55 protein-coding genes and 1 tRNA gene (2 of these 56 cut by a window edge) are annotated in these 56,849 nt (G+C 66.9%); 32 read left to right on the top strand and 24 right to left on the bottom strand.

Annotated elements, in window-relative coordinates; translation table 11 throughout:
* The 12 genes from pheA to galU form a co-directional block, all read left to right on the top strand.
* Positions 1-473 carry the final stretch of a prephenate dehydratase gene (pheA, locus tag F627_RS0105955; protein ID WP_019583558.1) on the top strand. It extends 643 nt beyond the left edge of the window, so 473 of the gene's 1,116 nt are visible here — the last part of the coding sequence; the start codon falls outside the window, past its left edge; it ends in the stop codon at positions 471-473.
* Between the two features lie 32 nt (positions 474-505).
* Complete coding sequence (gene hisC, locus F627_RS0105950) at positions 506-1,663, top strand: histidinol-phosphate transaminase (protein WP_019583557.1); 1,158 nt, start codon at positions 506-508, stop codon at positions 1,661-1,663.
* Positions 1,660-2,541 carry a prephenate dehydrogenase/arogenate dehydrogenase family protein gene (locus F627_RS0105945; protein ID WP_018866295.1) on the top strand — a complete coding sequence of 294 codons (882 nt, stop codon included), beginning with the start codon at positions 1,660-1,662 and terminating at the stop codon, positions 2,539-2,541. Before hisC ends, F627_RS0105945 begins: the two co-directional genes overlap by 4 nt.
* 6 nt (positions 2,542-2,547) lie before the next feature.
* Complete coding sequence (aroA, locus tag F627_RS0105940) at positions 2,548-3,852, top strand: 3-phosphoshikimate 1-carboxyvinyltransferase (RefSeq protein WP_019583556.1); 1,305 nt, start codon at positions 2,548-2,550, stop codon at positions 3,850-3,852.
* Positions 3,849-4,556 carry a (d)CMP kinase gene (gene cmk / locus F627_RS0105935; protein ID WP_018877386.1) on the top strand — a complete coding sequence of 236 codons (708 nt, stop codon included), beginning with the start codon at positions 3,849-3,851 and terminating at the stop codon, positions 4,554-4,556. Before aroA ends, cmk begins: the two co-directional genes overlap by 4 nt.
* 49 nt (positions 4,557-4,605) lie before the next feature.
* A complete protein-coding gene (rpsA, locus tag F627_RS0105930; RefSeq protein WP_255349356.1) occupies positions 4,606-6,312 on the top strand; it encodes a 30S ribosomal protein S1 in 1,707 nt (568 codons plus the stop codon).
* A gap of 93 nt (positions 6,313-6,405) precedes the next feature.
* Positions 6,406-6,702, top strand: coding sequence for an integration host factor subunit beta (locus F627_RS0105925; RefSeq protein ID WP_018866299.1), 297 nt, complete (start codon positions 6,406-6,408; stop codon positions 6,700-6,702).
* A gap of 7 nt (positions 6,703-6,709) precedes the next feature.
* Positions 6,710-7,027, top strand: coding sequence for a lipopolysaccharide assembly protein LapA domain-containing protein (locus F627_RS0105920; protein WP_018875465.1), 318 nt, complete (start codon positions 6,710-6,712; stop codon positions 7,025-7,027).
* A gap of 66 nt (positions 7,028-7,093) precedes the next feature.
* The gene (locus F627_RS0105915) at positions 7,094-8,326 is read left to right on the top strand and encodes a tetratricopeptide repeat protein (protein ID WP_018875466.1); all 1,233 of its coding nucleotides are present in this window, start codon (positions 7,094-7,096) and stop codon (positions 8,324-8,326) included.
* Positions 8,323-9,066, top strand: coding sequence for an orotidine-5'-phosphate decarboxylase (gene pyrF, locus F627_RS0105910; RefSeq protein WP_155987100.1), 744 nt, complete (start codon positions 8,323-8,325; stop codon positions 9,064-9,066). Before F627_RS0105915 ends, pyrF begins: the two co-directional genes overlap by 4 nt.
* Positions 9,067-9,192: 126 nt before the next feature.
* Entirely contained in the window at positions 9,193-9,474 is a 282-nt protein-coding gene (locus F627_RS0105905; RefSeq protein WP_018875468.1) for a ComEA family DNA-binding protein, read from the top strand.
* Between the two features lie 105 nt (positions 9,475-9,579).
* The gene (gene galU / locus F627_RS0105900) at positions 9,580-10,467 is read left to right on the top strand and encodes a UTP--glucose-1-phosphate uridylyltransferase GalU (RefSeq protein ID WP_018866304.1); all 888 of its coding nucleotides are present in this window, start codon (positions 9,580-9,582) and stop codon (positions 10,465-10,467) included.
* A gap of 24 nt (positions 10,468-10,491) precedes the next feature.
* Here galU and F627_RS0105895 read toward each other — a convergent pair whose 3' ends face one another.
* The 3 genes from F627_RS0105895 to hspQ are packed head-to-tail and all read right to left on the bottom strand — an operon-like array spanning position 10,492 to position 13,262.
* Complete coding sequence (locus F627_RS0105895) at positions 10,492-11,178, bottom strand: rhomboid family intramembrane serine protease (protein WP_018875469.1); 687 nt, start codon at positions 11,176-11,178, stop codon at positions 10,492-10,494.
* A 15-nt stretch (positions 11,179-11,193) separates the two neighbouring features.
* Positions 11,194-12,885, bottom strand: coding sequence for a dihydroxy-acid dehydratase (gene ilvD / locus F627_RS0105890; RefSeq protein ID WP_019583555.1), 1,692 nt, complete (start codon positions 12,883-12,885; stop codon positions 11,194-11,196).
* A 56-nt stretch (positions 12,886-12,941) separates the two neighbouring features.
* Positions 12,942-13,262 (bottom strand): heat shock protein HspQ, encoded by a 321-nt coding sequence (gene hspQ / locus F627_RS0105885; protein ID WP_018875471.1) that lies wholly within the window; start codon positions 13,260-13,262, stop codon positions 12,942-12,944.
* A gap of 123 nt (positions 13,263-13,385) precedes the next feature.
* Here hspQ and F627_RS0105880 point away from each other — a divergent pair, with 123 nt between their 5' ends.
* Positions 13,386-13,946 carry an NUDIX domain-containing protein gene (locus tag F627_RS0105880; protein ID WP_018866308.1) on the top strand — a complete coding sequence of 187 codons (561 nt, stop codon included), beginning with the start codon at positions 13,386-13,388 and terminating at the stop codon, positions 13,944-13,946.
* A gap of 13 nt (positions 13,947-13,959) precedes the next feature.
* On the opposite strand, the gene F627_RS0105875 is transcribed toward F627_RS0105880, so the two are convergent.
* Entirely contained in the window at positions 13,960-14,634 is a 675-nt protein-coding gene (locus tag F627_RS0105875) for an L-fuculose-phosphate aldolase (protein WP_019583554.1), read from the bottom strand.
* 215 nt (positions 14,635-14,849) lie between these two features.
* Between F627_RS0105875 and F627_RS0105870 the strand changes: the two genes are divergently transcribed.
* Together F627_RS0105870 and F627_RS0105865 are read left to right on the top strand one after the other, a co-directional pair.
* Positions 14,850-15,317 carry a cytochrome c gene (locus F627_RS0105870; protein ID WP_019583553.1) on the top strand — a complete coding sequence of 156 codons (468 nt, stop codon included), beginning with the start codon at positions 14,850-14,852 and terminating at the stop codon, positions 15,315-15,317.
* A gap of 9 nt (positions 15,318-15,326) precedes the next feature.
* Entirely contained in the window at positions 15,327-16,247 is a 921-nt protein-coding gene (locus tag F627_RS0105865) for a cytochrome c (RefSeq protein ID WP_019583552.1), read from the top strand.
* Between the two features lie 66 nt (positions 16,248-16,313).
* Here the strand turns inward: F627_RS0105865 and F627_RS0105860 are convergent.
* A tRNA-Asn gene (locus F627_RS0105860) sits at positions 16,314-16,389 on the bottom strand.
* Between the two features lie 83 nt (positions 16,390-16,472).
* Positions 16,473-17,663, bottom strand: a complete 1,191-nt coding sequence (locus tag F627_RS0105855; RefSeq protein WP_018877392.1) for a pyridoxal phosphate-dependent aminotransferase — start codon at positions 17,661-17,663, stop codon at positions 16,473-16,475.
* An 84-nt stretch (positions 17,664-17,747) separates the two neighbouring features.
* Here F627_RS0105855 and uvrB point away from each other — a divergent pair, with 84 nt between their 5' ends.
* The 5 genes from uvrB (at position 17,748) to F627_RS0105830 (ending at position 22,800) form a co-directional block, all read left to right on the top strand.
* Positions 17,748-19,778, top strand: a complete 2,031-nt coding sequence (gene uvrB, locus F627_RS0105850; RefSeq protein ID WP_026332043.1) for an excinuclease ABC subunit UvrB — start codon at positions 17,748-17,750, stop codon at positions 19,776-19,778.
* Between the two features lie 41 nt (positions 19,779-19,819).
* On the top strand, positions 19,820-20,863 hold the full coding sequence (gene nagZ, locus F627_RS0105845) for a beta-N-acetylhexosaminidase (RefSeq protein WP_019583550.1): 1,044 nt from the start codon (positions 19,820-19,822) through the stop codon (positions 20,861-20,863).
* A 114-nt stretch (positions 20,864-20,977) separates the two neighbouring features.
* A complete protein-coding gene (locus F627_RS0105840; RefSeq protein WP_018866315.1) occupies positions 20,978-21,346 on the top strand; it encodes a DsrE family protein in 369 nt (122 codons plus the stop codon).
* Positions 21,347-21,481: 135 nt separating this feature from the next.
* On the top strand, positions 21,482-22,033 hold the full coding sequence (locus F627_RS0105835; protein WP_019583549.1) for a hypoxanthine-guanine phosphoribosyltransferase: 552 nt from the start codon (positions 21,482-21,484) through the stop codon (positions 22,031-22,033).
* Between the two features lie 14 nt (positions 22,034-22,047).
* Entirely contained in the window at positions 22,048-22,800 is a 753-nt protein-coding gene (locus F627_RS0105830; RefSeq protein ID WP_018875478.1) for an S-methyl-5'-thioinosine phosphorylase, read from the top strand.
* Between the two features lie 221 nt (positions 22,801-23,021).
* On the opposite strand, the gene F627_RS0105825 is transcribed toward F627_RS0105830, so the two are convergent.
* Positions 23,022-24,380: an adenosylmethionine--8-amino-7-oxononanoate transaminase gene (locus tag F627_RS0105825; RefSeq protein ID WP_019583548.1), complete on the bottom strand. Its 1,359-nt coding sequence runs from the start codon at positions 24,378-24,380 to the stop codon at positions 23,022-23,024.
* Between the two features lie 24 nt (positions 24,381-24,404).
* Positions 24,405-25,775, bottom strand: a complete 1,371-nt coding sequence (locus tag F627_RS0105820) for a KamA family radical SAM protein (protein WP_018879110.1) — start codon at positions 25,773-25,775, stop codon at positions 24,405-24,407.
* A 289-nt stretch (positions 25,776-26,064) separates the two neighbouring features.
* On the opposite strand from F627_RS0105820, the gene F627_RS0105815 reads away from it, so the two are divergent.
* Positions 26,065-27,198 (top strand): aminotransferase class V-fold PLP-dependent enzyme, encoded by a 1,134-nt coding sequence (locus tag F627_RS0105815; RefSeq protein WP_019583547.1) that lies wholly within the window; start codon positions 26,065-26,067, stop codon positions 27,196-27,198.
* Positions 27,199-27,303: 105 nt separating this feature from the next.
* Here F627_RS0105815 and F627_RS0105810 read toward each other — a convergent pair whose 3' ends face one another.
* The 10 genes from F627_RS0105810 to fabD form a co-directional block, all read right to left on the bottom strand.
* Entirely contained in the window at positions 27,304-27,642 is a 339-nt protein-coding gene (locus tag F627_RS0105810) for a PilZ domain-containing protein (protein ID WP_017941553.1), read from the bottom strand.
* A 101-nt stretch (positions 27,643-27,743) separates the two neighbouring features.
* Positions 27,744-28,733 carry a hypothetical protein gene (locus F627_RS0105805; protein ID WP_018877400.1) on the bottom strand — a complete coding sequence of 330 codons (990 nt, stop codon included), beginning with the start codon at positions 28,731-28,733 and terminating at the stop codon, positions 27,744-27,746.
* Positions 28,734-28,736: 3 nt separating this feature from the next.
* Positions 28,737-29,393, bottom strand: a complete 657-nt coding sequence (gene tmk / locus F627_RS0105800; protein ID WP_018875482.1) for a dTMP kinase — start codon at positions 29,391-29,393, stop codon at positions 28,737-28,739.
* Positions 29,394-29,408: 15 nt separating this feature from the next.
* Complete coding sequence (gene mltG, locus F627_RS0105795) at positions 29,409-30,443, bottom strand: endolytic transglycosylase MltG (RefSeq protein ID WP_019583546.1); 1,035 nt, start codon at positions 30,441-30,443, stop codon at positions 29,409-29,411.
* Entirely contained in the window at positions 30,430-31,242 is an 813-nt protein-coding gene (gene pabC / locus F627_RS0105790; RefSeq protein WP_019583545.1) for an aminodeoxychorismate lyase, read from the bottom strand. The genes mltG and pabC overlap by 14 nt, the downstream gene beginning before the upstream one ends.
* On the bottom strand, positions 31,239-32,588 hold the full coding sequence (locus tag F627_RS0105785) for an aminodeoxychorismate synthase component I (protein WP_018879114.1): 1,350 nt from the start codon (positions 32,586-32,588) through the stop codon (positions 31,239-31,241). Before F627_RS0105785 ends, pabC begins: the two co-directional genes overlap by 4 nt.
* Before the next feature lie 15 nt (positions 32,589-32,603).
* Positions 32,604-33,824 (bottom strand): beta-ketoacyl-ACP synthase II, encoded by a 1,221-nt coding sequence (gene fabF / locus F627_RS0105780; RefSeq protein WP_018879115.1) that lies wholly within the window; start codon positions 33,822-33,824, stop codon positions 32,604-32,606.
* Between the two features lie 129 nt (positions 33,825-33,953).
* The gene (gene acpP / locus F627_RS0105775) at positions 33,954-34,193 is read right to left on the bottom strand and encodes an acyl carrier protein (RefSeq protein WP_017941560.1); all 240 of its coding nucleotides are present in this window, start codon (positions 34,191-34,193) and stop codon (positions 33,954-33,956) included.
* 128 nt (positions 34,194-34,321) lie between these two features.
* Positions 34,322-35,059 (bottom strand): 3-oxoacyl-ACP reductase FabG, encoded by a 738-nt coding sequence (gene fabG, locus F627_RS0105770; RefSeq protein ID WP_018866327.1) that lies wholly within the window; start codon positions 35,057-35,059, stop codon positions 34,322-34,324.
* A 57-nt stretch (positions 35,060-35,116) separates the two neighbouring features.
* The gene (gene fabD / locus F627_RS0105765) at positions 35,117-36,067 is read right to left on the bottom strand and encodes an ACP S-malonyltransferase (protein ID WP_081630723.1); all 951 of its coding nucleotides are present in this window, start codon (positions 36,065-36,067) and stop codon (positions 35,117-35,119) included.
* Positions 36,068-36,277: 210 nt separating this feature from the next.
* Here fabD and infA point away from each other — a divergent pair, with 210 nt between their 5' ends.
* Complete coding sequence (gene infA, locus F627_RS0105760) at positions 36,278-36,496, top strand: translation initiation factor IF-1 (RefSeq protein WP_012982660.1); 219 nt, start codon at positions 36,278-36,280, stop codon at positions 36,494-36,496.
* Between the two features lie 90 nt (positions 36,497-36,586).
* Here infA and clpA read toward each other — a convergent pair whose 3' ends face one another.
* The 3 genes from clpA to icd form a co-directional block, all read right to left on the bottom strand.
* Entirely contained in the window at positions 36,587-38,857 is a 2,271-nt protein-coding gene (gene clpA, locus F627_RS0105755; RefSeq protein ID WP_018866329.1) for an ATP-dependent Clp protease ATP-binding subunit ClpA, read from the bottom strand.
* Positions 38,858-38,862: 5 nt separating this feature from the next.
* Positions 38,863-39,189 carry an ATP-dependent Clp protease adapter ClpS gene (clpS, locus tag F627_RS0105750; RefSeq protein WP_018140091.1) on the bottom strand — a complete coding sequence of 109 codons (327 nt, stop codon included), beginning with the start codon at positions 39,187-39,189 and terminating at the stop codon, positions 38,863-38,865.
* Positions 39,190-39,300: 111 nt separating this feature from the next.
* Positions 39,301-40,557: an NADP-dependent isocitrate dehydrogenase gene (icd, locus tag F627_RS0105745; protein ID WP_018879117.1), complete on the bottom strand. Its 1,257-nt coding sequence runs from the start codon at positions 40,555-40,557 to the stop codon at positions 39,301-39,303.
* Positions 40,558-40,712: 155 nt separating this feature from the next.
* Between icd and F627_RS0105740 the strand changes: the two genes are divergently transcribed.
* The 7 genes from F627_RS0105740 to F627_RS0105710 all read left to right on the top strand — a co-directional run bounded on the left by F627_RS0105740 (position 40,713) and on the right by F627_RS0105710 (position 48,990).
* Entirely contained in the window at positions 40,713-41,174 is a 462-nt protein-coding gene (locus F627_RS0105740) for an NUDIX domain-containing protein (protein ID WP_026329771.1), read from the top strand.
* The gene (mnmA, locus tag F627_RS0105735) at positions 41,171-42,298 is read left to right on the top strand and encodes a tRNA 2-thiouridine(34) synthase MnmA (RefSeq protein ID WP_019583543.1); all 1,128 of its coding nucleotides are present in this window, start codon (positions 41,171-41,173) and stop codon (positions 42,296-42,298) included. Before F627_RS0105740 ends, mnmA begins: the two co-directional genes overlap by 4 nt.
* Before the next feature lie 78 nt (positions 42,299-42,376).
* Entirely contained in the window at positions 42,377-43,006 is a 630-nt protein-coding gene (gene hflD, locus F627_RS0105730; RefSeq protein ID WP_018866334.1) for a high frequency lysogenization protein HflD, read from the top strand.
* A 16-nt stretch (positions 43,007-43,022) separates the two neighbouring features.
* Complete coding sequence (acnA, locus tag F627_RS0105725) at positions 43,023-45,776, top strand: aconitate hydratase AcnA (protein ID WP_018880628.1); 2,754 nt, start codon at positions 43,023-43,025, stop codon at positions 45,774-45,776.
* 66 nt (positions 45,777-45,842) lie between these two features.
* Positions 45,843-46,172 (top strand): hypothetical protein, encoded by a 330-nt coding sequence (locus F627_RS0105720; RefSeq protein WP_018875491.1) that lies wholly within the window; start codon positions 45,843-45,845, stop codon positions 46,170-46,172.
* A complete protein-coding gene (locus F627_RS0105715) occupies positions 46,172-47,011 on the top strand; it encodes an HDOD domain-containing protein (protein WP_019583542.1) in 840 nt (279 codons plus the stop codon). The genes F627_RS0105720 and F627_RS0105715 overlap by 1 nt, the downstream gene beginning before the upstream one ends.
* A 29-nt stretch (positions 47,012-47,040) precedes the next feature.
* Positions 47,041-48,990 (top strand): bifunctional diguanylate cyclase/phosphodiesterase, encoded by a 1,950-nt coding sequence (locus F627_RS0105710; RefSeq protein ID WP_018877411.1) that lies wholly within the window; start codon positions 47,041-47,043, stop codon positions 48,988-48,990.
* A 30-nt stretch (positions 48,991-49,020) separates the two neighbouring features.
* Here F627_RS0105710 and F627_RS0105705 read toward each other — a convergent pair whose 3' ends face one another.
* On the bottom strand, positions 49,021-50,400 hold the full coding sequence (locus tag F627_RS0105705; RefSeq protein WP_019583541.1) for a lyase family protein: 1,380 nt from the start codon (positions 50,398-50,400) through the stop codon (positions 49,021-49,023).
* A 118-nt stretch (positions 50,401-50,518) separates the two neighbouring features.
* Between F627_RS0105705 and purB the strand changes: the two genes are divergently transcribed.
* Both purB and F627_RS0105695 read left to right on the top strand, forming a co-directional pair.
* The gene (purB, locus tag F627_RS0105700) at positions 50,519-51,886 is read left to right on the top strand and encodes an adenylosuccinate lyase (RefSeq protein WP_018882074.1); all 1,368 of its coding nucleotides are present in this window, start codon (positions 50,519-50,521) and stop codon (positions 51,884-51,886) included.
* A gap of 11 nt (positions 51,887-51,897) precedes the next feature.
* Positions 51,898-53,070 (top strand): cupin domain-containing protein, encoded by a 1,173-nt coding sequence (locus tag F627_RS0105695; protein WP_018875496.1) that lies wholly within the window; start codon positions 51,898-51,900, stop codon positions 53,068-53,070.
* A gap of 21 nt (positions 53,071-53,091) precedes the next feature.
* Here F627_RS0105695 and dusA read toward each other — a convergent pair whose 3' ends face one another.
* Entirely contained in the window at positions 53,092-54,081 is a 990-nt protein-coding gene (gene dusA, locus F627_RS0105690) for a tRNA dihydrouridine(20/20a) synthase DusA (protein ID WP_018880622.1), read from the bottom strand.
* A 56-nt stretch (positions 54,082-54,137) separates the two neighbouring features.
* Between dusA and F627_RS0105685 the strand changes: the two genes are divergently transcribed.
* Positions 54,138-55,565 carry a Glu/Leu/Phe/Val dehydrogenase gene (locus F627_RS0105685; protein WP_026332042.1) on the top strand — a complete coding sequence of 476 codons (1,428 nt, stop codon included), beginning with the start codon at positions 54,138-54,140 and terminating at the stop codon, positions 55,563-55,565.
* A 56-nt stretch (positions 55,566-55,621) separates the two neighbouring features.
* Here the strand turns inward: F627_RS0105685 and F627_RS0105680 are convergent, their stop codons facing one another.
* On the bottom strand, positions 55,622-56,849 hold the 3' portion of the coding sequence (locus F627_RS0105680) for a M17 family metallopeptidase (RefSeq protein ID WP_018875499.1). It continues 158 nt past the right edge of the window; the window shows 1,228 of its 1,386 coding nt (coding positions 159-1,386); its start codon lies off the right edge, out of view; its stop codon occupies positions 55,622-55,624.

Here is a 56,849-nt window from a genome sequence, read left to right as displayed (position 1 = left end):
ATAGCGAACTGCCCCATGCCGAGCGCGAGGCGGTCTCCAGCAACGCCCGGGCGGCCGAGATCGCGGCGCAGGATCCCACCGCGGCGGCGCTGGCCAGCCAGGCGGCTGCCGAACACTACGACGTCCCGGTGCGGGCCCCGCATGTGGAGGATCGCGCCGACAACACGACGCGTTTCCTGATCATCGGCTCGGGGACCACGCAACCCAGCGGGGCGGACCGTACATCGGTGATGCTGAGTACCGCCAACCGGCCAGGGTCGCTGTATTCGCTGCTCAAGCCGATCGCGGAGGCCGGCATCAGCCTGACCCGGATCGAGTCGCGCCCCTCGCGCTGCACGCCGTGGAACTACGTGTTCTTCCTCGATCTGGTCGGGCACCAGCAGGACCCGTTGATCCGCGACTGCCTGGAGCAGCTGCGCGCCAGTGCCGATACCGTCAAGGTCCTGGGTAGCTATCCCCAGGCCGCCACCTGACACGCCCACCCGCTATCCCCGAGGTTTCCCGCATGGCATCCAACCCTTCCGTATCCGCTGCGGCCGGCCCGGGCTTTGACCCCGTGGCCCTGGCGGTCGCCGGGGTCCAGGGCCTCAGCCCGTATCAGCCCGGCAAGCCCGTCGCCGCACTGGAGCGCGAACTGGGTATTCGCCAGGCGATCAAGCTGGCCTCCAACGAGAACCCCCTGGGCCCGTCGCCGCGGGCGGTGGAGGCGGGCCGCGCGGCGCTGGCCGAGGCCCATGTCTATCCCGACGGGAACGGCTTCGAACTGAAGGCGCGACTGGCCGAGCGCCATGGCGTCGCCCCGGAACAGATCACGCTCGGCAACGGCTCCAACGAGGTGCTGGAACTGATCGCGCGCACCTGGCTGGCACCGGGCCGGGCAGCCGTGTTCTCCGCGCATGCGTTTGCGGTTTACCCGCTGGTTACCCAGGCGGTCGATGCCGAGGCACGGGTCGCGCCCGCGCTGGGGGCCGACCATCCGGAGCAGCCCTTCGGGCATGATCTCGAGGCCATGCGGGCACGGGTGGATGGCGACGTGCGCGTGGTGTTCGTGGCCAATCCGAACAATCCCACCGGGACCTGGCTGGAGGGTTCGGCGCTGGAGGCCTTCGTGGCGGCGATGCCGGCGACCACCGTGGTGGTCGTGGACGAGGCCTATTTCGAATACGTCGAGGCAGCCGGGTATCCGGACACTACGCAGTGGCTGGATCGCTACCCAAACCTGATCGTGACCCGGACCTTCTCCAAGATCCAGGGCCTGGCCGGACTGCGCCTGGGGTACGCGGTCAGTTCCCCGGCGGTCGCCGACCTGCTCAACCGGGTCCGACAGCCGTTCAATGTCAACGCCATTGCCCAGGCCGCGGGCCTTGCGGCGCTGGACGATACCGCGCATGTGGAGAGATCGGTGGCCGTCAACCGCGACGGGTTGCGGCAGGTGACAGCGGCCCTGCGGGATAAGGGGCTGCGTGTGATTCCGTCGGTGGGGAACTTCGTGACCTTTGACACCGGGCGTGATCCGGCCCCGGTATACGAAGGCCTGCTGCGCGAGGGCGTCATCACGCGGCCGGTGGAGAATTACGGCCTGCCCGGTCACCTGCGGGTCACCCTCTCGACCCGGGAAGACAACGACCGCTTCCTCGCGGCACTCGACAAGGTCCTGGCGTGATCGAACGGCTGGTCATCTTTGGCGTCGGCCTGATCGGCGGCTCGCTGGCGCTGGCCCTGCGCGAGGCCGGCGCGGTCCGCGAGGTCGTCGGCTGCTCGCGCAATGCCGACAACCTGCGCGAAGCTCAGCGGCTGGGCGTGATCGACCGCTGGACCACGGACGTCGCCGCGGCCGCGGAGGGCGCCGACCTGGGCGTGCTCGCCGTGCCATTGGGCGCGATGGAGCCGCTCGCCCGCGACCTGGCGGCCGCCTGGCCCGAGGACAGCCCGCTAACCGACGTGGGCAGCAGCAAGCAGGCGGTGATCGATGCGGTGGGCGCCGGCTTCGGTGCGGTCCCGCGCGCCTTCGTGCCCGGCCACCCGATCGCCGGGACCGAGAAAAGCGGGGTAGGGGCCGCCTTCCCCAGTCTGTTCCGCGATCGCCTGGTGATCCTGACGCCGGCCGATGCCACCAACCCGCTGGCCACGGACCGCGTGGCGGCCATGTGGCAGGCCGCCGGCGCGCGGGTCGAATACATGACCCCGGCGCATCATGACCGGGTCCTGGCCGCGACCAGCCACCTGCCGCATGTGCTCGCGTTCACGCTGGTCTCGTCGCTGGCGAACATGAGCGAACGCGACGAGATCTTTCACTACGCCGCCGGCGGGTTTCGCGACTTCACGCGCATCGCCTCCAGTGACCCGGTGGTCTGGCGCGATATCTGCCTGGCCAACCGCGACGCCATCCTCGAGGTCATCGGGCAATACCAGAACGACCTCGAGACGCTGCGCGGCGCGATCGAACGCGGCGATGCCGCCACCATCGAACAAAGCTTTGAACATGCCAAGGAAACCCGCGATCGCCTCTGCGACCCCGCGGATGCACAACTGGATACCTGAAACCCCATGAATACCTTTACCGTACAGCCCGGAGGCCAGCTTGCGGGCCACGCCCGCGTGCCGGGCGACAAATCGATTTCCCACCGCGCCATCATGCTCGGGGCGCTGGCCGAGGGCGAGACCCATGTGACCGGCTTTCTCGAAGGGGCGGATTGCATCGCCACGCTGGAGGCCTTCCGCGCGATGGGCGTGGCCATCGAACGCACCGGACCGGGCTGCGTGCGCATCCAGGGCGCCGGTCTTCGCGGGCTGCAGGCCCCGCCGACTGCGCTGGACATGGGCAACTCGGGGACCGCGATGCGGCTGCTGTGCGGGGTCCTCGCCGGGCAGGCCTTCGACAGTGAACTGGTCGGCGATCGCTCCCTCACCGGACGTCCGATGCGCCGGGTCACCAACCCGCTGGCCCGCATGGGGGCCAGGATCGAGACCAGCGATGCCGGGACGCCCCCCCTGCGGGTGCACGGCGGCGCCTCCCTGCGGGGTACCGACCATGTGCTCGAGGTCGCCAGCGCCCAGGTCAAATCCGCCCTGCTACTGGCAGGCCTGTGGGCAGATGGCAAGACCTGCGTGACCGAGCCGGCACCCACGCGGGATCACACCGAGCGCATGCTGGCCGGCTTCGGTTACGCGGTCGAACGCGACGGGCCACGGGCCTGCGTAGAAGGGGGTGGCCGGCTGGTCGCGAGTCCGGTCGATGTGCCGGCGGATATCTCCTCGGCCGCCTTTTTCCTGGTCGGGGCCTCGATCGCGGCCGGTTCGCGCATGCGTCTGGAGCATGTCGGCATCAATCCGACCCGCACCGGTGTGATCGATATCCTGCGCCTGATGGGCGCCGAGATCCGCATCCTCAACGAACGCGAGGCGGGCGGCGAGCCGGTGGCGGATCTGGAGGTCGAGGCCGCCCCGCTCAAGGGGATCCAGATTCCGGAGCACCTGGTGCCGCTGGCGATCGACGAATTCCCCGCGATCTTCGTCGCCGCGGCCTGCGCCGAGGGCGAGACCGTACTGACCGGCGCCGAGGAGCTGCGGGTCAAGGAGAGCGACCGTATCCAGGTGATGGCGGACGGCCTCGCCGCACTCGGCGTCGACTGCGCCGTGCAGCCGGATGGTATCCGGATCCGGGGTGGCGACGGCTTCACCGGTGGCGAGATCAACAGTCATGGCGACCACCGTATCGCCATGTCATTCGCGATGGCGGGGCTGCGGGCCACCGCCCCCATCCGGATCCACGATTGCGCGAACGTGGGTACATCCTTCCCCGGCTTTGTGGCGCTTGCACGCGAGGCCGGGCTGCAGCTGGAGGCCGCATGAGTTCGGAAATTCCGGTACTGACCATCGACGGCCCGGGCGGGGCCGGCAAGGGCACGGTCTGCATGCGCGTGGCCGCCGCCATGGGCTGGCATCTGCTGGACAGCGGCGCGCTGTACCGTCTGTTGGGGCTGGCGGCACGCCAGCACGGTGTCGAGCTGACCGACGAGGCCGCGCTCGCTCGACTGGCCGCCGGTCTCGACGTCGACTTCGAGGTGAATCGAGACGCCACGGCGGTGACGACCCTGCTGGAGGGGGCGCCGGTCGATCAGCTGCTGCGCACCGAACAGGCCGGCAGCGATGCCTCCCGGGTGGCCGCCATCCCGGCCGTGCGCGAGGCCCTGCTGGAGCGCCAGCGCGGCTTCGCCAAGCCCCCCGGGCTGGTCGCGGACGGGCGCGATATGGGGACCGTGGTCTTCCCCGCGGCGGACCTGAAGATCTTTCTCACGGCCTCTGCCGGGGAAAGGGCGCGCCGGCGTTACATGCAGTTGAAGGAACAAGGACTTAGTGCTAATCTCTCCGCCCTTCAGGACGAGATGGAGGCCCGCGACCGTCGCGACCGCGAACGCAGCGTGGCCCCCCTCAAGCCCGCCGAAGATGCCTGGGAACTGGATACCACGGACCTCGACATCGTTGGCGTGGTGGACATGATCCTGGAGCGCCTCCGGGACGTACTCCCGGAACAAAGCCCCCGCCCCGCGGAATAAGCCGTCGGAAGCGGGATTATCAACGTCTAGAACTGGTTGCAGGAAGTTTCTGCAAGCATTTGTTAAACCACAGGTTCACAAATCCATGAGTGAAAGTTTCGCGCAACTGCTCGAAGAGAGCATGGCCTACACCCAGATGCAGCCGGGTGCCATCCTCAGTGCCACCGTCATTGAGGTCACCCCGGACGTCGTCGTGGTGAACGCCGGCCTGAAGTCCGAGGGGGTCATCCCCACCGAGCAGTTCATGAACGACGAGGGTGAGCTCGAGGTCAAGGTCGGCGATGTCGTCGAAGTGGCCCTAGAGACCCCGGAAGACGGTTTCGGCGAGACGCGCATGTCGCGCGAAAAGGCCAAGCGGGCCAAGGCCTGGGACCGTCTCGAAGGTGCGATGGAAGAAGAGCAGTACGTCACCGGCAAGATCTCCGGCAAGGTCAAGGGCGGTTACACCGTCGAGCTGGGCGATATCCGGGCGTTCCTGCCGGGTTCACTCGTGGATGTCCGTCCGGTGCGCGATACCGCGTACCTGGAAGGCAAGGAGCTGGAGTTCAAGCTCATCAAGCTGGATCGCCGCCGTAACAACGTGGTCGTGTCGCGCCGCGCCGTGGTCGAGCAGGAATACAGCGCCGAGCGCGAGGAACTGCTGAAGAACCTGCAGGAAGGCGCGCAGGTCAAGGGCATCGTCAAGAACCTGACCGATTACGGTGCGTTCCTGGATCTGGGCGGCATCGACGGCCTGCTGCACATCACCGACATGGCCTGGAAGCGCGTCAAGCATCCGTCCGACGTGGTCGAGATCGGCCAGGAAGTCGAGGTCAAGGTGCTGAAGTTCGACCGCGAGCGCATGCGTGTGTCGCTGGGCCTGAAGCAGCTGGGCGAGGATCCGTGGGAGAACATCACCCGCCGCTACCCGACCGGCACCCGCATCTTCGGCAAGGTCACCAACATCACCGACTACGGCTGCTTCGTGGAAATCGAAGACGGCGTGGAAGGCCTGGTGCACGTGTCCGAGATGGACTGGACCAACAAGAACGTCAACCCGGGCAAGATGGTCGCGATCGGCGACGAGGTCGAGGTGATGATCCTGGACCTGGACGAAGAACGCCGCCGCATCTCGCTGGGCATGAAGCAGTGCCAGTCGAATCCGTGGGACGACTTCGCGGCCAACCACAACCGCGGCGAGAAGGTCAGCGGCCAGATCAAGTCGATCACCGATTTCGGCGTGTTTGTCGGCCTGGAAGGCGGCATCGACGGCCTGATCCACCTGTCCGATCTGTCCTGGCACGAAGCGGGCGAAGAAGCCATTCGCAACTTCAAGAAGGGTGACGAAGTCGAGGCCGTGGTGCTGTCCGTGGATCCCGAGCGCGAGCGTATCTCCCTGGGCCTGAAGCAGCTGGATCGCGATCCGTTCGCCAACTTCGTGGCCGAGCACAGCAAGGGCAGCATTGTCTCCGGCACGGTCAAGGAAGTGGACGCCAAGGCAGCCGTGGTCGAACTGGCTGACGGCATCGACGGCATCCTGCGCGCGGCCGATATCTCCCAGGACCGCGTGGAAGACGCCAGCACCGTGCTGAAGGTGGGCGATACGGTCGAGGCCAAGTTCATGGGCGTCGACAAGAAGACCCGCGCCATCAGCCTGTCGATCAAGGCCAAGGACCGGGCGGAAGAAGCCGAGATGGTCTCCGACTACGGCAGTAATGCCGGCGGCGGTACCACGCTGGGCGATCTGCTGAAGGAACAGATGGACAAGAACGACTAAGTCCGTTCCGTCGTGGCCCGCGGTGCCAAGGGGTGCCGTGGGCCATTTTGTACCGGGAAACCGGATTTCCTTCCTGTCTGTGACGAGTGCCAGATGACCAAATCGGAATTGATCGAGAACCTCGCCCGGAAGTCACCTCATCTGCCAGCCAGGGACGTGGAGATGTCCGTCAAGGCATTGCTCGAACGCATGAGCCACGCGCTGGCGAACGGGCAACGGGTGGAGATTCGCGGCTTTGGCAGCTTTTCGCTGCACTTCCGGCCACCCCGACTGGGCCGGAACCCCAAGACCGGTGAAGGCGTTGCCTTGCCCGGCAAGCATGTCCCTCATTTCAAGCCCGGCAAGGAATTGCGCGAACGGGTAAACGATTCTGTAGCCGAAAACGGCTAGACCGTCCATGGACGAGCGGCGGCGACAGAAGATTCGCAACACCGTGGCGTTTGTCGCGCTGATCCTGATCTCGTCCGCGGTCGGTATTCTTGTTGTTCTGAACGAAGCCCTGGTGACACTGGTGTTGCCGGGTCTCGAGATCGAGGCCCCCCTGGTGGTGTTCCTCGGGTTGGCCGCCTTGTTTGGAGTGATCCTGGCCTCGCTGGTGCTCTGGCTGCGCCTGCGCCGGCTGCGGCAGAAGATCGCCGACCTGCGCGAGCAGAACCATGCCCTCAAGGTCGAGGTCGAGCAGCTGCGTACCGCACCCATGCGGGATTTCTACTAGCCGCATCGCCATGCGGTCTTCCATACCTTTTGTTTCGCTGTCCGTACCCGGGGAGCGTACTCGCCGATGATCAATGACTGGTTCTGGTTGCTGCTCCCGCTCGCCGCGGCAAGTGGTTGGTGGCTGGCACGCTATGGCGTGCCGGAAGACCAGGAAGAGCGCGAGCCGTCACTGGATCGTTACCTCGAGGGCGTACGCCACCTGCTGGATGATCGCACCGATGATGCGCTGCAGGCCTTCATCGAGATGGTGGAGGTCGATCACGAGACTTTCGAGACGCATGTAATCCTCGGGCGGCTGTTCCGGCGCCGGGGCGAGGTGGATCGCGCCATTCGCATCCACCAGAACCTGGTGGCGCGCCCGACGCTGCCGGCGGCCCAGCGGGCCCAGGCCCTTTGCGAGCTCGGCGAGGACTTCCTGCTGGCGGGAGTGCTGGACCGGGCCGAGGCCGTCTTTCGCGAACTCGCGGACTCGCCGCACCAGGCCGTGCCGGCCCTGGAGGGCCTGCGCCAGGTCTACGAAACCCAGCGGGAATGGGAGCGGGCGATCGAGGTGGGCGACCGGCTGAAGGCGCATGGGGTCGCCCATGAACAGCTGCGGATCGCCCACTACCACTGCGAACTGGCGCGGATCGCGCTGGACCAGGACGACCACGAGGAGGCGAGGGCGCGCGCGAAACAGGCCGAGGAACTGGTTCCCGGTCTGTCGCGGGCTCTGCTGATCCAGTCGGAGATTGCGGCGCGCGCCGGCGAGATCCGCGAGGCGATCCGTTTCGGGCGGGATGCCGTGGCGCGCACCCCGCAACTGGCGCCTCTCCTGGTGCCCCGGATCGAGCGCCTGCATCAGGAACTGCCCGGCGAGAACCGTCTGGGGCAGCTGGAGGAACTCCTGGACGACCTGGCCCGAAGTCGCGGGATCACCATGGCGCGGATTGCCCTGATGCGGCTGTACCGGCGCACGGGACGGCTGGACGCCGCGCTTTCCGAACTGGGGCAGATCCTGGCGCAACGCCCGGTCCCGACCTCGGGCCTGCTGGAGGCGGTTCGCTGGATGAAGATCCTGCCGGCGGTGCAGCAATACAGCACGGAATTCTCGGCGTTCGAGAAGGCCCTGGCCGACCAGCTTGGCAGCCAACACTTGTACCAATGCGGGAACTGCGGCTACCAGGGACGGGCGCATGTATGGCAGTGCCCGAGCTGCCGGCGCTGGGATACCCTGCGCGGGCTTGATTTCGATATCGACCAGACGACGGAAGCCGCCGAGGAGGCGTTGATCCGCGAAGGGAGCCACCACCCATGACCCGACCCACGACAGTGACCCCGGAACCCGCCACGCGCCTGATCGTCGCCCTCGACTTTGCAGAGGCCGATGCGGCGCTGGCATTCGCCCGCCAACTCGACCCGGCGCAGTGTGCCCTGAAGGTCGGCTTCGAACTGTTCGTGGTCGCCGGTCCGGCGCTGCTGCAACGGCTCCACGACCTCGGCTTTCGGGTGTTTCTGGACCTCAAGTTTCACGACATCCCGAATACCGTGGCGGCTGCCTGCCGGGCCGCGGCGCGGACCGGCGTGTGGCTGATCAACGTACATGCCAGCGGCGGCCTGGAGATGATGCGGGCCGCACACGAAGCGGTACGCGAAACCAACGACACCACGGCGCTGCTGGCCGTCACGGTGCTGACCTCCAGCGACGCCGGCACCCTGCGTGAGATCGGCGTGAGTCGCGAGCCGGCCGATCAGGTGGGCTTGCTGGGGGAACTGGCGATACAAAAGGCGGGGCTGGAGGGCCTGGTGTGCTCGGCGCAGGAGGCCGCCATGCTGCGGCGCCGGCTGGGCGAGCGGCCACTCCTGGTAACACCGGGGATCCGGCTGGAAGACACGGGAGGCGATGACCAGAAGCGTGTCATGACCCCCGAGCGGGCCCTGGAGGCGGGCGCCAGCGCGATCGTGGTCGGCCGGCCGATCACCCGCGCCCCCGACCCGGCCGCGGCGATGGAGGCCTTCGTCACAAGCCTGAACATGCCGAATGACGCCGTGGAATGAGGGGGTTTTCCGGCGGGGCTGTTCTCGCTAGGATGCCCGGGTAGTCTCGGGTTGAAGGTTGGAATCCGGGTCTACCACGCGGTGCACGGATGCACCGATCGTTCAACGAAGATAAGGAGCGTTTTCATGAACAAGCTGTTCCAATGCGCGAAGTGCTGGGCCCTGGCGGGCCTCTGTGTCCTGCCACTGGTCATGGTGACCGCATCGGGTGGCCAGCCGGTCAACCTGAACGGGGCATCGGCCGACGAGCTGGCCGCACTGGAGAACGTGGGACCGGTCAAGGCGCAAGCCATTGTGGAGCACCGCGAGGCACACGGTGACTTCGCCTCGGTCCAGGCCCTGACCGAGGTGTCCGGGATTGGCGAGCGCACCGTGGAGATGAACCTCGAGCGCATCGTCGTCGAGTAGCGAGACGGGTGGCGGCATGGGCCGCCACTCACTACCGGCCCCCGGTCGACGGGTCCGAAAGGATGCGTTGGCCGGGGGTTTGCTGTGAAGTCACCAGGAGAAGGAATGAGCCAGAATCACGCCCCGATTCGTACCGCCGTGTTCCCGGTTGCCGGGATGGGTACGCGCTTTCTGCCGGCGACCAAGGCAAACCCGAAAGAGATGCTTCCGGTCGTGGACAAGCCGTTGATCCAGTACGCGGCGGAGGAGGCCGTTGCCGCCGGCATCGAGACCCTGGTGTTCGTGACCGGGCGAAACAAGCGATCCATTCCGGATCACTTCGACAAGGCCTACGAACTCGAACACGAGCTGGAAGAGCGGGGCAAGACCGAACTGCTCGAGCAGGTTCGGAACATCGTTCCCCCCAATGTGACCTGCGTCTATGTGCGTCAGTCCGACGCACTCGGTCTCGGACATGCGGTGGCCTGCGCGCATCCGATCGTCCGCAACGAACCCTTCGCGGTAATCCTGGCCGATGACCTGATCGAATCGGCCAACGGCGGGGCGACGCGGCAGATGGTCGAGCAGTACGCCGAGCACGGCTGCAGCGTGCTGGGGGTGGAGGAGGTGCCGCCCGATCGCACCCACCAGTACGGCATCATCGACCCGGTGCAGACCGGCCCGCGCAGCTGGGACGTCAAGGGCATCGTGGAAAAGCCCGACCCCGACCATGCGCCATCCAGTGTCGCGGTGGTCGGGCGCTATGTCCTGACCCCGAAGATCTTCGAAATGCTGGCAACCCAGAAGCCGGGGGCGGGCGGCGAGATCCAGCTGACGGACGCGATCGCACGCCTGCTCGAACTGGAACGGGTGACGGCCTTCAACTTCGAGGGGCGTCGCTTCGACTGTGGGTCGAAGCTGGGTTACCTGGAGGCGACGGTGGAGTTTGCACTCAACCATCCGGAACTGAAGGACGACTTCGCCGCATACCTCCGGGCCCGCTCGGCGGGCTGATCGAGTCCGTCACAACCCGGGCCGCTACCACCAGAAACGGCGCTGGCGCGGCCGGATGGGCAGGCGGCCGCGCCAGTACTGGATCAGCAAGAAGCCGAAGGCCATGCCGCCCAGGTGGGCGAAGTGGGCGATGCCGGCGAGGGTGCCCGAGATTCCCAGGTACAGTTCCAGCGCCCCGTAGCCGATGACGAAATACTTCGCCTTGATCGGAATCGGCAGGAAGATCAGGAACAGGCGCTGGTTGGGGAACATCATCCCGAACGCCAGCAGAACCCCGAATACGCCCCCCGACGCGCCGATGGTCGGATAGATCATGTCGCCGTTGCCGTAGGCGGTCACGAACAGCTGCACCAGCCCGGCCCCGATCACGCAGACCAGGAAATACACGGCGAAGGTGCGCGAGCCCCAGGCATTCTCGATCTGCACGCCCAGCATCCACACGGCAAACAGGTTCACGAACAGGTGAATCGGGCCGCCGTGCAGGAAGCCGTAGGTCACCAGCTGCCATAACTGGAAGTCCGGAACCCGCATCCAAGTGCCGTCCTGGTGGATAGTGGCCGGGGTGCCGACGGGCCAGAGCCCGAAATGGTTGACGAGCCAGTCGCCCAGCCAGGGCATCGCGAGAAACAGAGCGACGTTGGTGATCAGCAGGAAGCCGATCACCGGCGGCAGCATGCTGAAATCGGGGTGCCGCGGATCCGGATGCGTCATGGGCGCGGGCGGGCGTCAGGTGCCGCTGAAGTCGTCGGTCACGGCGCCTCGGCTCGCCGAACCCACCAGCCGGGCATACTTGCCCAGCACCCCGCGATCAAAGCGCGGGGCGGGGGTCGTCCAGCGGGCGCGCCGACGCTCCAGTTCGGTGTCATCGACCTGCAGGGCCAGGCGGTTCTCGCTGGCATCAATCTCGATGACGTCGCCGTCCTGGACCAGCGCGATCGTGCCGCCGACGGCGGCCTCCGGCGCGACATGGCCAACCACCATCCCGTAGGTGCCGCCGGAGAAGCGACCATCGGTAATCAGGCCGACCGCATCGCCCAGACCAGCCCCGATAATGGCTGCGGTGGGGGCCAGCATCTCGCGCATGCCGGGCCCGCCGCGCGGGCCCTCGTAGCGGATGACCAGGATATCCCCCGCCTGGATCCGTCCGGCCAGGATCGCGTCCAGGCATTCTTCCTCGGAATCAAAGCAGCGCGCGGGGCCCGAGATCGCGGTCCGCTTGAGACCAGTGATCTTGGCCACGGCGCCCTCGGCGGCCAGATTCCCCTTGAGGATGGCCAGGTGCCCGTGTGGATACAGCGGCCGGTCGAGGGGGCGAATGATGTCCTGGTCCTCCGGGGGAGTCGGAGGGATATCGCGCAGGGTCTCGGCCAGCGTCGCGCCGGTGATGGTCAGGCAGTCGCCGTGCAACCACCCGGCATCCAGCAGCATCTTCATCACCTGGGGTGTCCCGCCCACCGCATGGAACTGGGTGGTGACATAGCGCCCGGAAGGCTTCAGGTCGCACAGGACCGGGACCTTGCGTCGAACCCGCTCGACATCGTCGATGTCCAGCGGCACATCCGCCGCGTGCGCGATCGCCAGCAGATGGAGTACGGCATTGGTGGAACCGCCCAGCGCCATGACGACGGCGAGGGCATTTTCGAAGGCCTCGCGGGTCAGAATGTCGCGTGGCCGGCGGTTGGCGTGGATTGCGTCCAGCAGGACCTCCGCCGAACGCGCCGCGGAATCGCCCTTTTCCGGGTCCTCCGCCGCCTGGGTGGAGGAGCCGGGCAGGCTCATCCCCATGGCCTCGAAGGCGCTGGACATGGTGTTGGCGGTAAACATGCCGCCACAGGAACCGGCGCCGGGGCAGGCGTTCTTTTCCACGCCCAGCAGATCCTCGTCGGATAGCTTGCCAGCCCCATGCTGGCCCACGGCCTCGAAGGCACTGACAATGGTCAGGTCCTGATCCTTGTAGTGCCCCGGCTTGATCGTGCCACCGTAGACGAAGATCCCGGGCACATTGAGCCGGGCCAGCGCGATCATCGCTCCGGGCATGTTCTTGTCGCAGCCACCGGTGGCCAGGATGCCGTCCAGGCTCTGGCCATTGACGACCGTCTCGATGGCATCCGCGATGACCTCGCGCGAGACCAGGGAGTACTTCATCCCGGGGGTGCCCATCGAGATGCCGTCGGAGATGGTGATTGTGCCGAAGGTCTGGGGCATGCCCCCGGCCTGACGCACCGCCTGCTCGGCTCGGGCGGCGAGGGCGCCGATCCCCATATTGCAGGGGGTGATGGTGCTGTGGGCATTGGCGATCCCCACGATCGGGCGCCGGAAATCGTCATCTCCGAAACCGACCGCGCGCAGCATCGCGCGATTCGGCGTCCGGCGCGGGCCTTCGGTGACGACGCGACTGCGCCGGTTGTCCTGTGCCATATGCGTCCCTGTCGTATTGGGTTGAACGGGGTGGCCCCAAGAAGCGGCGGCCGCGATCAATGGGCGCCGGGGTCCCCTTGGCGCGAATAGCGTCCATTCATGAACCGGTCAAAGAACTGCCCGAGGGCCGGATGCTCGATCTGCTCCCCGCGCGGATCCGGTTCCAGGTGGCGTTCGGCCACGTAGGTGCTGTGCGAATAGCCATCCACCAGTACGTGATACCACGGCTGATCCTTCGGCGGACGACTCCTGGCCACCGTCTCGTACCATTCATCGGAACCGGCGTATACCGGGTCCACATCGACGATCACACCGCGGTAATCGAACTTGGTATGGTGAACCAGTTCACCGACGGTAAAGCGTGTGCGTGTGGTCATGATCCCCTCTGTACTGCGTCGGTGCGCCTTTTCTATTGTGGACCGCCACCGGCGTTGCATGTTCAGGGCACGCCGCGCCGGTTTACCTGTTTGCAGCTCCTGACACGCCCTCACGGAACCGCCATGAATCGTAACCCGACCGGCCTGAGTCCACGTTTCCACAACGAAGTCCCGCAGGGCGATGATCGCGAGCGCCGCGTCTGTGACCATTGTGGCTTCGTGGACTACGAGAACCCGCGAATCATCGTCGGGAGCGTGGCCATATGGGAGGATCGCGTCCTGCTATGTCGCCGGGCGATCGAGCCCCGCCGTGGTTACTGGACCCTGCCGGCCGGTTTCATGGAAAAGGGCGAGAGCCCGGGTGAGGGCGCCCGCCGCGAGGCCTGGGAGGAGGCCCGCGCGGAGCTGGAAGTCGATCAGTTGCTGGGGGTGTACAGCGTGCCGCACGTCGGGCATGTGCAGATGATCTACCGGGCGCGCCTGCTGAGCGACACGATCGCCCCCGGCCCGGAGTCCGAAGAGGTGAAGCTGTTCCCGTTCGACGCCTTGCCGCCGCTGGAGGAACGTGCGTTCCCGTCCGTAAGCTGGGCGCTGCGTCATTACCTGGAAACCCGCGAGCGGATCGACTTCGCCCCGCGCTCGGCGCCGTTGCCGGAGGCGGACGAAGCGGTGCCGGGGCTCTGAACCATTCTGGCGACTATTGTGGCGCGTCGCGCTGCGGCCCGTAGTGGCGGAACTTCTCCAGCACCCGGTCCATCTCCGCGTCATCCAGCAGCGTGGGCCCGCCGATCTGCAGACTCAGGACATACTGGCGCGCCAGCAGCTCGACTTCCTCGGTGAGCCACAGGGCCCGCTCAAGGTCCGGCCCGGTGGCGATCATGCCGTGGTTGGCGAGTAGACAGGCAGTACGGTCCTCGAGGGCCTCAACCGCCAGGCGCGAAAGCGCCTCCGTACCGAAGGTCGCATACGGCGCGCAGCGAATGGAGTTCCCGCCCGCCGCCGCGATCATGTAGTGCAGGGCAGGGATGTCGCGTCCCTGGATGGCCACCACGCTTGCGTACACAGAGTGCACGTGGACAACCGCGCCCAGCTCCGGGCGGGCCTGCAGGATCGCGCGGTGGAAGTGCCACTCGCTGGAGGGCTTGCGCTGCGGGTCCCAGCGCCCGGCGGCATCCACGTACACCAGGTCCTCCGGACGCAGGGCCTCGTAGGGCACACCGGATGGCGTGATCAGCATGCCATCGCCCAGGCGCACACTGATGTTGCCCGACGTGCCCTGATTGAGGCCGCGGCGGTTGGTCTCCAGGCCGGCGTGGATGACGGCCTCGCGCAAGGCGGTCGCGTCGGCGGGTGGGAGGCTGTATTCGTGCATGTGGGTACCAGACGACTGGGTGCCGGGCGATTGTAACGGGCCTCCGGGAACCCCGCGCGCGGAGCAGGGTCAATGGGGCAGGTCTGGCGAGTTTTCGCGGGACCCTTCGCCCCGTGGCAAGGCGGCCGGCGGGTCGTCTACAGTTCTCGGGTAGCGTTCAGGCTTCGGCTCGCCCGCCACGGGCGAGATTCTTTTCGTTACAGGGAGGAAGCACCATGAAGAATGCCGCACGTCTTGTCACCGCTTCGGCCGTGGCCGCCGCACTGACCCTCGGGTTGAGCGCTGGCAGCACTGTCCACGCCTTTGACGAACACGAGGCGACCATCGACTACCGTCAGGGCGTGATGCGCGCGATCGGCGGGAACGTCGGGGCCATCGCCGCCGTGGTCGTGGACGGGGCCGATTTCGGCGACAACCTCAAGATGCACACCAGCCAGCTGGTGGCGCTCAGTCAGGATATCCCCAGCCTGTTCCCCGAGGGCAGCGACTTCCCGGATACCGATGCCAAGGAAGAGATCTGGGATGACTGGGAGCGCTTCGAGGAACTCTCCAACGACACCCGCGAGGCCGCCGAGGCGCTCCATGCCGCCGTGGAGGCGGGCAACGAAGACGAATACGCCATTCGCTTCCGCAACCTCGGGCAGTCCTGTCAGGCCTGCCACGACGACTTCCGCCGCGACTGATCGGTGGCAATGGCGGGTACCAAACGAGGGCCGACAGCCTGGCTGCCGGCCCTCTGTCTTGCCGGCCTGATCGGGGCTGCCCCGATACAGGCTGATCAGTCGATCGGTGAACTGCATCCCGACGCGGACGCGGAGGATCGCATCGCCTATGGCGAGTACGTCCTGCGGGCCGGGGGCTGTGTCACCTGCCACACGGCGGAAGACGGCGAGTTTCTGGCCGGCGGGCGCCCCATCGAGAGCCCCTTTGGCGTGTTCTACGGGCCCAACATCACGCCGGATCCGGAACACGGCATCGGCGGATGGTCCGAGGACGACTTCAAGCGCGCGCTCCAGCAGGGCCGCGGGCCGGACGGGCGGCATTACTATCCCGCGTTTCCGTTTACCTCCTACACCCGCATGAAGGACGAGGACATCGAGGCCTTGTGGGCCTTCCTGCAGGCCGAGGTCGAGCCTGTGGCGCGGGAGAACACGCCGCACGACCTGGTCTGGTACGCGCGGTTCCGGCCGTCCCTGATGGGCTGGAAGTGGCTGCATTTCGAGCTGGGGGCCTTCGAACCCGACCCGGACGAATCGGAGCAGTGGAACCGCGGCGCCTACCTGACCCTGGCCCTCGGCCACTGCATGGAGTGCCACACCCCGCGCACTCGGACCGGCGGTCTCGACCTGGAGCGTCTGGGCGCCGGGGCCCGCCTGCCGGACGGGGATGTCGCCTCGAACATCACCCCGGATCGCGAGACCGGCATCGGACGCTGGGGCGAACGCCATATCGCCCGCTACCTGGAGATGGGCCTGACCCGCGACGGCGACTTTGCCGGCGGCGCCATGGCCGACGTGATCGACCACGGCACCGCTCATCTGACCGACGAAGACCGCCGCGCGATTGCCGTCTATCTGCAGTCGCTCGAGCCCCTCGAGCACGAGCCAGAGTAGGGTAACGGGACCGTAATCCGCCAAACGAAAAAAGCCAGGTCATGGTGACCTGGCTTTTTCTTTGTCTGGCTCCCCGGGACGGGCTCGAACCGCCGACCTAGTGATTAACAGTCACCCGCTCTACCGACTGAGCTACCGGGGAATTGGGCGCAAATCCTAATCGGGCGGGGCGGGGGCGTCAAGGAAAATCTGGCCGCCCGACGCGTTTCGCCGCCGTACCCGGCGTCAGTGGTGGCGCGCCACGAACTCGCGCAGGCGCTCCAGGGCCTTGTCGAGCTGGTCCACGCTGGTGGCGAACGAGACACGCACATGTCCCGGCGCGCCGAAGGCGCTCCCCGGAACCAGGGCCACGCCCACCTCGTCCAGCAGCTGCTTGGTCAGGGCGACGTCGGTGTCGATATCGGCTGCCGCCATCAGGCCGGTGACGCGAGGGAAGCAGTAGAAGGTGCCGTCCGGCATGAGGCAGTCGATCCCGTCGATGGCATTGAGGCCGTCCACGACGTGGCGAGCGCGCTCGGCGAAGGCCGAACACATGGCCACCACGCAGCCCTGGTCGCCGTTGAGTGCGGCCTCGGCGCCGGCCTGGGCAATGGAGGTCGGATTGGAGGTGCTTTGCGACTGGATCTTCTTCATCGCCGCGATCAGGTTCTTCGGACCACCGGCGTAGCCGATGCGCCAGCCGGTCATCGCATAGGCCTTGGATACGCCATTCAGCACCACGGTGCGCTCGAGCAGATCCGGGGCGACGTTGACGATGTTCACGAACGGGGCCGAGCCAAACCGGATATGTTCGTACATGTCATCCGTGGCAATGACCACACGGGGGTGGCGCCGCAGCACCTCGGCCAGTTCGGTCAACTCGGCGGCCGAATACGCCGCGCCCGTGGGATTGGACGGGCTGTTCAGGAACACCAGGCGGGTGTTCGGGGTGATCGCGGCCTCCAGCTGTTCCCCGGTGATGCGGAAGCCGGCATCCTGCTGGGCGCTGACGATCACCGGGCGCGCCCCGGCCAGCAGGGCGATATCCGGGTAGGACACCCAGTAGGGGGCGGGGATCACGACCTCGTCCCCGGGATTCAGCAGGGCCTGGCAGAGATTGAAGATGCTCTGCTTGCCACCGGAGGACACCAGGATCTGGTCAGGGGTGAACGTCAGGCCGTTGTCGCGATCGAACTTGCGGATGATGGCCGCCTTGAGGCTGGCCGTACCGTCCACCGGAGTGTACTTGGTTTCTCCGCGGGCAAGCGCGTCCACCGCCGCCTGCTTGATATGCTCGGGGGTATCGAAATCCGGTTCTCCGGCCCCCAGCCCGACGATGTCCCGCCCCTCCGCGCGAAGCTGAGCGGCCAGCGCGCTGACGGCGAGAGTGGGGGAGGGCTGGATGCGCTGGACGCGGTCGGAAAGCTCGATATCCAAGGGGTAGGCCTCTGTGTGATCGGGTCGATGGGCCGCGCGGGCGGTCGGGGCGAAATGATACTGAAATCAGGCGCGGAGGATAAGGTGCAGCCAGGCGAAGGCGAACAATTCAAGGTCGTATCGGAGTATCAGCCGGCCGGCGATCAGCCGACGGCGATCCGCGCGCTGACCGAAGGGCTGGAGGCCGGCCTCGCGCACCAGGTGCTACTTGGTGTGACCGGATCGGGCAAGACCTTCACCATCGCCAACGTGATCGAGCAGGTACAGCGCCCCACCATCATCCTGGCACCGAACAAGACGCTGGCCGCGCAGTTGTACGGGGAATTCAAGGAGTTCTTCCCGCACAACACGGTGGAGTACTTCGTTTCCTACTACGACTACTACCAGCCGGAGGCCTACGTCCCGTCGTCGGACACCTACATCGAGAAGGACGCCTCAATCAACGATCACATCGAGCAGATGCGCCTGTCCGCCACCCGTGCGCTGCTGGAGCGGCGCGACGCAATCATCGTGGCCTCGGTGTCGGCCATCTACGGGCTGGGCGACCCGCGCAAGTACCTGTCGATGGTGCTGCACGTCGAGCGCGGCGACCGGATCGACCAGCGCGACCTGCTGCGGCGTCTGGCGGAACTGCAGTACACCCGCAACGACACCGAACTGCGGCGCGCCACCTACCGCGTACGCGGCGAGGTGATCGACATCCACCCGGCGGAATCCGACAGCGAGGCGGTGCGCATCGAGCTGTTCGACGACGAGGTGGAGCGGCTGTCGTACTTCGATCCGCTGACCGGCGAACAGCTGCGCACGGTGCCGCGTCTGACGATCTACCCCAAGACGCACTACGTAACCCCGCGCGAGACCCTGCTGGAGGCCGTGGACCACATCCGCGACGAACTCAAGGAGCGCCTGGACTTCCTGCGCAAGGAGGACCGGCTGGTCGAGGCCCAGCGCCTGGAACAACGCACGCTGTTCGACCTGGAGATGATCCTGGAGATCGGGTACTGCAACGGGATCGAAAACTACTCCCGCTACCTCTCCGGACGCGCCCCGGGCGAGCCGCCGCCGACCTTTTTCGACTACCTGCCGAAGGATGCGCTGCTGGTCATCGACGAATCCCATGTCTCGGTGCCGCAGGTCGGGGGGATGTACAAGGGCGACCGCTCGCGCAAGGAGACCCTGGTGGAATACGGCTTCCGCCTGCCATCGGCCCTGGACAACCGCCCGCTGCGTTTCGAGGAGTTCGAGGCCCTGATGCCGCAGACCATCTACGTCTCGGCCACCCCCGGCCCGTACGAGCGCGAACATGCCGGAGCGATTGTCGACCAGGTGGTCCGCCCGACCGGGCTGCTGGATCCCGAACTGGAGGTCCGTCCGGCCGGTACGCAGGTGGACGACGCCCTCTCGGAGGTGCGCGATCGCGTCGAACGCGACGAACGGGTGCTGATCACCACCCTGACCAAGCGCATGGCCGAGGACCTGACCGATTACCTCACCGAACACGGCGTGCGCGTGCGCTATCTGCACTCGGATATCGACACGGTGGAACGCATGGAGATCATCCGCGACCTGCGGCTGGGCGAGTTCGACGTCCTGGTCGGCATCAACCTTCTGCGCGAGGGGCTGGATATGCCCGAGGTTTCGCTGGTGGCGATCCTGGACGCGGACAAGGAGGGCTTCCTGCGCTCCGATCGCTCGCTGATCCAGACCATCGGCCGCGCCGCACGTAATGTGAACGGCAAGGCCATCCTCTACGCCGACAAGATCACCGGCTCCATGCAACGCGCCATCGACGAGACCGAGCGCCGCCGGGCCAGGCAGATCGAGCACAACGAGGCCCACGGCATCACGCCCCAGGGCATCCGCAAGAACATCGCGGATATCCTCGAGGCGCGCAACGCCACGCCCGGTTCCGGCGGCCGGCGCGGGCGGAAGGTCGCGGAGGAGGGCGCCGACTACCTGGGGGCGCCGGAGAACGCGGCGAAAGAGATCGAGCGCCTCGAACAGGAGATGTTCGCCAAGGCGCGCGACCTCGAATTCGAGGAGGCAGCCCGCATCCGGGACCGCATCGAGAAGCTCAAGGCACTCGCCTTTCTCCCCGAAGCCTCGCTATCCTGAAAAGATGGCTCCCGCGGGAGCGCCGACCCGAGCCTTGAGTGATGCTCCAGAACGACCCCTTGCCCCTGGGTCCGGTGATGCTCGACGTCACCGGAATCGAACTCACCCCGGAAGATCGCGAACGCCTGCGTCATCCCGCCACCGGCGGGGTGATCCTGTTTGCCCGCAATGCCGGCACGCCGGCGCAGGTTCAGGCCCTGGTGGCCGCCATCCGCGCCGAGCGGCCCGGCATCCTGATCGCCGTAGATCAGGAAGGCGGGCGCGTGCAGCGCCTGCGCGAGGGCTTCACCGCGATCCCGCCCATGCGCCAGCTGGGCCACGTCTACGACTACGACCGCAACAAGGCCTGTGAACTGGCGCATGCGACCGGCGAGCTGCTCGCGCGGGAACTGCGCGCACTGGATATCGATTTCAGTTTCACGCCCGTCCTCGACCGCGATCTGGAGATCAGTGACGTCATCGGCGACCGGGCGTTTCATTACGACCCGGACGTGATCGCACGCCTCGCCGGCGAACTGATCCGGGGCCTGGCTGCCGCCGGCATGGCCGCGGTCGGCAAGCACTTCCCGGGGCACGGTGCCGTGAAGGCGGATTCCCATGTCGCGCTGCCGGTGGATGATCGCCCCCTGTCCGAAATCGAGAATCAGGATCTCGAGGCCTTCCGGCCCGTGCTTGGAGATCTCGAGGGGATCATGCCGGCGCACGTCCTGTACCCGCAGGTCGACGGCTATCCCGCCGGATTCTCGCGTGTCTGGCTGCAGGACATCCTCCGCCGCGAACTGCGCTATCGCGGCGCCATCCTCAGCGATGACCTGGCGATGGCCGGCGCCGAGGGGATCGGCGACCCCGCGGAACGGGCGGCCGCCGCACGCGCCGCCGGCTGCGACATGGTGCTGATCTGCAACGAGCCGGAACAGGCCGACCGGATCCTGGAGGCCCAGGTGGATCAGCCCCTGTCCGCCGAGTCGGCGCGCCGCCTGGAACGCCTGCGCGCACGGCCCGTCGATGCCGATCCAAACCGCCTCCCGGCGCTTCGCGCGCAGCTCGATCGCTGGCTCCGCGCAAGCCAGCTCGCCACCGCCTGAACCGTGCCGGGCGGCGCATTGGCGCCCGCGCGTCGAGGCGCCTATAATGCGCCACCGGTCTGCGATTGAGCAGCTAGTAATATTCACACTCACCACTGAAGTTGGAGATCCAAAATGGCCGACAAGCTCCTGATCGTCATGGTCAACACCGACCCGAGCAACGCTTCCGAACTGGGTGCCCCGTTCTTCCAGGCCACTGTCGCCGCCGCGATGGAATACGACGTTGAAGTCGTGATGACCGGTCGTGCCGGCGAACTCGCCAAGAAGGGCGTGGCCGAAAACCTGTTCGTGCAGGAAGGCTCCAGCAAGAGCGTCTACGACTTCATGAAGGATGCCCACGAGGCCGGCGTCGTGATGAAGGTCTGCACCCCGACCCTGGATCTGTGGGGCAACGACCTGATCCCGGAAATCGAGGAAACCGTGGGCGGCGCCTACGTGATCTCCGAAGCGATGGACGACGACACGGTGACCTTCACCTACTAAGGTCCTCGACCTTCGTCTGCCAGCCGGCCGGCCCTTGTGCCGGCCGGTTGCGTTTCCGGGGTCCGGAATTTGCGAGCTTGCCTCGCTCCGGATGCTCGGACATGATTTCCCGCACCGACACCCCCAGGACATGCCATGAGCCCGGAACAGGCGCGAGCCACGCTGCGTGATGCCGACTGTCTCTTCAGCCGTGACGCCGTCGAGACCGCGATCGACCGTCTGGCCGAACGCACGGCGGTCGCGCTGAAGGACCGCAATCCGCTGGTGATGGGCGTGATGAACGGGGGTGTGGTGCTGATGGGCGGGCTGCTGACGCGCTGGTCGTTCCCGATGCAGGTCGACTACCTGCATGCCACGCGGTATCTCGGCGGCACCCGCGGCGGCGACCAGCTGCACTGGCTTGCGCGTCCCCAGGCGGCCCTGCAGGACCGTACCGTCGTGATCGTCGACGACATCCTCGACGGCGGCATTACGCTGGAAGGCATCAAGACCTTCTGCGAAGAGCAGGGCGCTCGGCAGGTCATCTCCATCGTCCTGGTCGACAAGCACAACCCCGACCGGGATCCGGCGATCACCGTCGACTACGCGGCCCTGGAGGCGCCCAACCGCTACCTGTTCGGGTACGGTATGGACTACCAGGACTACCTGCGCAACGCGCCCGGCATCTTCGCCGTGGCCGACCACTAGGGAAGCACTGATTAATGTCCGCACCCCGCATCGCCGTCATCGGCGGCACCGGTCTGACCCGACTGAAAGACCTGCAGATCACCCGACGCCAGGTGATGCACACGCCCTATGGGGAGCCCTCCGGCCCGCTGGTTTTTGGCCGGCTGAACGACATCGAGATCGTGTTCCTGCCGCGCCACGGGGCGCGCCACACCATCCCGCCACACCAGGTGAACTACCGGGCCAATATCTGGGCACTGCACAACGCCGGTATCGACAACGTGGTCGCCGTCGCCGCGGTCGGTGGGATCACCGAGGAGATGAAGCCGGGGGTGGTCGCGATCCCGGACCAGATCATCGACTACACCTGGTCACGCGCGAACACGTTTTTCGAAGGCGGCGACCTGGAAGAGGTCACCCATATCGACATGACCTGGCCGTACAACGAGGCGGTTCGCCAGACCCTGATCCGGGCGATCGACGAGCTCGGGATCGAGGCGGTGGAGCACGGGACGTACGGCGCGACTCAGGGGCCACGCCTGGAGACGGCCGCGGAGATCGACCGACTGGAACGCGACGGCTGCGACCTGGTCGGCATGACCGGCATGCCCGAGGCGGCCCTGGCGCGCGAACTGGGCCTCAACTACGCCTGCTGCGCCGTGATCGCCAACTGGGCCGCCGGCCGGGCCGAGGGCGAGATCACCATGGACGACATCGCGGCCAATCTGGATGTGGGCATGACGCGGGTCAAACAGATCCTGACCCACGTGATCAGCAGTCTTTCCTGAGAACCGCCGGAGCCCGGCCAAGGCCGGATTCGGGCCCGGACGGGCAAGAGAGGGGCAAGAGAGGGGCAAGACCGGGGGAGATACCGGCGACTGACCTGAAACCCGCCAACCGTCGCTCACCTCCGATTTAACATAATATGTATTATGCGTCGTTATGGGTACAGCCGTACGGCACGAGACTCGCCCTCAATCCCTGGCGAAGTGCCCGCGTTGTCGTCGGATCACGCGTGCACGGCCTTCTCGATCCCCTCGGTCATCACCTCCACCAGAAAGTCGATCTGGTCTTCGGTGATGACATACGGCGGCATCAGGTAGCTCACGTTCCCCAGCGGTCGCAGCAAGGCACCGCGCGTCAGTCCGTGGCGATAGATGTGCAGGCCGCGGCGTTCCTGCCACGGGTATGGCGTACGGGTCGCCTTGTCCTGCACCAGTTCCACCGCGGCGATCATGCCGTGCTGGCGCACGTCGGCGACGTGCGGATGCGCCGTCAGAGGTTCCAGTCGTTTCGCGATATGTTTGGCAAGTTGACGGTTTTGCTCCATAACCGGATCGGCCTGGAAGATGTCGAGTGTCGCCAGTGCCGCCCTGCACGCCAGCGGATTCCCGGTGTAGGAATGCGAGTGCAGGAACATGTTGAGCTTTTCGTAATCGTCGTAGAACGCCTGGTAGATCGGATCCGTGGTGAGCACCGCGGCCATGGGCAGATAACCGGCGGTCAGCCCCTTCGACAGGCACAGGAAATCGGGCGTGATCGGCCCCTGTTCGCAGGCGAACAGCGTGCCGGTGCGGCCAAAGCCCACGGCAATCTCGTCGGCGATCAGGTGCACGCCGTGGCGGTCGCAGGCCGCGCGCAACAGGCGCAGATACTCCGGATCGTACATGCGCATATGGCCGGCGCATTGCACCAGCGGCTCGATGATGACCGCGGCCACCTCGTCGCCATGCGCCGCCAGGGCCTCCTCCATGTGAGCGAACTGCCGCCGGGCGACGTCGGCGCAGCTCTCGCCCGCCTCGCGCTCGAAGCAGTCGGGCGCCGGGACGGTAATCACGTCCAGCATCAGCGGTTCGTAGGTGGCGCTGTACAGCGGCACGTCACTGACCGAAAGCGCCCCCAGTGTCTCGCCGTGATAGCTGTTGGAGAGCCGGATGAATCGGGTCTTCCGCGGGCGGCCGACGTTGCGCCAGTAATGGAAGCTCATCTTCAGCGCGACCTCGACCCCAGCACTGCCATTGTCCGCGAGGAAGACCCGCTCCAGGCCGTCCGGGGTGATGTCGATCAGGCGCTCGCAGAGTTCGACCACCGGTTCGTGGGTGCAGCCCGCAAGGATCACGTGCTCCAGCCGGTCCAGCTGGTCCTTGACCGCATCGCCGATTCGCGGATTGGCATGACCGAAGAGATTGACCCACCAGGAACTGATCGCGTCCAGGTAGCGGTTGCCGTCGAAGTCGTACAACCAGACGCCCTCCCCGCGCTGGATCGGAAGCAGCGGGAGGGTCCCCTCCTCGCCGTAGTCCTTCATCTGGGTACAGGGATGCCAGAGGGCGCGCAGGTCACGCTGCTTCAGGGTGTCGTTGTCCATGGGGCTCTTGCTGTCAGGGGGCGGTTACTCGCCGGATGCGGCCTTGATCGCGGCCAGCTCATCCTCGAAGAAGAAGCGCTCTTCGCCGAAGGCCGGTTGCAACTGGTCCAGCCAGGTGGCCTGGTCGTCATAGCGTGCGAAGAAGGGCCGCTGTACCCAGTCGGGATTGCGCGCCTGAATAAACCGCAGCACGAATACCTTCTCGCCCTGGATCTCCGCCACGCCCTGGATCTCGACCTTGCCGGGTTCCGCGCTCATCGAGGGGCCCCGGGCGGTGCGACCCAGTCCGGAAACCTGCTGCATGGCCTCGCGATAGATCTCCCAGGCCCGGGCCAGTGGCACCTCGAAATAGCGTCGGGCGCCGGTGTCGCGCTCGACGAACATGTAGTACGGGATGATCCCCAGGCGGACCTCTTCTCGCCACAGATCCGCCCATGCGCCCGGGTCATCGTTGATGTGCCGCAGCAACGGACCCTGGGCACGAATCTCGGCGCCGGTATCCCGGACGCGGCGGATCGCCTCGCGCGCGATCGGGGTACGCAGCTCGTGGGGATGGTTGTAATGGGCCATCAGCGCCACGTGTTTCCCCGCCTCCGCGAGTCGCTCCAGGAGATGCAGGAGCTCGTCCGCGTCACTGTCCGTGACAAAGCGATAGGGCCAGAACGTCAGGGCCTTGGTGCCGATACGGACGGTCTGGACATGGGCCAGATCCGGCTCCAGCAATCCCTCCAGGTAGGCCTTCAGGTGCTTGGTTTTCATCACCAGCGGGTCGCCGCCCGTCATCAGCAGGTCGCTGATCTCCGTGTGGCTGCGCAGGTAGTCGTGCAGCAATCCGGCATCGGTACTGGCGATCCGCAGTTCCTTGTCTCCGACAAACTGGGCCCAGCGAAAGCAGAAGGTGCAATAGCTGTGGCAGGTCTGCCCCTGTCCGGGGAAGAACAGGACCGTCTCGCGGTACTTGTGCTGCAGCCCGTTGATCACCTCGCCGGCTTCCTCGCTGGGCCGGTTGAGTTCCAGCTGGCCGGCGGGATGCGGGTTCAGGTCCTCGCGCAGTTCACGCGCCAGGGCCTGGATCTCGCCACGTGATGCACCCTTTCGGTGGAGATCGGCCATACGCTCGAAGGCCCCCGGTTCCAGCATCTCCCGCTGCGGGAAGGTCAGCTGGAACATCGGGTCGTCGGGGACGCGATCCCAGTCGATCAGTTCCTCGATCACGTAGTCGTTGACCCGGAACGGCAGCACGCTGGCGACCACGCGCATTTCGAACCGCATGGCCTCCGGCAGCGCCGCGACCGCCGGAATACGATCGAGCGAACGGTCATTGAAGACCCGGAATTCGCGCGACTCGACGGCCCCGAGCTCGGGGTCCCGATAGAACTGGACAACGGAATTCATCCGTCCCTCCTGTACTGGCAAGGTGCAAAACGGCGCAGCGCCTGCGGGAGGCCGGAAGGCGCGGTGGACGAGGCCATGCGGCCGCTGCGAGGGTCCGTTCACCAAACCCGATGACATGGATTGAGGCGCAGACCCGGGGTATTCAGGGAGCCGGCAAATTAACAACTTGCCCGGGGAATCACAACAAGCGCCTGACACGCGGCACCGGTCACGGCGGCTCTGGCGCGCGAACGGTGTTCTACGGGCCGCCCGACTGGGTTACCCTTCGGGCCCGGCCCAGGAGGATCGCATGCACCCGGAATTTCCGCAGGAAGGGATTATCCATCTCAACCATGCCGCCGTCGGCCCATGGCCGCGACGCACCGAGGAGGCGGTCTGCCAGTTCGCCCATACGAACGTCGTCCATGGTTCGCGCGACTACCTCCAGTGGCTGCGGCATGTCGATGCAACCCGGGCGCTCGCCCGCGCGCTGATCGGTGCCCCGTCGGCCGAGGATATCGCCTTCGTCAAGAACACCTCGGAGGCGCTTTCGATGGTGGCCTTCGGCCTCGACTGGCGCCCGGGCGACAACGTCGTGTTCCCGGTCCACGAGTTTCCGTCGAACCGCGTGGTCTGGCTGGCCGCGGCCGAGCGCTTCGGCATCGAGGCCCGCGAGGTGCCGGTTGGTCCGGAGCCGGAACGCGATCTTCTGGCCGCCTGCGACGGGCACACGCGCCTGGTCGCCACCAGCGCGGTACGCTACGACTCCGGGATGCGCATCGACATCCAGGCGCTGGGCGCTGAACTGCGCGCGCGCAGCATCCTGTTCTGCGTCGACGCGATCCAGCACCTGGGCGCCCTGCCCTTTGATGCGCCCGGTTGTCATGCCGATTTCGTGATGGCGGATGCGCACAAGTGGATGCTGGCGCCGGAGGGGATCGGGGTGTTCTACGTGAACCCGGAGGCGCGCGAGCAGCTGACGCTGCAGGAATACGGCTGGAACATGCTGGCGCATGCCGGTGACTTCTCCAACCCCGGCATCGAACCAGCCACCAGCGCTCGGCGGTTCGAGCCGGGCAGCCCGAACATGCTGGGGGTTCACGCCCTGCACGCCAGCCTGTCGCTGCTGCTGGAGACCGGGCTCGAGACCATCGACCACGAAATCCGCGAGCACTGGCTGCACCTGGAGGACGGGTTGCGCAGCCAGGGATGCCGCATCCTGACACCGCGCGGCCGGCGCGCCGGCATCCTCACCTTCCGGCCACCGGTGGACGATCTGGATGCGCTGTACGCCCGGCTTCAGGGGTACGGGGTGCTGTGTGCCCTGCGCGGCGGCGGGATCCGCTTTGCACCCCACTTCTATCTGACGCGGGAACAGATCGACCGCGCGCTGGAGTGCGTGGCCGAGGCTATCCGCGAGAACGCGGCTGCAGGCGTGCGCTGAGGGTGGCGGATGCGGGTCGACAAGGGGACCCGGACGCGGCGAGCTGCGGCGGGTGACGGGCTCGAACGGCAAGCCCGCCCGAACACCCTGGCCTTTGCCCGGCGGCTAGAACGTGTGGGTCTTGCGGTCCGAGTTCAGCATACCGCCCAGGTGCTCCTCGATGCGGCGATGAGTCACGCCCTTGTCGGACTTGTTGAACTGCACGCCGATGCCGCGCAGGCGGTTGCCCTGCGCCCGTGGCGGGGTGATCCAGACCACCGTGCAGGGCGTCGGCAGGCGGTCCGAATCCTCCAGCAGTGACAGCAGCAGGAAGACTTGATCCCCGAGCTTGTAGGCCTTGTCGGTCGGGATGAACAGCCCGCCGTTGGTCACGAACGGCATGTACGCCGCATACAGCGCGGGTTTTTCCTTGATTGCCAAGGTGAGCATGCCCTGCCCGGCCATAGACCCTCCCGTGTGACCTGATTACGTGCTGGGCCGAGGAGTATCGCCCATCGATGCGATCGCGCGCCACCCCGTGGCCGCTCGCGGCGTGAGTTGTGCCGCTACTTCGCCTGGAAATTCAGGGCGATATCCTCCATGCGCAGCTGCGGGTTCAGCTGACGGCTCGCCTGGCGTTGCCAGACCAGCGCCCGCGCGGACAGCTCGGCCAGGCGTCGCGCGCCGGCACGCCGGGCAAAGCCCTCCAGAAGATCGCGCGGGAATTGCCGGCCAAAGGCATCCGGCTCGCCGTTGACCGCCAGACGCTGGGCCGACACCAGCAGGGCCTGGATCCGCGGAATCAGGGATTCCGGCAGGCTGCGCTGCAGGGTAGCCGCCATCGCGTGCACGCTGGCGCCACGCAACAACGCGGTCAGGGCCTCGCGGTCCTGTTCCCAGCGACCCATGCGTTCGGGGTCGGTCAGGATCTCGCGGGCGGCCAGTGGTCGCCCGAGGCTGGCTGCATAGGCCTCGTCCACCGCTGCCGGATTATCCGAGAACCCGCGCAGCCAGGCCGTCGCGTCCGCCGGGGCCGGATTGGCGATCTCGATGGTCTGACAGCGGCTGCGGATCGTCGCCGGCAGACGCGCGGGCTGCGCCGCCTCGAGGATCAGCATCGCCCCGGTCGGCGGTTCTTCCAGGGTCTTGAGCAAGGCATTTGCGGCATTCGCGTTCAGGGCGTCGGCCGGGCGGATGATCACGGAGCGCAGATCCCCCGACCCGGACAGCGACAGGAAGTCGATCGCCTCGCGGGCCGCGGCGATCAGGATCTCCTTCCCGGCCTCCTCCGGTTCCAGGGCCATCACCTCCGGGTGCACACCGGTACTGAAGCTGCGGCAGGCGTTACACTCGCCGCAGGCCGCTTCCTCGCCGCTGGCGCGCTGGCACAACAGTGCCTGAACCAGCGCGGTGGTCAGCAGGGCCTTGCCCACCCCGGTCGCGCCGTGGATCAGCAGACCGGTGGGCAGGCGGCCGTCACGTCCGCGCCGGACCAGTCCGCTCCACGGCGCCTGCAGCCAGGGTGGCAGCGCCTCCCGGGTGTCGGTTCCCTCCATCCTTCAGCCGCCCCCCAGCGCGTGCAGCGGCAGGCGCTCCCGCACGCCCGCCAGGATCCGCTCGGCCACGGTGTCCGGATCCGCCGCTCCATCCACCACCAGGTATCGGTCGGGGGCCTTTGCCGCGCGCTGGCGATACGCCTCGCGCGCGCGCTCGAAGAAGTCCAGCGCCTCTCGCTCGATCCGGTCACGGCGCCCCCGCTGCACCGCCCGTTCCAGTCCGGTCTCGGGGGCAATATCCAGCAGGATCACCAGATCCGGCCGCAGCTCGCCCTGCAGCCAGTCCTCCAGACTGGCCACTCGCTGGCCTCCCAGGCCCCTTCCCGCGCCCTGATAAGCGAAGGAGGCGTCGGTAAAGCGGTCGCTGAGCACCCAGTCGCCCGCGTCCAGGGCTGGCCGGATGATCTCGGCCAGATGCTGGGCCCGCGCCGCGAACATCAGCAACAATTCCGCCTCCGGGCACATCCCGGGCAGATCCGGATCCAGCAGCAACCCGCGCAGGCGCTCGCCCAGCGCGGTTCCGCCCGGCTCGCGCGTGACGCGCAGGCTGTGGCCGGCGGCGCGCAATCGAGCCTCCAGCCGCTCGATCTGGGTGGTCTTGCCCGAGCCCTCGATACCCTCAAGCACCAGAAAACGACCAGGATGGGGTGAGCGATCCATGCGCAGGGGCTCCCGTTAGCGGTTGCGGATGCCGTAGCGGCTGCCGTCCCCGCCCAGCTGGTAGCGGATCACGGCCTCGCGGTGTTCGCGATAGGTCTGGGAGAAATGATGGCTGCCATCGCCGCGCGAAACAAAGAACAGGTCGTCGGTATCCGCCGGCCGCGCGGCGGCCTCCAGGGCGGCCCGCCCCGGCAGCGCGATCGGCGTCGGGGGCAACCCCGCGCGCGTGTAGGTGTTGTAGGGGTGGTCACGATCCAGCTCGGCCCGCGTCAGACGCTGCACGCCCGGTTCCTGCACGTACAGCAGGGTCGGGTCGGTCTGCAGTCGCATGCCGCGCTTCAGCCGATTCACGAATACGCCCGCTACCCGGTCCCGCTCGTCCCCACGCCCGGTCTCGCGCTCGATGATCGAGGCCAGGATCAGCAGCTCATAGGGGGAATCCACCGGGTGGTCCTCGATACGGCCTTCCCAGGCCCGCTCCAGGTGCAGGCGCATGGCCTGATGGGCGCGCTCCAGCACCGTCAGGGCCTCGGTGCCGGAGCCGAAGAAATAGGTATCCGGAAGAAACCAGCCTTCCGGATGATCCAGGTCCGACAAGCCCAGGGTCTCGAGGAGGTTGTGAACCCCGACCGACTCCGGCGGACCGACCAGCTCCGGATGTTCGCGCAGCGCGCTCAGTGCCTGGCGGATGGTCCAGCCCTCGGGAAAGGTCAGGCGATGCTGGATGACCTCGCCCCGGGCCATCGCGTGCAGCAGATCGCGCGGCGTCATCCCCGGGGTCACTGCGTACTCGCCGGCCTGTAGCCGCGGCGCAAGCCCCTGGCGCCGCCCGTAGACCTCCGCCACCCAGGCGGACTCGATCCAGCCGCGCTCGGCAAACGAGCGGCTGACCGAGCGCAGCCCCTGACCGGATGCAAGCTGGTAGCGTTCCGAGGCGTCCAGCGCCAGGGGCGTGTCCAGTTGTGCCCGGTAGTGTTCGCCCAACCACCAGGCGGTGCCCAGGGCAAGCACGACCACCAGGGCCAGGACGGCGAGACTAATGCGCTTCATGCAACGCGATTCCCATGCGGTAGAGCGGATCATCCTGCCACGCGCGCCCCGGATTGTCCGCTTCAGCCAGCACCGCCGGGGTCATCCCGAGACGGGCATTGGTTATGTAGATACCGTCGGCCTGCCTGATCCGTTCGGTCTCCGGATACTCCTCGACCACGGAGAATCCAAACCCTGCCGCATGATCGAGGATCCAGGCCCGCCGGGTCCCGGCAATCCCGGCCTGGTCGAGCGGGGGCGTCAGCAGGCGCTGCCCCTCGCGCACCCAGAGATTGCCCTGGGTGGCGCTGATCACCCGCCCCAGTGCATCGCAAACGATCGCTTCCTCCCAGCCACTTTCCCAGTGGCTGCGTACCATCACCTGTTCCAGGCGGCTGGTGTGCTTGAGCCCCGCGAGCGCCGGATTCACGCCGATCGGCACCGCCGACCAGCCCAGGACCAGGGGCCTCCGGTCGCCAGGTGGCGCGGCGTCCGACGCGGGCCCGGCACTGACAATCCGCGTGGGTGCCGGATGGGCGGGTGGCGCGTACCCTCGGGGCCCTCCGCCACGCGTAATCGTCACCCGCACCAGGCATTCGGGCCCGTGCGCCACCCGTGCCACTTCCTCGAGAATCTGCCCTTCCTCGGGCTCCGGGAAGCCCAGCTGGCGCAGGCCCCGCCACAGCCGATCCCGGTGGTACGCCCACAATTGCGGCTGGCTCGAACGCACGCGCAGGGTCTCGAACAGCCCATCCCCGAGCAGCAACCCGCGATCACCCGCCGAGACGTTCTCGTCCGGTTCCCCGTTCACCAGGATCACGAAAGCGCCTCGTTGTGCACGCCCAGCGCCTCCAGAAGACCCCGTGCCTTGTGCCGGGTCTCCTCCAGCTCGCGCTCCGGGTCCGAGTCAGCCACGATGCCGGCACCGGCGCGGAAGCGCAGCTCGTTCCCGTGCGCAACGAGCGTACGGATCAGGATGTTGGTATCCATGCGCCCGTGCCGGCTCACGTAGCCACAGGCGCCGGTGTAGGCGCCACGCGGCGCGTACTGCTCCAGTTCCTGGATGATCTGCATGCTGCGAATCTTCGGGCACCCGGTGATGGTGCCGCCGGGGAAGACCGCCCGCAGGACATCAGCGGCCGTGGTCCCGGGGCGCAGGCGCCCGACGATGCTCGAGACAATGTGGTGCACCCGGCGATAGCTCTCGATGGTCATCAGCTCCGCGACCCGCACGCTGCCAATCTCGGCCACCCGCCCGACATCGTTGCGTTCCAGGTCCACCAGCATCACATGTTCGGCCCGCTCTTTAAGATTAAAGTTCAACTCACTGAAAAGACGCCGATCCTTGTCGGCGTCCGCATCCCGTCTTCGGGTTCCCGCGATCGGCCGGGTCTCGATTTCGCCCCGCTCCACCGACACCAGGCGTTCCGGCGAGGAGCTGATCACGTGGGCCCCCGGCAACTGCAGCCAGGCGGCAAACGGGGCCGCATTCGCCTGACGCAGGCGCATATACAGCACCGCCGGATCCAGCGGTGCGGCCGCCGTGGCATGCCATTCCCGCGACAGATTGACCTGGAAGGTATCGCCGGCTCGAATGTACTCGAGGCCGCGAAGTACCGCCTCGCGGTATTGGGCCGGATCCTCCTCCTGCAAGGAAAGATCGGGCAAGGGGCTGCACGCCGCGTCCGCATCCTCCTGTACTGCCTCCAGGTCCCGCTCGACCTGCGCCCGGCGCTCGGCATCGTCCGTTTCGTCCACGAACCATGTACGGCCCGCGTGGTGATCATGGATCAGGGCCGCGGGAAAATAGGTCAGCAGCGCGTCCGGCAGCCAGGGATCCGACCGGCATTCACCCAGCGCCGGCTCCAGGCCCCAGGACAGCTCGTATCCCGCGTAGAGGAACCACCCTCCGAGGAACGGGAGATGGGCATGGGGCGTGTCGTCCGGGGCCAGCTCCGGTACCCCGGACAGGTCCTGGTCCAGCGCCTGCAGGATATCCTCGCCCGCCGCGGTCGAAAGGGTTCGACCGGGAAAGGCAAACAGGATGGAGAAGCGTGCCGGGGCCTGCCCGATGAGGGCCGACTCCAGCAGGTGCGGGTAGCGTTCGGGGAATCGCCGCGCCAGGGCCGCGAAATCGACCCCGGCGGCCAGTGGATGGACCGCCATGGCGGCGCCGCAGCGTCAGATGCTGCGGAACACCAGCGTGCCGTTGGTGCCGCCGAACCCGAAGGAGTTGGACAGGCCGACCTTGGTGTTCATCTCGCGCGCTTCGTTGGCCACATAGTCCAGATCGCAGCCTTCGCTCGGGTTTTCCAGGTTGATGGTCGGCGGCGACACCTGATCGCGCAGGGCCAGCGCCGTGAAAACGCCCTCGATCCCGCCGGCGGCCCCCAGCAGGTGGCCGGTCATCGACTTGGTGGAGTTCACCAGAAGCTTGTAGGCATGGTCACCGAAGGCCTTCTTCAGCCCCTGGGTCTCCGCCAGGTCGCCCGCCGGCGTCGAGGTCCCGTGCGCGTTGATATACCCGACCTCTTCCGGATTCACGCCGGCATCCTTCAGCGCCCGGTGCATGCACTTGGCGGCGCCGGAGCCATCCTGGATGGGCTGCGTCATGTGGTGGGCATCAGCGTTCCAGGCGAACCCCGCGACCTCGCAGTAGATGTTCGCCCCGCGAGCCTTCGCATGCTCGTACTCTTCCAGCATCATCACGCCAGCACCATCGCTGAGCACGAAGCCGTCACGATCCTGGTCCCAGGGGCGGGAAGCGCGTTCCGGATCGTCGTTGCGGGTGGACAGCGCGCGAGCCGCGGCAAAGCCGCCGATGCCCAGCGGCGTGGTCGCCATCTCGGCCCCGCCGGCCACCATCGCATCGGCGTCGCCGTAGGCGATCATGCGCGCCGCGTCGCCGATGTTGTGGGTCCCGGTGGCACAGGCCGAGACGATGGAGATGTTCGGGCCCTGCAGGTTGCGCATGATGGACAGATTGCCGGCCACCATATTGATGATCGCACTGGGCACGAAGAACGGCGAGATCTTGCGCGCCCCGCCCTTCAGGTATGCCCCGTAGGAACGTTCGATATACGGCAGACCGCCGATTCCGGAGCCGATCGCGACCCCGATCCGTTCGGCGTTCTCCTCGGTCACCTCCAGTCCGGAGTCGTCCAGGGCCTGAAGCCCCGCGGCCAGCCCGTAGAGGACGAAGGTGTCCATCTTTTTCTGATCTTTCGTCGAGACGTAATCATTGGCCTCGAAATCCCGAACGGCGCCGGAGATCTTCACCGGCATGTCCGAGGCATCGAAGACATCGATGGGGGAAATGCCGCTCTTGCCGGCCTTGATGTTGCTCCAGGCCTTGTCGATAGTGGATCCGACCGGGGACACGATCCCCAGTCCGGTAATCACGACACGTCGCTTAGCCAATGATGTTCTCCTCGAAAGACTGAAATACGCGTTCAGCGAAACGACGAAGGGCCGCCCTGCGCGCAGGAAGGCCCGTTCGCGTCGTCCTGACCGGCGCCCGGAGGCGTCGGATCAGTCCTTCATGTGCTCGTTGATATAGTCGATCGCCTGCTGCACGGTGGTGATCTTTTCCGCCTGCTCGTCGGGGATCTCGGTCTCGAATTCTTCTTCGAGCGCCATCACCAGTTCCACCGTGTCCAGCGAGTCCGCACCCAGGTCGTCAACGAAAGCGGCGGCGTTGGTCACGTCCTCTTCCTTGACTCCCAGTTGCTCGACAACGATCTTCTTGACGCGTTCTTCAATGCTACTCATGGTTCAGAAATCCCCTTCGGTGTGAGGCGGCTTCGTTGAAAGGTCCGCCATTCTAGAGAAAAGCCCCGCCGCGATCTAGCGATCCGTGCAGCGGGCCATGCGGGCGGCACGCGGCCTGCCCGCCGTGATCAATGCATGAACATCCCGCCGTTCACGTGCAGGGTCTCGCCGGTGATGTAACCGGCCTCCTCGGACGCGAGGAAACCCACCGCCGCGGCGATCTCCTCCGGCGCGCCGAGGCGCCCCAGCGGGATCTGGCCCAGCAGGGCCGCTTTCGTGTCATCGCCCAGCTCGCGGGTCATGTCGGTATCGATGAACCCGGGGGCGACCGTGTTCACCGTGATACTGCGGCTGCCGACCTCGCGCGCCAGCGACCGGGCAAACCCGGCCAGGCCCGCCTTGGCCGCCGCATAGTTGGTCTGTCCCGCGTTGCCGGTGGAGCCGACCACCGACCCGATCAGGATGATACGGCCGCGGCGCAGCTTCATCATGCCCTTCAGCAGGCGCTGGGTCAGGCGCACGGCGGCGGAGAGGTTGGTGTCGATGATCGCATCCCACTCCTCGTCCTTCATGCGCATGAAGAGGTTGTCGCGGGTAATGCCGGCGTTGTTCACCAGCACCTCGATCGGGCCTTCCTGCGCCTGGATCGCCTGCAGGCCGGCGGCGACGGAATCGGCGTCGGTGACGTCCATGGCGATGCCGCGGCCGCCCCATTCCTTCAGGGCCTCGGTGATCCGCTCGGCGCCGGCGTCACTGGTGGCGGTGCCTACCACCTGCAGGCCCTGCTCGGCCAGACGCCGGGCGATGGCGGCGCCAATGCCGCGGCTGGCGCCGGTTACCAGGGCTACACGTTTGCTGTCAGACATGGTTGTGCCTTTGCTTCATGTGAGAGGGAGTCGCGAACCGCGGCGGCGCGAGCGCGCTCAGGATGCGTCCGACCCCAGGCGTTCCAGGGTGGCGTTCAGCGTGTCGCGATCGGCGACATCGAACAATTCCAGATCCCGGTCGATGCGCTTGGCCAGTCCGGTCAGCACGCGCCCGGGCCCGCACTCGACCTGCACCGCCACGCCCTGCTCGCGCAGACCGCGAATGGTCTCGACCCAGCGTACGGGCCGGTACAGCTGCGCGGCCAGGTTCTCCTTGATGGTCTCCGCCGAATCCGCCGGCGCGGCCGTCACATTCTGCCAGACCGGGATGCTCGGCGAGCTGAAGCTGGTCCTGTCAAGCGCAGCCTGCAGGCGCTCGGCCGCCGGCCGCATCAAGGCGCAGTGCGAGGGAACCGAGACCGGAAGCTTCAGGGCGCGCTTGGCGCCGGCGTCCTTCGCCGCCCCCACCGCACGGTCCACCGCCGCGGCATTACCCGCGATGACCACCTGGCCCGGGGCGTTCAGATTGACCGCCTCCAATACCTCGCCCCCGGCATGCTCGCTGCAAAGGGTCTGCACCGCGGCATCGTCGAGCCCGAGGATCGCGGCCATCGCGCCCTCGCCTTCCGGGACCGCCGCCTGCATCGCCCGGGCGCGTTCCGCGACCAGCCGTACCGCATCGGGGAAGCGCAGCACGCCCGCGGCCACCAGGGCGCTGTACTCGCCCAGGCTGTGACCAGCAACGGCCTGCGGGCGCGCGGGGGTCTGCTCGCTCAGCAGGCGCCAGGCGGCAACCCCCGCGGCCAGCATCACCGGCTGGGTCCATTCGGTCTGGTTCAGCTGCTCGACCGGGCCGTGCTGGCACAGGCTCCAGAGATCGGCGTCAAGGCAGTCCGACGCCTCCTGAAAGGTGTCACGGACAATGGCATGGTCGTCGCCCAGGTCGGCCAGCATGCCGGTGGACTGGGACCCCTGGCCGGGAAAAACGGCTGCCCAAGAAGTTGTCATTCGCAATGGTCTCGCGCGTGAAAGCGCGCGTAGTGTAGGCGGTCAGGGAAATGGCGGCAAACGCGGCGTCCGACTCGTCCCGCACCTGCACCGAGGCCGTCGCCCCGTCCATCCACGCCGTGGACCGGCCCTGCGAGGCGCGCCATGACTTGTGTTCCGCTGGTGCATCCGGATAATGTCGCCACCTTGATTCAATACGAGAGGAACTGTATGGCGAAGGAAGACGAAATCGAGCTGGAGGGTACCGTCGTCGAGACGCTCCCGAACACCACCTTCCGGGTGGAGCTCGAAAATGGGCACACGATCACGGCGCACATCTCCGGCAAGATGCGCAAGCATTACATCCGGATCCTGCGCGGCGACAAGGTGATCGTGCAGATGACGCCCTATGACCTGACCAAGGGTCGCATCGTCTACCGCAACAAGTAAGTTCGCCTCTCCAACGAAGAAGCCCCGGCAGGACCGGGGCTTCTTCATTTGCGGGCCCTTGCGCGGGCCCGGTTATGCCAGCACGCCGCATCAGGACGACACGGCCGTCTCCTGGATATCCAGCTCCAGCCCGGACTCGCCCAGTCGGACCACCACCTCGCCGCCGTGCGCCAGACGGCCGAACAGCAGCTCGTCGGCCAGCGGCTTCTTGATGTGCTCCTGCAGGGTGCGGGCCATCGGTCGCGCACCCATCTTGACGTCGTAGCCATGCTCGGCCAGCCAGGCCCGGGCGTCCGGCTCCACCGTCAGGTGGACCTTCTTCTCGTCGAGCTGGGCCTGCAGCTGAGTCAGGAACTTGTCGACCACATTGAGGATGGTCGCCTCGTCCAGCGGCCCGAACTGGATGGTCGCATCCAGCCGGTTGCGGAACTCCGGCGTAAAGGTCCGCTTGATCGCCTCCATCGCATCGCTGGAGTGGTCCTGCTGGGTAAAGCCCACCGACGGGCGGCTGGCCTGCTCGGCACCGGCGTTGGTGGTCATCACCAGGATCACATTGCGGAAGTCCACCTCGCGTCCGTTGGCATCCGTCAGCGTGCCGTGGTCCATGACCTGCAGGAGCACATTGAAGACGTCCGGGTGAGCCTTCTCGATCTCGTCCAGCAGCAGCACGGAATGCGGATGCTTCAGGATGGCGTCAGTGAGCAGCCCGCCCTCGTCATACCCCACATAGCCGGGCGGTGCCCCGATCAGGCGGGAGACCGTGTGGCGCTCCATATACTCGGACATGTCGAACCGCGCCAGGTGGATGCCCATCTGCTGCGCCAGCTGACGGGTGACCTCGGTCTTGCCGACCCCCGTCGGCCCGGCAAACAGGAACGAGCCGATCGGCTTGTCCATGTCGCCCAGACCGGAGCGTGCCATCTTGATGGCTGTCGCCAGGGTGCCGATCGCCTCGTCCTGGCCAAACACGGTCATCTTCAGGTTGCGGTCGAGGTTGCGCAGGGTCTCCTTGTCGGAGCTGGAAACCGACTTCGGCGGGATGCGCGCGATCTTCGCCACGATACTCTCGATATCCTGCACACCGATGGTCTTCTTGCGCTGGCTGGCCGGCTGCAGCTGGCGGCTGGCCCCGGCCTCGTCGATCAGGTCGATCGCCTTGTCCGGCAGGAAGCGGTCGGTGATGTAACGGTCGGCCAGCTCCGCCGCCGCCCGCAGCGCCGGCTTGGTAAACCGTACGTTGTGGTGCAGCTCGAAACGGGACTTCAGACCGCGCAGGATCTGCTCGGTCTCGTCGACCGTCGGCTCGGGCACCTCGATCTTCTGGAAACGCCGCGCCAGGGCACGATCCTTCTCGAAGATGCCGCGGTACTCCTGGTAGGTCGTGGAGCCGATGCACTTCAGCTCGCCCGAGGCGAGCATCGGCTTGATCAGGTTGGAGGCATCCATCACCCCGCCGGAGGCCGCGCCAGCCCCGATGATGGTGTGGATCTCGTCGATGAACAGCACCGCACCCGGCTCCTTCTTGAGCTGGGCCAGAACGCCCTTAAGGCGCTTCTCGAAGTCGCCGCGGTATTTGGTCCCGGCGACCAGCGCCCCCAAGTCCAGGGCATAGACGGTCGCGGATTCGATCGCCTCGGGCACCTGTTCGTCGACGATGCGCCGCGCCAGACCCTCGGCAATGGCGGTCTTGCCGACCCCGGCCTCTCCGACCAGCAGCGGGTTGTTCTTCCGCCGGCGGCAGAGGATCTGGATAGTGCGCTCGATCTCGTGATCGCGCCCGATCAGCGGGTCGATCTCGTCCTTGCGCGCCTTGTCGTTGAGGTTGGTGGCGTAGAGCTGCAGCGCGTTGGTCTTTTCCTCGCGCTCGCCCTCCACCGGCTCGGCCTGGGACTCGTTCGGGTTGGGCTGCGCCCCGAGTTCGTCCTCGCCCACCTTGGAGATCCCGTGCGAGATGAAGTTGACGACGTCCAGGCGCGAGATGTTCTGCTGCCCCAGCACGTACAGGGCCTGGCTGTCCTGTTCGCCGAAGAGGGCCACCAGAACGTTGGCGCCGGAGACCTCCTTGCGTCCGCTGGACTGCACATGGAACACGGCCCGCTGCAGCACCCGCTGGAAGCCCAGCGTCGGCTGCGTCTCGCGCGAATCGTTCGGCGGGATGCGCGGCGTGTTCTCGTCGATATAGGCCTCCAGCTCGTCGCGGATGCGATCGAGATCGCCCCCGCAGGCCCGCAGCACCGTGGCCGCGCTGGGATTCTGCGCCAGCGCCATCAGCAGATGCTCAACGGTCACGAACTCGTGACGTTTTTCGCGGGCCTCCTTGAAGACCATGTTCAGGCTGAATTCGAGTTCCTTGTCGAGCATGGGAGTCAGGCCTCCTCCATCGAGCAAAGCAGTGGGTGCTGATGGCTGCGGGCGTAGTCGTTCACCTGCGCCACCTTGGTCTCGGCCACATCCCGGGTAAAGATGCCGCATACTCCCTTGCCGCGCGTGTGCACGTGCAGCATCACCCGGGTGGCCTTTTCGCGATCCATGCTGAAGAAGGTCTCCAGTACCTCGATCACGAACTCCATGGGCGTGAAATCGTCGTTGAGCAGGACCACCTTGTACTGTCGCGGTGGCTTGAGCTCCGGCCTCGATTCTTCGACCGTTACCGAGTCGTCTCGATCGGGGTTTTGGGGCTTGTCATCACTCATCGGTCGAACTCGCGCCTTCAGCGGTTACTCGTTTGGGTCGTCTCCATCCTCGAATGGTTCCGGGCCGAGGCCAAGTGCCCTTACGGACACTCCGACCACCGACCCGTCCCGTCACATGTGCTTGATCATCGCCTCGCCAAAGGCCGAGCAGGCAATCGGCTCGACGTTATCCATCAGCCGCGCGAAGTCGTAGGTCACCTCGCCGGCGCTGATCGCGCCGCCCATGCCCTTGACCACCAGGTCCGCCGCCTCGGGCCAGCCCAGATGCCGCAGCATCATCTCGGCAGACAGGATCAGCGAGCCGGGGTTCACCTTGTCCTGGCCGGCATACTTCGGCGCCGTGCCGTGGGTGGCCTCGAACATCGCGGTGGTGTCGGACAGGTTCGCACCCGGGGCGATGCCGATGCCACCCACCTGCGCGGCCAGCGCATCCGAGATGTAGTCACCGTTCAGGTTCAGCGTGGCGATCACCGAGTAGTCCTCCGGGCGCAGCAGGATCTGCTGCAGGAAGGCATCCGCGATCACGTCCTTGATCACGATGTCGCGGCCGGTCTTCGGGTTCTTGAAGGTCTGCCACGGGCCGCCGTCCAGGTCCTTCGCACCGAACTCCTCGCGGGCCAGCTCGTAGCCCCAGGCCTTGAAGGAGCCCTCGGTGAATTTCATGATGTTGCCCTTGTGCACCAGCGTCACCGACGGGCGGTCGTTGTCGATCGCGTACTCGATGGCCTTGCGCACCAGGCGCTTGGTGCCTTCGCTGGAGACCGGCTTCACGCCGATGCCGGCGGTATCAGGGAAGCGGATCTGGGTCACGCCCATCTCGCCCTGCAGGAAGTCGATGACCTTTTTCGCTTCCGGCGTGCCGGACTCGAATTCAATGCCGGCGTAGATGTCCTCCGAGTTCTCGCGAAAGATCACCATGTCGGTCTTTTCCGGAGCCTTCAGCGGACTCGGGGTGCCGTCGTAGTAGCGCACCGGGCGCAGACAGACAAACAGATCCAGCTTCTGGCGCAGCGCCACGTTCAGGGAGCGGAAACCGCCACCGACCGGCGTGGTCAGCGGGCCCTTGATGGACACGCGGTAATCCTTCACCGCCTCCAGGGTCTCGTCCGGAAGGCCCGAATCATCGTCGTAGACCCTGGTTGCCTTCTCGCCGGCATAGACCTCCATCCACTCGATCGCCTTCTTCCCGCCGTAGGCCTTCTCCACGGCCGCATCGGTCACCCGGCGCATCACCGGGGTGATATCGACCCCGATGCCGTCACCCTCGATATAGGGGATCACCGGATGATCCGGCACCTGCAGCTTCCCCTGCTCGTCGACGGTGATGCGTTCGCCCTTCTCCGGGACCTGAATGTGCTGATAGGCCATGCCAACTCCTTGTACGGAAATCGAGATCAATGGATCGGTCAATCGGGTATGCCTCGATTATACATGCCCAACCGCCATCTCCGGGGGCCCGGAGCGAGTGAAATCGACGTTCCGTCATGGTCGTGTGCGCCATTGCCTGCGTTATCATCCGCCGCATGACCGAACGCCTCCCCTGTCACATCACCGTGGCCGCCGTGATCGAGCGCGAAGGCCGGTTCCTGTTCGTCGAGGAGACCGACGGCGGGCGCCGGGTCCTGAACCAGCCGGCCGGGCACCTGGACGCCCACGAAGACCTGATCGAGGCGGTCGTGCGCGAGGTCCGCGAGGAGACCTCCCTCGCGTTCACCCCCGAGGCCACCCTCGGCTGCGATCTCCTGGAACTGGCCAGCGGCGCCGTCATCCTGCGCACCAGCTTCTGTGGCTCGACCGCGCCCCTGCCTTCGCCCGGCCCGCGAGACCCGGCGATCCATGCCCTGCACTGGCTGACACCCGAGGCGGCCGAACGCGACTGGCCCCTGCGCAGCCCCCTGGTGATGCGCAGCATCCATCGCTACCAGGCTGGCCCGCGCCTGCCGCTCGCGGCGGTCGGCGGGCTGGTCCGGGCGGTCGCGCCATGAGCGGCGGCGAGCGCGTCATCATCGGCCTCTCCGGAGGCGTCGACTCCGCCGTCGCCGCCAGCCGCCTGCTGGAGGCCGGCTATCGCGTCGAAGGCCTGTTCATGAAGAACTGGGAGGATGACGACGACGCCGAATACTGCGCCGCCGAGGCCGACTACGCGATGGCCCGCGAGGTCGCGGATTGTCTCGAGATCCCCCTGCACAAGGCGAACTTCGCCGAGGACTACCGCCAGCGGGTGTTCGCCCAGTTCCTCCACGAATACGAGGCTGGGCGCACCCCCAACCCGGACATCCTCTGCAACCGCGAGATCAAGTTCCGTTCCTTCCTCGACCACGCGCGCGAGCTGGGCGCCCGCTGGATCGCCACCGGTCACTACGCGCGAGTCCGCCATCATGCGGACTTCAGCGAGCTGTGCATGGCGGCCGACGCCAACAAGGACCAGACCTACTTTCTGCATACCCTGACTCAGGAGCAGTTGCGCCCGGCCCTGTTCCCGCTGGGGGATATCCCGAAGGACCAGGTCCGGGTGCGGGCCCGCGAACTGGGTCTGCCGAACCACGCCCGCAAGGACTCCACGGGGATCTGCTTTATCGGCGAGCGGCGCTTCCGCGACTTCCTCGCGCAGTACCTGAACGCCACCCAGGGCGAGATGCGCACCCCGGAGGGTCAGATCGTCGGCTACCACCAGGGCCTGATGTTCTACACCCTCGGCCAGCGCCAGGGTCTCGGCATTGGCGGGGTCGACGGGTTCGCCGAGGCCCCGTGGTATGTGGTCGACAAGGATCTCGAGCACAACGCCCTGGTCGTCGCCCAGGACCCGCAGCATCCGCGACTGATGAGCCCGACGCTTGTCACCGAGCCGGTCCACTGGATCCACGACGTGCCCGCCCCGGGCGAGCCGCTCCGGGCCCGACTGCGCCATCGCCAGCCCCTGCAGGACTGCCGCATCGAGACGCTTGCGCAGGCGGGTGCCACGGTGTCGTTCGACAGCCCGCAACGCGCCGCCACCCCCGGGCAGTCCATCGCCTTCTACCGCGGCGATGTCTGCCTGGGCGGCGCGGTGATCGCGACCCGGACCACGCTGGACCACCACGCAGGCGCCATTCAATCCGCGTCTCCCTGAGTGAGTCCGCCGGGTCACTTCCGGTATAGTGAGCCCTGCCTGGCGCCCCGCCCCCGACCCACCAAGGAATGAACTGGCTTGGACCGCTCCGATCACAACCGCACGCTGGCGCTTGCCGCCCTCTTCCAGTGCGCCAGCCTGGTCAAGGATCTGGCCTGGCGCGGCAGCTGCGACGAATACGAGTTCGAGGTCCTGATCGGCAGCCTGTTTGCCTTCGATGCCGAGACACCGGAGGCGGTCTACCGCGAGGCCGTCAGCCTGAAGAGCGGCCTGGAACGCATCGAGAGCCAGCTGCAAAACGGCAGCAAGCCGCCGGACATGGAGATCACCCGCTACGCGATCGGCTTGATCTTCCTCGAGCGCAAGCTGCAAAAACGCGACGATATGCTGCAGACGCTGACCGACGGTCTGCAGGGCGCACAACGCCAGATCGACTACTTTCACATCACCCATGAGAGCGTGATCGCGCGACTCGCCGAGATCTACAAGGAAACCATCTCCGAACTCGGCCCGCGCATCATCGTGCAGGGAGAACAGAACAACCTCTCCAACCCGGAGACCGCCGCGCGCATTCGTGCGTTGCTGCTGGCCGGAATCCGGGCCGCGGTCCTCTGGCGCCAGGCCGGCGGATCGCGCTGGAAACTGCTTTTTGGCCGCAAACGGCTGATTCGCGAAGCGAACCACATCCTCAATCGACTCAATACCTGAACGCGGAAGACGCATCATGAGCCACGCCGACCCGAAGAACACCCAGACCCTGTCCGCTGGCGGCCTCGACTGCCGTTACGTGCCGATCACCGACGACGCCCGCGCGAAGGATCTGCCCTTTGCCCTCAAGGTGCTGCTGGAAAACCTGCTGCGCTTCGAGGACGAGCGCACCGTCCGGCGTGCCGACATCGAGGCCCTGCTGGACTGGGACCCGAAGGCCGAGCCGGCCCAGGAGATCGCCTTCCGACCGGCCCGCGTGCTGCTCCAGGACTTCACCGGCGTGCCGGCGGTGGTCGACCTCGCCGCGATGCGCGACGCGATGGAGGCCCTCGGCGGCGATCCGAAAAAGATCACCCCGCTGCAGCCGGCGGAGCTGGTGATCGACCACTCGGTCCAGGTCGATGCCCACGGCAACGCCAACGCGATGAACCTGAACGCGGAGCTGGAATACTCCCGCAACCGCGAGCGCTACAGCTTCCTCAAGTGGGGCCAGCAGGCCTTTGATACCTTCAAGGTGGTGCCGCCGGACACCGGCATCGTCCACCAGGTGAACCTCGAATACCTGGCCCGTACGGTGTTCGTGGACGACCAGGCCGAGGGGGGCTGCATGGCCTATCCGGATACCCTGGTCGGCACCGATTCCCATACCACCATGATCAACGGCCTCGGCGTACTCGGCTGGGGCGTGGGCGGCATCGAGGCCGAGGCCGCGATGCTCGGCCAGCCGATCTCCATGCTGATCCCGCAGGTCGTCGGCTTCCGCCTGACCGGCAAGCTGGCCGAGGGCGCCACCGCGACCGACCTGGTGCTGGTGATCGTCGAGATGCTGCGCAAGAAGGGCGTGGTCGGGAAGTTCGTCGAGTTCTTTGGCGACGGCCTCGCCGATCTGCCCCTGGCCGATCGCGCCACCATCGCCAACATGGCGCCGGAGTACGGCGCCACCTGCGGCATCTTCCCGATCGACGACGAGACCCTGAACTACCTGCGCCTGACCGGGCGTGACGCCGGCCATATCGAATTCATCGAGGCCTATGCCAAGGCCCAGGGGCTGTGGCGTGACGACAGCGCCCCGATCGCCCGCTACAGCGACATGCTGGAGCTGGACCTGTCCACGGTCGAACCCAGCCTCGCCGGGCCCAAGCGCCCGCAGGACCGCATCCCGCTGAGCCAGGCCGGCGCCACCATCAGCCGCCATCTGGACACCATGCTGAAGGAGCGCGAGAGCGGCGCCGACGAACCGGCCGAGGCCGAGCGCTTCGCGGCCGAGGGCGGGCATACCGCCGTGGGCGTGGAACACCAGGCGGAGGAGCCCCATCACACCGCCATCGAGATGGACGGCGAGACCTTCACCCTGGATCACGGCGACATCGTGATCGCGGCGATCACCTCCTGCACCAACACCTCCAACCCGTCGGTGATGCTGGGTGCCGGCCTGGTCGCGCGCAAGGCGCGCGAGGCGGGGCTGCAGGTCAAGCCCTGGGTGAAGACCTCGCTGGCCCCCGGCTCGCGCGTGGTCACCGACTACCTGGAGAAGTCCGGCCTGCTGACCGATCTGGAGGCCCTTGGCTTTCACGTGGTCGGCTATGGCTGCACCACCTGCATCGGGAACTCGGGCCCGCTGCCGGAGCCGATCTCCGAGGCCATCATCAAGGACGACCTGATCGTCAGCTCGGTGCTCTCCGGCAACCGCAACTTCGAGGGGCGCATCCATTCCGAGGTGCAGATGAACTTCCTCGCCTCGCCGCCCCTGGTGGTCGCCTACGCCCTGGCCGGGCGCAGCAATATCGACCTGTACAACGATCCCATCGGCGAGAACGCCGAGGGCGCGCCGGTCTACCTGAAGGACATCTGGCCGACCACCGACGAGGTGCGCGAGGCCGTCGCCAGCCACGTTGGCGCTGGCAGCTTTACCAGTGCCTACGGGGATCTCTACTCCGGCGAGGAGCGCTGGCGCAACCTGGAGGCCCCCAAGGGCGAGCGTTTCGAGTGGCAGGAGGACTCCACCTACGTCCGCAATCCGCCCTACTTCAAGGGCATGGGCATGACCCCGATGCCCTGGCACGACATCCAGGGCGCGCGCGTGCTGGCCCTGCTGGGCGACTCGGTCACCACCGACCACATCTCCCCGGCCGGCTCGATCGCCAAGGACAGCCCCGCCGGGAAGTACCTGGAATCCAAGGGCGTAAAGCCCGCGGACTTCAATTCCTACGGCTCGCGGCGCGGCAACCACGAGGTGATGATGCGCGGCACCTTCGCCAACGTGCGCCTGCGCAACCTGCTGGCCCCGGGCACCCAGGGCGGCGTCACCCAGCACCTGCCGGATGGCGAGCAGATGTCCATCTACGACGCCGCCATGCGCTACCAGGAAGAGGACACCCCGCTGATCGTGATCGCCGGTCAGGAATACGGGACCGGCTCCTCGCGCGACTGGGCCGCCAAGGGGACCCTGCTACTGGGAGTCAAGGCGGTGATCGTCGAGAGCTTCGAGCGCATCCACCGCTCCAACCTGGTGGGCATGGGTGTCCTCCCGCTGCAGTTCCTGCCCGGCGAGAACGCGGCCAGCCACGGACTGACCGGGCGCGAGACCTATAGCATCACCGGCGTGGAGAACGGCGAGGCCCGCGAGGCGACGGTGACCGCGGTGGACGACGACGGTCAGCGCACCACCTTCACCGTGCGTGTACGCCTGGATACCCCGCAGGAGGTGGACTACTTCCGCCACGGCGGCATCCTGCCCTACGTGTTGCGCCAGCTCGCGGGTTCCGCATAAGGTCTCGGCATGGGACGACGGATCTCCACGGAGGCAATACAGTCCGGTCAGACACTGGCGACCGCCGTGCATGACCGCTCCGGCCGTCTCCTGATCCCCGCCGGCATGGTGCTGCAGGACAAGCAGATCCGCGTGCTGCTGTCCTGGGGTATCAGCACGGTCGAGGTGGTCGAGGACGAGCAGGCAGCGGCCAATGATGGTCAGGACGAGCCTGTGGAGCTCCCGCCAGAAACCCGGCCCACGCCGGAGATGGAGGAACAGGCCGATACCATCCTGTCCGAGCGCTTCCGCCACTGTGACGTGAACGCCCACCCCATGGACGGGTTCCACCAGCTCGCCCGTGAGCAGTTGCTGGATGAGCTGATGCGCCGCGGGCACCGGTCCCGGGGTGCATGATGACCGTCGCCGAGTTCCTCGAGCAGGACGACTCGCTGTGCAGCTTTTCCGGCAGTTACAACACGATCTTCACCCGTCTTAGCGATCCCACGGCCAACGTCGCCGGGATCACCGAGGCAGTGGAGCTGGACCCGACCATCGCCGCGAAGACGCTGCGCATGGCGAACTCCTCGCTGTACGGCTTTCCCGAGCCCATCGACACCCTGCACCGCGCGGTCTCCATCATCGGCCTGCAGCAGATGCGCCAGATCGTGCTGTCGACAATCGTCATTGAGCATTTCCGTGGATTGCCGGTCATCGGCGTCGACATGGAGTCGTTCTGGCGCCACAGCATCGCGGTCGGCGTGCTCAGTCGCTCCATCGCACGGTTCCGCCGCGAGGCCAACATCGAACGGCTGTACCTCTACGGCATCATGCACGATCTGGGGCGGCTGCTGCTGTTCCTGCGCCTGGGCACCCGCACCGAGGAGCTGATCAACATCCGCGAACGCGAGCAGTGCCTGCTGTTCGAGGCCGAACGCGAGCTGCTCGGCTTCGATCATGCCGCCATCGGCTCCGCCCTGCTGGATGAATGGGGCATGACCCCGGCCCAGGTGGAGGCCACGCGCTACCACCATGCCCCGGAGGAGGCACGCGCCTTCCCGGTGGAAACCGCGATCGTGCACGTCGCCGACAGCATCGCGAATTCGCTGCGCCTGGGATCGTCCGGCGAGCGCTTCGTGCCCCCGGTAAGCCCCGAGACCTTCGACCGGATCGGCCTGGAGATGCCGGTCTACGAAGACATCATCGGCCACGCCCGCAAGCATCTGGACCAGATGCAGGCGATCCTCCTCGACTGAGCCCGTATGCAGGCAAAGGACGCTGTTGCATGAGCCCATCGTATCGCACGCCCGAGGAGGTCAATGCCCTCCATGAGCGCATCCGCTTCCTCGAGGAGGCCCTGGAGGCCAACGCCTACGCGATGGACGTGCTCGCCTCGACCACGGCGATCTTTGGCGATACCGACCGCAACCGCAGCCCCGAGCTGATCATCCAGAACAGCATCGAGTCCATTCGTCGGCTTCTGCCGGCACAGGACATGGCGGTCTACGTGCTGGACAACGACTGCTCCTTCAATCTCGCCTACCAGGAGCGCCCGGAGGAGCTGGAGCCGGACCTCGCGGACACCGTGGAACAGCTGATCCGCGACGGGCAGTTCTCCTGGGCGCTGCATCAGAATCACCCGGTCTGCCTCCCCTCGCCGGTCGACGGCGAGAGCGTCATGCTCCACGTGATCTCCACGCGCACCCGGATTCGGGGGATGTTCGTCGCCCGCTTCCGCCAGTCGGAGCTGCAGCGGTACGAGATGATCCTGTCGACCCTGACCATGGTGCTCTTCAATACCGCCTATGCCCTCGAGAGCGCCGACCTGTTCCAGATGATGGATCGGCGCCAGAAGGCCCTGCAGCGGATCACCGAGCGCCAGTCGCGCGAACTGCTGCACCACATGTCGCACGACTCGCTGACCAACCTGCCCAATCGCATGCTGTTCAGCGACCGCCTGTCACAGGCCATGGAGCGCCATGCCGGCGCCGCCGGTCACGTGGCGCTGATCCTGCTGGACCTCGACAATTTCAAGCGCACCAATGACTCCCTCGGCCATCGGGCCGGCGACGAGCTGATCCGCAAGGTCGCGCAGGACCTCTCCGAACTGCTGGACCATGCGCGCGAGCGTTCCGGTCGCCACCTGCGCACCACCCTGTCGCGCCTGGGCGGCGACGAGTTCGGCATCCTCGTGGAGGACAGCCAGGGGCTGGAGGGTATCGTCCGCCTGGTCACCGACGTCGTCCGCAAGACGGCAACCGAGCGCCAGATCTTCGATCAGCCGGTGGTCAGCAGCGTGTCCTGTGGTATCGCGGTGTACCCCTACGACGGCGAGGACGCGGACACCCTGCTGGGCAACGCGGATGCCGCGATGTACGAGGCCAAGCAGCGCGGGCGCAACGGGTTCCGCTTCTATACCCAGGACCTCAACGCCCGCACCTTCCGTCACTTCGAGCTGGAAAACGAGCTGGGCCAGGCCATTGCCAATGAGCAACTGGTGCTGCACTACCAGCCCAAGGTGGAGCTCGCGACCGGCCGGGTCATCGGCGCCGAGGCCCTGATCCGCTGGCAGCACCCGAAGCTGGGCCTGCTGCCGCCCGGCCACTTCATCGAACTGGCCGAGGACATGACCCTGATCGAGGAGATCGGGGAATGGGTGCTGCGTCAGGTCTGCCGCGACCTGCAATCCCTGCGCATGGGGGAGGACGAGCTCCCGCGGGTCGCGATCAATGTCTCCGCCCGCCAGCTGCGCCAGCCGGATCTGGCCGGCGGCTTCCATCGCATCATCCGCGAGGCCGGCATCCCCACCCGCTGCATCGAACTGGAGCTCACCGAGACCAGCATCATGGATGACCCCAAGGGTGCCGCGCGCGTCTTCCAGCGCCTGCGCCAGGTTGGCATGTCCCTGGCCGTCGACGACTTCGGCACCGGCAACGCCTCGCTGATGCAGCTCAAGCAGTTGCCGGCCGATACCCTGAAGATCGACCGCTCCTTCGTGAAGGATCTCGACCACGGCGAGGAGCATGCGCAGATCGTGCGCGCGATCGTGCTGATGGCCCGCACCCTGGGGCTCGACGTGATCGCCGAAGGCGTGGAGACCGAGCGCCAGGCGCAGATCCTGCAGGACCTCGACTGCCACACGGCCCAGGGCTACTTCTACTCGCACCCCGTCCCGTTTGCCGACTTCCGCGGGCTGCTCCAGCCAGGCGTGGCGCTCCCGCTCGCGACCGCCTGACGCCTCGTCCTCCTGCGCCCCGCGACGCTTCTATTCTGACGGGCCGGTCAGGTTCGCGGGGTCCAGGAGGGCCTGCAGGCGCTCGCGCGGGATGTCAGTGTGTTCTGCCGCCACCTCGACGATGGGCCGCCCGGTCGCGTAGGCCTCCTTGGCGATACGCGCACCGGCCTCGTAGCCAATCTCCGCGTTCAGGGCCGTCACCAGGATGGGGTTGCGGTCCAGGGCGGCGCGCACGACCGCCTCGTTCACGGTGAAACCCGCGATGGCGCGGTCCGCCAGATGCCCGGCCGCACGCGCCAGCAGGCCCGTCTGATTCAGCAGATTGTCGGCGATCAGCGGCAATCCCACGTTCAACTGGAAATTGCCGCCCTGCCCGGCGGCCGCGATCGCCGCATCCAGACCGATCACCTGCTGCGCGGCCATGATGACGCCCTCCGGGATCACCGGATTCACCTTGCCCGGCATGATCGAGCTGCCCGGTTGCAGGGCCGGCAGCGCGATCTCGCCCAGCCCCGCCAGCGGACCGGAGTTCATCCAGCGCAGGTCGTTGGCAATCTTGATCAGGCTGGTGGCCGTGGTGCGCAGCTGCCCCGACAGTTCCACCGCCGTGTCCTGGCTGGCGAGCCCCGCGAACCCGTTGGATTCGCGCTCGAAGGCAATGCCGGTGCGTTCCGCCAGGCGCTGTGCCACACGCTCGCCGAACGCAGCCGGGGCATTGATCCCCGTACCCACCGCGGTGCCACCGATCGCCAGCCGGTTTACCCGGTCGCGGGTCGCGCGCAGGCGTTCGACATCCAGCTCCAGCTGCGTGCGCCAGCCAGACAACTCCTGGCTCATGCGCACCGGCATCGCGTCCATCAGGTGGGTGCGCCCGGTCTTCACGATCGCGGTCAGTTCGCCCTCGCGCCGCGCGATGGTGGCGATCAGGTGACGCAGCGCCGGGATCAGTTCCTGTTCCAGCTGGGTCGATGCCGCCACGTGCAACGCGGTCGGGATCACGTCGTTCGAGCTCTGGGAACGGTTCACGTGGTCATTGGGGTGGATCGGCAGGGCCTCGCTGGAGGCCAGGCGCGCGATCACCTCGTTCATGTTCATGTTGGTACTGGTGCCCGATCCGGTCTGGTAGACATCCACCGGGAAGGCATCCGCATGTTCGCCACTGGCGATGGTCTCGGCGGCCGCGACAATGACCCCGGCCACCTCCGCCGGCAGCTGCTCCAGCGCCTGATTGGCTTCGGCACAGGCCGCCTTGGTTTGCGCCAGGGCACGAATGAAGGCCGCCGGGAGGGGGCGTCCGGCGATCTGGAAGTTGTCCACCGCACGCTGGGTCTGGGCGCCCCACAGGGCCTGCTCCGGGACCGCCACCGGTCCGAGACTGTCCTGTTCCTGACGCATTGCGGGCTTCGACATGCCGTTCTCCTGGTTGGGTCCGCGCCGGTAACCGGGGTCTCCCCGGCGCGATGCTGTATTGCAACTGAACGCCTTAGTATACTGCGCCGCCTGACTCGAACCCGACCCCGGAATGCCCATGTCCCCGAGCCCCCTGACTGCGATCAGCCCTGTCGACGGCCGCTACGCGCGCCATACCCGCGACCTGGCGCCCTACTTCTCCGAACAGGGCCTGATGCAGGCCCGCGTGCGCGTGGAGATCGCCTGGCTCAAGGCCCTGGCCGCCGAGCCGGCTATCCCCGAGGTGCCGGCCTTGACCGACGCGGCGGGTGCCTTCCTCGATGAGATCGCCTTCGGCTTCGACGAGGTCGCGGGCGCCCGGGTGAAGGAGATCGAGGCGACCACCAACCACGACGTGAAGGCGATCGAGTACTACATCAAGGAACAGATGGCGGACCGCGCCGACCTGCAGAGCCAAATCGAGTTCGTGCACTTCGCCTGCACCTCCGAGGACATCAACAACCTCGCCTACGGCGTGATGGTCCGCGAGGCCCGCGACCAGGTGATGCTGCCGGCCCTGGACAGCGTGCTCGCCCCCCTGCGCACGCTTGCCGAACGCTTCGCCGAACAACCGATGCTCGCGCGCACCCACGGCCAGCCGGCCTCCCCCACCACCATGGGCAAGGAACTGGCCAACGTGGTCGCGCGTCTGGAGCGCCAGCGCGACGAGATCGCCGCCGTCGCCTGCCGCGGCAAGATCAACGGCGCGGTCGGCAACTTCAATGCCCACAGCGTGGCCTACCCGGAGGTCGACTGGCCGGCCCTGTCGCGGCGAATGATCGAGGGCCTGGGGCTGGAACCGAATACCCACACCACCCAGATCGAGCCGCATGACTTCCTCGCCGAGCTGTTCCATGCCTTCATGCGCGCGAACACCATCCTGCTGGATGCGGCGCGCGACATCTGGGGCTATATCTCGCTGGGCTACTTCAAGCAGAAGGTTGTGGCCGGCGAAGTCGGCTCCTCGACCATGCCGCACAAGGTCAACCCGATCGACTTCGAGAACGCCGAGGGCAACCTCGGCCTGGCCAATGCCCTGTTCGATCATCTCGCGGGCAAGCTGCCGGTGTCGCGCTTCCAGCGCGATCTGACCGACTCCACCGTGCTGCGCAACATCGGCCTGGCGTTCGCCTGGTCGCTGATCGCCTACAAGGCCTTCGATCGCGGCCTCGGGAAGCTGGAGATCGAGCCCGGCCGCCTGGCGGAAGACCTGGACCAGAACTGGGAGGTCCTGGGCGAGGCGGTCCAGACCGTGATGCGTCGCTACGGCATCGAGTCGCCCTACGAGAAGCTCAAGGAACTGACCCGCGGGCAGCGCATTACGCCCGAGGCCCTGGCGGCCTTCATCGACGGCCTCGAGATCCCGGAAGAGGCCCGCGCGCGCCTGCGCGAGCTGACGCCGGGGACCTACACCGGCATCGCCGAGAAGCTCGCGCGCGACCTCTGATCCCGCACGGCATGGCGGCCCCGGATCCGAACCAACCGCTGGTCCTGCTTGGCGGGCTCACGACCGCCGAGTTTCTGCGCGACTACTGGCAGCAACGCCCGCTGCTCGTGCGCAATGCGGTCCCGGGTTTCGAGAATCCCATCGAGCCCGACGATCTGGCCGGCCTGGCGACCGATCCGGATGCCGCCAGCCGCATCGTCCGCGGGCATGTCGACCGCCAGGACTGGGACGTGGAGTACGGCCCCTTCGACGCCGAGCACCTGGGGCAGCTGCCCGCGCGCGACTGGACCCTGCTGATCACCGACGTGGAACGCTTCTGGCCCGGCGGGTCGGACTTCCTCGCCCGTTTCGACTTCATCCCGCGCTGGCGCCGGGACGACCTGATGATCTCCTATGCCCCGCCCGGGGGCTCCGTCGGACCGCATGTGGATCAATACGACGTGTTCCTGTTCCAGGCCGCGGGACGCCGCCGCTGGCAGATCCAGGACCCACCGGGATCACTGGATTGCCACGACGACCTGCCGCTCGCCATCCTGCGCGAGTTCCACCCGAGCGAGACCTGGGAGCTGGGCCCCGGCGACCTGCTCTATCTGCCGCCCGGTCTGCCGCATTACGGCCTGTCGCTGGATGCGCAGTGCATGACCTGGTCGGTCGGTTTTCGCGCCCCGACCATCCTCGACGTCCTGACCGGCTTTCTCGAGGAGCGCGCCAACGTGATCGGCGACCAGGCGCGTTTCGAGGATCCGGGGCGTCACCCGGCTGCCTGCCCCGCCGAACTCCCCGCCGCGGATCGCAGGGAACTGCGCGAGGCCCTGCGCGCGCTGCTCGCCGCGGAGGACCAGGACCTGGACGCCTATCTCGGCCGGTTCCTGACCCGCCCCGCCGGGAACATCGAGCTCGCTCCGGAAGACCCCGGGATCGCAGCCCGTGCCGGGGTTGCGGAACGCTTTGTCCTCCACCCCGGTATCCGCCGCGCGTGGTTCCAGGGCCCCGACGGCCCGGTCCTGTGCGTCGGTGGCAATGACTATCCCGCACAGCACGTCGCGCCTGAGGTCCTGGAGACGTTCTGCCGCGCGGAGACGCTCAGCGTCGCCGAATGGGAGGAGGCGATCCCCGCGATCCGCCAGATCCTGGCGGACGGGCTCGAGGCGGGCTGGATCGCCCCGGAGACGCCCGCCGAGTAGCCGCCTGTACGGTGTGAGGCGTCAGGCCGCCCGGGGCAGACAAGCCCGGGCGGCGCGCTCGATCAGCTCCGGGCCGGCGCCGGGTTGATGGGCCCCCTCGGTCAGGACACGCCGCCACTGCCGGGCCCCGGGCTCCCCGTGGAACAGCCCCAGAATGTGCCGGGTCAGGCGTGCCAGCGGCACGCCGTCTCGCCGCATCCCCTCGGCCAGCTCCAGGAGCCCCTCCAGCACCCCCTCGCGTGTCGGATCCTGGTCCGCACCGAAATACAGCCGGTCCACCACGGACAGGCTCCAGGGCTCGTGGTAGGCCTTGCGTCCGAACATCACGCCATCCACCTGCTGCAGATGGGCCCGAGCACCCGGTACATCGTCGAGCCCGCCGTTCAGCACGATGGTCAGCTGGGGAAACTCCGCCTTCAGGCGGTACACGCGGGCGTAGTCCAGCGGCGGGACATCGCGGTTGTCCTTGGGGCTCAACCCCTGCAGCCAGGCCTTGCGCGCGTGCACCACGAACACCCGGCAGCCGGCCGCGGCGACCTGTTCCACGAAGGCATGCAGGTCGGCCTCGGAGTCCTGGTCGTCGATGCCGATGCGGTGCTTGACGGTTACCGGGACCTCCACCGCGTCGCGCATCGCCGCCACACAGTCGGCCACCAGCCCCGGATCCGCCATCAGGCAGGCGCCGAACGCGCCGGACTGGACACGGTCGGAGGGACAACCCACATTCAGGTTAATCTCGTCGAAGCCGCGATCGGCCGCGATGCGTGCCGCCTGCGCCAGCGTGGCCGGGTCCGACCCGCCCAGCTGCAGCGCGATCGGGTGTTCCTCCGCGGCAAAGCCGAGCAGGCGGTCGCGATCGCCATGGATCACCGCGTTGGCATGCACCATCTCGGTATACAACAATGCCCGACGGGTCAGCAGCCGATGGAACCGGCGACACCAGGTGTCCGTCCAGTCCATCATCGGTGCAACCGAGAACCGCGGGTCGGGAAAGTGGCCCGCGTCACCCATACGCGAAGCCCCCGTGCCGCGCAGGCCGCCTCGCAAAGCCATAAAGGATTGCCGTCATGTCGGAAAGCGAAGTCCCTGAAACCTTTCTTGATAGTGTCTCACACATGGTCGACCGGGCCATGGCCTACCTCGAACTCCCCGAGGGGGCGCGCGAGGCCCTGAAGTCCTGCGACTCGGTGATTCAGGTCAGTTTTCCGATCCGCTTTCGCGACCGCATCGAGGTGTTCAAGGGCTGGCGCGCGGTGCACTCCGCGCATCGCCTGCCATCCAAGGGCGGTCTGCGCTTCTCCCCGACCATGGATCAGCAGCACGCCGAGGCCCTGGCGGCCCTGATGACCTACAAATGCGCCATCGTGGACATCCCCTTCGGGGGTTCCAAGGGTGGGCTTCGGATCGATCCGCAGAAATACGACGAGTGGGAGATGGAGCGCATCACCCGACGCTTCGCCCACGAACTGATCCAGCGTGACTACATCAGCCCCGCGCAAAACGTGCCGGCCCCCGATGTGGGGACCTCCCAGCGCGAGATGGCCTGGATCATGGAGACCTACCGCGAACGGCATCCGGAAGATCTCGATCACGCCGCCTCGGTGACCGGAAAGCCCGTGGAGCTGGGGGGCATCGTCGGGCGTCTCGAGGCCACCGGACGCGGTGTGCAGTACGCGCTACAGGCGTTCTTTCGCGAGGGCTCGGCCGCCCGCGAGGCCGGGTTCGAAGGTGGCCTGGGCGAACAGCGAATCATCATTCAGGGCTTCGGCAACGTCGGCTACTATGCCGCGCGCTTCCTGCAGCAGGACGATCACGCGAAGATCGTCGGCGTCATCAAGAGCGATGGCGGCGTGTACTGCGAAGACGGTATCGACGTCGAGGCGCTGCACGACTACGTCCGCCGCAGCGGCACCATGGAGGGCTTTGCCGGCGTCGAGTTCGAGCGCGACGGCAACCGCATCCTGGAACGCGAATGCGACATCCTGATCCCGGCGGCGCTGGAAGGCGCGATCCATCGCGGCAACGCCGACCGCATCCAGGCCCGGCTGATCGCCGAGGCCGCCAACGGGCCCTGCACCTGGGAGGCCGACCAGGCACTGCGGGCCCGCGGGATCACGATCCTGCCGGACGTCTACGTCAATGCCGGGGGTGTCGTCGTGTCCTACTTCGAATGGGTGCGCAACCTGTCGCACATGCGCTTCGGGCGCCTGGAGCGGCGCTACGACCAGTCCCAGGGCCAGCACATCGTGACGGCCATCGAGATGATGACCAACGAGAGCATCCCGGAATGGATTCGCGACGCGGTGGTTCGCGGTGCCGAGGAGATCGATCTGGTTCGTTCCGGCCTCGAGGACACCATGCGCGAGGCGTTCCGCGAGATGCACGAGGTCCGCGAGGTGGAAAGCAACGGCGAGGTACTCGACTACCGCACCGCCGCCTATCTGATCGCCCTGCGCAAGATCATCCGCGCCCGCAGCGACCTCAAGCTCATCTGACCCACACGCTCCGCGAACGCAGGGGATCCGGGGAATTCCCTCCCCTGCCCATGCCCCTAACCCGCCGGCCCGTACCGCGACTCCAGCGCCGCGAACAGGGCACGCAGGCCCATCGCCTCGCCGCCCTTGGGCCGGCCCGGCCGAGCCCGATCGTTGAAGGCCATGATGTCGAAGTGCAGCCAGGTCGTGTCCTCGGGGACGAATTCCTTCAGGAAGAGCCCCGCAGTGATCGCACCGGCGTAACCGCTGCTGGAACTGTTCACGATGTCGGCCACGTCGCTGTCCAGCATGTAGCGATACGGGGTATGCAGGGGCAACTGGCACACCGGATCGTCCCATTCCCGAGCCGGCTCGACCAGCGCCCGGGCCCAGCCTTCGTCCTCGGTGAAACAGGCGCTGATCTCGGTCCCCACGGCCACGCGCGCGGCACCGGTCAGCGTGGCGAAATCCACCAGCAGGTCGGGGTGGAACGATCCCGCCCGATCCAGCAGGTCGGCCAGCACCAGCCGCCCCTCGGCATCGGTGTTGTCGATCTCGATGCGCTTGCCGTTGCGCGCGGTCAGGACATCGCCCGGGCGGAACGCCCCGGCACCAATGGCATTCTCGACCGCGCCGATCAGCACGGTCATGCGCACAGGCAACGCCTGCGCCATGATCAGGCGGGCCAGACCCAGCGCGATGGCCGCCCCGCCCATGTCCTTTTTCATCTGACGCATGGAATTCCCGGGCTTCAGGTTCAGCCCGCCCGAATCGAAGCACACGCCCTTGCCCACCAGCACCAGCGACGGGGCATCCGGCGGCCCCCAGGTCAGCTCGATCACCCGCGCGCCGTGGTCACTGGCCGCACCCACCGCGTGGATGCAGGGGAAGTCCTGTTCCAGCTTGTCGCTGTCACTCACGACATGCAGGCTGCAACCGAAGGCCTCAGCCAGATCCCGGGCCTGCAGGGCCAGGTTGGCCGGCATCATGTCGGCGGCGGGGGTGTTGATCAGGTCGCGGGTCAGGCCGATCGATTCGACAAAGGCCTGAACCCGGGCCGGGTCGGCGTCTTCCGGCCAGACCAGCCGTGGCGTGCGTTCCTGCGGTTCGCGGTAGCGGTCAAAGCGGTAGCGCCCCAGGCCCCAGCCGATGGCGGCGAGGTTCTGGACGTCGGCGTTGAGAAAGTCCGTCTCCAGACGATAGTCGCCGCTGCCCAGTGTCTCCGCCGCCGCGGCCAGCATCCAGATCGGCGTCTCGGCGTCGAACCCGGCCAGAACTGCCGCCAGCCCGCCGTCCGCGTCGGGA

The organism is Thioalkalivibrio sp. ALE16, from assembly GCF_000381305.1.
In the GTDB taxonomy this organism is placed as follows: Bacteria; Pseudomonadota; Gammaproteobacteria; order Ectothiorhodospirales; family Ectothiorhodospiraceae; genus Thioalkalivibrio.
Note: the sequence above shows the minus strand (reverse complement) of the source record. Positions and strands in the feature narration are given on the sequence as shown.

Coding starts and splice junctions, on each gene's coding strand:
- cmk (WP_018877386.1), top strand. CDS start 3,849: ATGAGTTCGGAAATTCCGGTACTGACCATCGACGGCCCGGGCGGGGCC.
- F627_RS0105870 (WP_019583553.1), top strand. CDS start 14,850: ATGAAGAATGCCGCACGTCTTGTCACCGCTTCGGCCGTGGCCGCCGCA.
- ilvD (WP_019583555.1), bottom strand. CDS start 12,885: ATGGCACAGGACAACCGGCGCAGTCGCGTCGTCACCGAAGGCCCGCGC.
- F627_RS0105895 (WP_018875469.1), bottom strand. CDS start 11,178: ATGACGCATCCGGATCCGCGGCACCCCGATTTCAGCATGCTGCCGCCG.
- F627_RS0105705 (WP_019583541.1), bottom strand. CDS start 50,400: ATGTCGAAGCCCGCAATGCGTCAGGAACAGGACAGTCTCGGACCGGTG.
- fabG (WP_018866327.1), bottom strand. CDS start 35,059: ATGTCTGACAGCAAACGTGTAGCCCTGGTAACCGGCGCCAGCCGCGGC.
- hspQ (WP_018875471.1), bottom strand. CDS start 13,262: ATGACCACACGCACACGCTTTACCGTCGGTGAACTGGTTCACCATACC.
- F627_RS0105820 (WP_018879110.1), bottom strand. CDS start 25,775: ATGAATTCCGTTGTCCAGTTCTATCGGGACCCCGAGCTCGGGGCCGTC.
- mltG (WP_019583546.1), bottom strand. CDS start 30,443: ATGAAGCGCATTAGTCTCGCCGTCCTGGCCCTGGTGGTCGTGCTTGCC.
- F627_RS0105875 (WP_019583554.1), bottom strand. CDS start 14,634: ATGCACGAATACAGCCTCCCACCCGCCGACGCGACCGCCTTGCGCGAG.
- dusA (WP_018880622.1), bottom strand. CDS start 54,081: ATGGGTGACGCGGGCCACTTTCCCGACCCGCGGTTCTCGGTTGCACCG.
- F627_RS0105920 (WP_018875465.1), top strand. CDS start 6,710: ATGGACGAGCGGCGGCGACAGAAGATTCGCAACACCGTGGCGTTTGTC.
- infA (WP_012982660.1), top strand. CDS start 36,278: ATGGCGAAGGAAGACGAAATCGAGCTGGAGGGTACCGTCGTCGAGACG.
- purB (WP_018882074.1), top strand. CDS start 50,519: ATGTCCCCGAGCCCCCTGACTGCGATCAGCCCTGTCGACGGCCGCTAC.
- F627_RS0105815 (WP_019583547.1), top strand. CDS start 26,065: ATGCACCCGGAATTTCCGCAGGAAGGGATTATCCATCTCAACCATGCC.
- F627_RS0105925 (WP_018866299.1), top strand. CDS start 6,406: ATGACCAAATCGGAATTGATCGAGAACCTCGCCCGGAAGTCACCTCAT.
- clpA (WP_018866329.1), bottom strand. CDS start 38,857: ATGCTCGACAAGGAACTCGAATTCAGCCTGAACATGGTCTTCAAGGAG.
- acnA (WP_018880628.1), top strand. CDS start 43,023: ATGAGCCACGCCGACCCGAAGAACACCCAGACCCTGTCCGCTGGCGGC.
- aroA (WP_019583556.1), top strand. CDS start 2,548: ATGAATACCTTTACCGTACAGCCCGGAGGCCAGCTTGCGGGCCACGCC.
- F627_RS0105830 (WP_018875478.1), top strand. CDS start 22,048: ATGTCCGCACCCCGCATCGCCGTCATCGGCGGCACCGGTCTGACCCGA.
- F627_RS0105825 (WP_019583548.1), bottom strand. CDS start 24,380: ATGGACAACGACACCCTGAAGCAGCGTGACCTGCGCGCCCTCTGGCAT.
- F627_RS0105785 (WP_018879114.1), bottom strand. CDS start 32,588: ATGGCGGTCCATCCACTGGCCGCCGGGGTCGATTTCGCGGCCCTGGCG.
- pyrF (WP_155987100.1), top strand. CDS start 8,323: ATGACCCGACCCACGACAGTGACCCCGGAACCCGCCACGCGCCTGATC.
- F627_RS0105805 (WP_018877400.1), bottom strand. CDS start 28,733: ATGGAGGGAACCGACACCCGGGAGGCGCTGCCACCCTGGCTGCAGGCG.
- F627_RS0105715 (WP_019583542.1), top strand. CDS start 46,172: ATGACCGTCGCCGAGTTCCTCGAGCAGGACGACTCGCTGTGCAGCTTT.
- mnmA (WP_019583543.1), top strand. CDS start 41,171: ATGAGCGGCGGCGAGCGCGTCATCATCGGCCTCTCCGGAGGCGTCGAC.
- icd (WP_018879117.1), bottom strand. CDS start 40,557: ATGGCCTATCAGCACATTCAGGTCCCGGAGAAGGGCGAACGCATCACC.
- F627_RS0105740 (WP_026329771.1), top strand. CDS start 40,713: ATGACCGAACGCCTCCCCTGTCACATCACCGTGGCCGCCGTGATCGAG.
- F627_RS0105905 (WP_018875468.1), top strand. CDS start 9,193: ATGAACAAGCTGTTCCAATGCGCGAAGTGCTGGGCCCTGGCGGGCCTC.
- F627_RS0105710 (WP_018877411.1), top strand. CDS start 47,041: ATGAGCCCATCGTATCGCACGCCCGAGGAGGTCAATGCCCTCCATGAG.
- F627_RS0105835 (WP_019583549.1), top strand. CDS start 21,482: ATGAGCCCGGAACAGGCGCGAGCCACGCTGCGTGATGCCGACTGTCTC.
- acpP (WP_017941560.1), bottom strand. CDS start 34,193: ATGAGTAGCATTGAAGAACGCGTCAAGAAGATCGTTGTCGAGCAACTG.
- galU (WP_018866304.1), top strand. CDS start 9,580: ATGAGCCAGAATCACGCCCCGATTCGTACCGCCGTGTTCCCGGTTGCC.
- hisC (WP_019583557.1), top strand. CDS start 506: ATGGCATCCAACCCTTCCGTATCCGCTGCGGCCGGCCCGGGCTTTGAC.
- F627_RS0105865 (WP_019583552.1), top strand. CDS start 15,327: ATGGCGGGTACCAAACGAGGGCCGACAGCCTGGCTGCCGGCCCTCTGT.
- nagZ (WP_019583550.1), top strand. CDS start 19,820: ATGCTCCAGAACGACCCCTTGCCCCTGGGTCCGGTGATGCTCGACGTC.
- clpS (WP_018140091.1), bottom strand. CDS start 39,189: ATGAGTGATGACAAGCCCCAAAACCCCGATCGAGACGACTCGGTAACG.
- F627_RS0105810 (WP_017941553.1), bottom strand. CDS start 27,642: ATGGCCGGGCAGGGCATGCTCACCTTGGCAATCAAGGAAAAACCCGCG.
- tmk (WP_018875482.1), bottom strand. CDS start 29,393: ATGGATCGCTCACCCCATCCTGGTCGTTTTCTGGTGCTTGAGGGTATC.
- F627_RS0105695 (WP_018875496.1), top strand. CDS start 51,898: ATGGCGGCCCCGGATCCGAACCAACCGCTGGTCCTGCTTGGCGGGCTC.
- F627_RS0105685 (WP_026332042.1), top strand. CDS start 54,138: ATGTCGGAAAGCGAAGTCCCTGAAACCTTTCTTGATAGTGTCTCACAC.
- F627_RS0105840 (WP_018866315.1), top strand. CDS start 20,978: ATGGCCGACAAGCTCCTGATCGTCATGGTCAACACCGACCCGAGCAAC.
- F627_RS0105880 (WP_018866308.1), top strand. CDS start 13,386: ATGAATCGTAACCCGACCGGCCTGAGTCCACGTTTCCACAACGAAGTC.
- F627_RS0105915 (WP_018875466.1), top strand. CDS start 7,094: ATGATCAATGACTGGTTCTGGTTGCTGCTCCCGCTCGCCGCGGCAAGT.
- fabD (WP_081630723.1), bottom strand. CDS start 36,067: ATGACAACTTCTTGGGCAGCCGTTTTTCCCGGCCAGGGGTCCCAGTCC.